Source organism: Ensifer sp. YR511 (assembly GCF_900103045.1).
GTDB classification, from domain to species: Bacteria; Pseudomonadota; Alphaproteobacteria; order Rhizobiales; family Rhizobiaceae; genus Ensifer; species Ensifer adhaerens.
The window spans coordinates 112,284-168,420 of record NZ_FNGR01000005.1 but is presented as its reverse complement, the minus strand read 5'-3'; the positions used below and the strand labels follow the sequence as shown (position 1 = coordinate 168,420).

Annotated in this window: 54 protein-coding genes and 8 tRNA genes (2 of these 62 only partly in view); 36 read left to right on the top strand and 26 right to left on the bottom strand. The window is 61.8% G+C overall.

The genetic code is table 11. The features are described from left to right. From tatB to BLU15_RS12235, 7 genes are all read left to right on the top strand, one after another. A protein-coding gene (gene tatB / locus BLU15_RS12265; RefSeq protein WP_090295637.1) for a Sec-independent protein translocase protein TatB crosses the window boundary here: on the top strand, positions 1-214 show its end. The gene continues 503 nt to the left of window position 1, outside the view; 214 of the gene's 717 nt are visible here — the last part of the coding sequence; its start codon lies off the left edge, out of view; it ends in the stop codon at positions 212-214. Continuing rightward, positions 211-1,053: a twin-arginine translocase subunit TatC gene (gene tatC / locus BLU15_RS12260; RefSeq protein WP_034796629.1), complete on the top strand. Its 843-nt coding sequence runs from the start codon at positions 211-213 to the stop codon at positions 1,051-1,053. Before tatB ends, tatC begins: the two co-directional genes overlap by 4 nt. Positions 1,054-1,099: 46 nt before the next feature. Then, positions 1,100-2,383, top strand: a complete 1,284-nt coding sequence (gene serS / locus BLU15_RS12255) for a serine--tRNA ligase (protein ID WP_090295634.1) — start codon at positions 1,100-1,102, stop codon at positions 2,381-2,383. Between the two features lie 26 nt (positions 2,384-2,409). Further along, on the top strand, positions 2,410-3,180 hold the full coding sequence (surE, locus tag BLU15_RS12250; protein WP_090295631.1) for a 5'/3'-nucleotidase SurE: 771 nt from the start codon (positions 2,410-2,412) through the stop codon (positions 3,178-3,180). Continuing rightward, positions 3,177-3,830 (top strand): protein-L-isoaspartate(D-aspartate) O-methyltransferase, encoded by a 654-nt coding sequence (locus BLU15_RS12245; RefSeq protein ID WP_034796623.1) that lies wholly within the window; start codon positions 3,177-3,179, stop codon positions 3,828-3,830. Before surE ends, BLU15_RS12245 begins: the two co-directional genes overlap by 4 nt. A gap of 194 nt (positions 3,831-4,024) precedes the next feature. Next, complete coding sequence (locus tag BLU15_RS12240; protein ID WP_034796617.1) at positions 4,025-4,669, top strand: hypothetical protein; 645 nt, start codon at positions 4,025-4,027, stop codon at positions 4,667-4,669. Between the two features lie 187 nt (positions 4,670-4,856). Beyond that, complete coding sequence (locus tag BLU15_RS12235) at positions 4,857-6,410, top strand: peptidoglycan DD-metalloendopeptidase family protein (protein WP_090295629.1); 1,554 nt, start codon at positions 4,857-4,859, stop codon at positions 6,408-6,410. Positions 6,411-6,526: 116 nt separating this feature from the next. Here BLU15_RS12235 and BLU15_RS12230 read toward each other — a convergent pair whose 3' ends face one another. Next, complete coding sequence (locus BLU15_RS12230; protein WP_090295626.1) at positions 6,527-7,396, bottom strand: ATP-binding protein; 870 nt, start codon at positions 7,394-7,396, stop codon at positions 6,527-6,529. Positions 7,397-7,698: 302 nt separating this feature from the next. Between BLU15_RS12230 and yajC the strand changes: the two genes are divergently transcribed. From yajC to BLU15_RS12205, 5 genes are all read left to right on the top strand, one after another. Continuing rightward, positions 7,699-8,034 (top strand): preprotein translocase subunit YajC, encoded by a 336-nt coding sequence (gene yajC / locus BLU15_RS12225; protein ID WP_034796611.1) that lies wholly within the window; start codon positions 7,699-7,701, stop codon positions 8,032-8,034. Between the two features lie 45 nt (positions 8,035-8,079). Continuing rightward, entirely contained in the window at positions 8,080-10,650 is a 2,571-nt protein-coding gene (gene secDF / locus BLU15_RS12220; protein WP_090295623.1) for a protein translocase subunit SecDF, read from the top strand. Position 10,651: 1 nt separating this feature from the next. Beyond that, positions 10,652-11,038: an Mth938-like domain-containing protein gene (locus BLU15_RS12215; RefSeq protein ID WP_034796607.1), complete on the top strand. Its 387-nt coding sequence runs from the start codon at positions 10,652-10,654 to the stop codon at positions 11,036-11,038. 19 nt (positions 11,039-11,057) lie between these two features. Further along, a complete protein-coding gene (locus tag BLU15_RS12210; protein ID WP_060583192.1) occupies positions 11,058-11,900 on the top strand; it encodes a phytoene/squalene synthase family protein in 843 nt (280 codons plus the stop codon). Positions 11,901-12,039: 139 nt separating this feature from the next. Continuing rightward, positions 12,040-12,507: a hypothetical protein gene (locus tag BLU15_RS12205; protein ID WP_034796603.1), complete on the top strand. Its 468-nt coding sequence runs from the start codon at positions 12,040-12,042 to the stop codon at positions 12,505-12,507. Positions 12,508-12,593: 86 nt separating this feature from the next. Here the strand turns inward: BLU15_RS12205 and trmFO are convergent, their stop codons facing one another. The 3 genes from trmFO to BLU15_RS12190 all read right to left on the bottom strand — a co-directional run bounded on the left by trmFO (position 12,594) and on the right by BLU15_RS12190 (position 14,833). Then, complete coding sequence (gene trmFO, locus BLU15_RS12200) at positions 12,594-14,012, bottom strand: methylenetetrahydrofolate--tRNA-(uracil(54)-C(5))-methyltransferase (FADH(2)-oxidizing) TrmFO (protein WP_034796601.1); 1,419 nt, start codon at positions 14,010-14,012, stop codon at positions 12,594-12,596. Between the two features lie 100 nt (positions 14,013-14,112). After that, on the bottom strand, positions 14,113-14,256 hold the full coding sequence (locus BLU15_RS12195; protein WP_064816989.1) for a DUF1127 domain-containing protein: 144 nt from the start codon (positions 14,254-14,256) through the stop codon (positions 14,113-14,115). A 433-nt stretch (positions 14,257-14,689) separates the two neighbouring features. Then, complete coding sequence (locus tag BLU15_RS12190) at positions 14,690-14,833, bottom strand: DUF1127 domain-containing protein (RefSeq protein ID WP_064816990.1); 144 nt, start codon at positions 14,831-14,833, stop codon at positions 14,690-14,692. 934 nt (positions 14,834-15,767) lie between these two features. Between BLU15_RS12190 and BLU15_RS12185 the strand changes: the two genes are divergently transcribed. From BLU15_RS12185 to tig, 4 genes are all read left to right on the top strand, one after another. Then, complete coding sequence (locus BLU15_RS12185; protein WP_090295620.1) at positions 15,768-16,877, top strand: DUF2157 domain-containing protein; 1,110 nt, start codon at positions 15,768-15,770, stop codon at positions 16,875-16,877. Continuing rightward, on the top strand, positions 16,874-17,455 hold the full coding sequence (locus BLU15_RS12180) for a GDYXXLXY domain-containing protein (RefSeq protein ID WP_034796596.1): 582 nt from the start codon (positions 16,874-16,876) through the stop codon (positions 17,453-17,455). The genes BLU15_RS12185 and BLU15_RS12180 overlap by 4 nt, the downstream gene beginning before the upstream one ends. 183 nt (positions 17,456-17,638) lie before the next feature. Continuing rightward, positions 17,639-17,723 (top strand) — tRNA-Leu (locus BLU15_RS12175). A 179-nt stretch (positions 17,724-17,902) separates the two neighbouring features. Further along, the gene (gene tig, locus BLU15_RS12170) at positions 17,903-19,381 is read left to right on the top strand and encodes a trigger factor (RefSeq protein WP_034796594.1); all 1,479 of its coding nucleotides are present in this window, start codon (positions 17,903-17,905) and stop codon (positions 19,379-19,381) included. Positions 19,382-19,558: 177 nt separating this feature from the next. On the opposite strand, the gene BLU15_RS12165 is transcribed toward tig, so the two are convergent. Together BLU15_RS12165 and sthA are read right to left on the bottom strand one after the other, a co-directional pair. Further along, on the bottom strand, positions 19,559-20,362 hold the full coding sequence (locus BLU15_RS12165; RefSeq protein WP_090295617.1) for an endonuclease/exonuclease/phosphatase family protein: 804 nt from the start codon (positions 20,360-20,362) through the stop codon (positions 19,559-19,561). 190 nt (positions 20,363-20,552) lie between these two features. Next, complete coding sequence (sthA, locus tag BLU15_RS12160) at positions 20,553-21,968, bottom strand: Si-specific NAD(P)(+) transhydrogenase (RefSeq protein ID WP_034796590.1); 1,416 nt, start codon at positions 21,966-21,968, stop codon at positions 20,553-20,555. Positions 21,969-22,225: 257 nt separating this feature from the next. Between sthA and BLU15_RS12155 the strand changes: the two genes are divergently transcribed. Together BLU15_RS12155 and BLU15_RS12150 are read left to right on the top strand one after the other, a co-directional pair. Beyond that, complete coding sequence (locus BLU15_RS12155; protein ID WP_244546742.1) at positions 22,226-23,215, top strand: magnesium and cobalt transport protein CorA; 990 nt, start codon at positions 22,226-22,228, stop codon at positions 23,213-23,215. A 51-nt stretch (positions 23,216-23,266) separates the two neighbouring features. Next, on the top strand, positions 23,267-24,445 hold the full coding sequence (locus BLU15_RS12150) for a zinc-binding metallopeptidase family protein (protein ID WP_090295611.1): 1,179 nt from the start codon (positions 23,267-23,269) through the stop codon (positions 24,443-24,445). 84 nt (positions 24,446-24,529) lie between these two features. On the opposite strand, the gene radC is transcribed toward BLU15_RS12150, so the two are convergent. From radC to phaC, 4 genes are read right to left on the bottom strand one after another with little or no spacing between them, the layout of a single operon-like run. Further along, positions 24,530-25,318 (bottom strand): RadC family protein, encoded by a 789-nt coding sequence (gene radC / locus BLU15_RS12145; RefSeq protein ID WP_034796585.1) that lies wholly within the window; start codon positions 25,316-25,318, stop codon positions 24,530-24,532. Then, positions 25,315-26,154 carry a type I methionyl aminopeptidase gene (map, locus tag BLU15_RS12140; protein WP_034796583.1) on the bottom strand — a complete coding sequence of 280 codons (840 nt, stop codon included), beginning with the start codon at positions 26,152-26,154 and terminating at the stop codon, positions 25,315-25,317. Before map ends, radC begins: the two co-directional genes overlap by 4 nt. A gap of 30 nt (positions 26,155-26,184) precedes the next feature. Then, on the bottom strand, positions 26,185-26,904 hold the full coding sequence (sfsA, locus tag BLU15_RS12135) for a DNA/RNA nuclease SfsA (RefSeq protein ID WP_034796581.1): 720 nt from the start codon (positions 26,902-26,904) through the stop codon (positions 26,185-26,187). A gap of 19 nt (positions 26,905-26,923) precedes the next feature. Next, positions 26,924-28,762, bottom strand: coding sequence for a poly(3-hydroxyalkanoate) polymerase subunit PhaC (gene phaC, locus BLU15_RS12130; protein ID WP_060517017.1), 1,839 nt, complete (start codon positions 28,760-28,762; stop codon positions 26,924-26,926). 109 nt (positions 28,763-28,871) lie between these two features. Here phaC and BLU15_RS12125 point away from each other — a divergent pair, with 109 nt between their 5' ends. The 4 genes from BLU15_RS12125 (at position 28,872) to recJ (ending at position 33,970) form a co-directional block, all read left to right on the top strand. Beyond that, on the top strand, positions 28,872-29,180 hold the full coding sequence (locus BLU15_RS12125; RefSeq protein ID WP_089044642.1) for a hypothetical protein: 309 nt from the start codon (positions 28,872-28,874) through the stop codon (positions 29,178-29,180). A gap of 126 nt (positions 29,181-29,306) precedes the next feature. Continuing rightward, positions 29,307-30,524, top strand: coding sequence for an LL-diaminopimelate aminotransferase (locus BLU15_RS12120; protein WP_034796568.1), 1,218 nt, complete (start codon positions 29,307-29,309; stop codon positions 30,522-30,524). Positions 30,525-30,611: 87 nt separating this feature from the next. Beyond that, complete coding sequence (locus tag BLU15_RS12115; RefSeq protein WP_034796566.1) at positions 30,612-31,934, top strand: homoserine dehydrogenase; 1,323 nt, start codon at positions 30,612-30,614, stop codon at positions 31,932-31,934. A gap of 233 nt (positions 31,935-32,167) precedes the next feature. Continuing rightward, entirely contained in the window at positions 32,168-33,970 is a 1,803-nt protein-coding gene (gene recJ / locus BLU15_RS12110; protein ID WP_090295608.1) for a single-stranded-DNA-specific exonuclease RecJ, read from the top strand. A 43-nt stretch (positions 33,971-34,013) separates the two neighbouring features. Here recJ and BLU15_RS12105 read toward each other — a convergent pair whose 3' ends face one another. From BLU15_RS12105 to BLU15_RS12070, 8 genes are all read right to left on the bottom strand, one after another. Next, positions 34,014-34,793: a hypothetical protein gene (locus BLU15_RS12105; protein ID WP_143034212.1), complete on the bottom strand. Its 780-nt coding sequence runs from the start codon at positions 34,791-34,793 to the stop codon at positions 34,014-34,016. 14 nt (positions 34,794-34,807) lie between these two features. Next, the gene (locus BLU15_RS12100) at positions 34,808-35,143 is read right to left on the bottom strand and encodes a hypothetical protein (RefSeq protein ID WP_127889031.1); all 336 of its coding nucleotides are present in this window, start codon (positions 35,141-35,143) and stop codon (positions 34,808-34,810) included. Positions 35,144-35,522: 379 nt separating this feature from the next. After that, positions 35,523-35,597 (bottom strand) — tRNA-Glu (locus BLU15_RS12095). A gap of 138 nt (positions 35,598-35,735) precedes the next feature. Continuing rightward, positions 35,736-35,810, bottom strand: a tRNA-Glu gene (locus BLU15_RS12090). Between the two features lie 199 nt (positions 35,811-36,009). Continuing rightward, a tRNA-Glu gene (locus tag BLU15_RS12085) sits at positions 36,010-36,084 on the bottom strand. A 199-nt stretch (positions 36,085-36,283) separates the two neighbouring features. Further along, a tRNA-Glu gene (locus BLU15_RS12080) sits at positions 36,284-36,358 on the bottom strand. Positions 36,359-36,494: 136 nt separating this feature from the next. Next, complete coding sequence (locus tag BLU15_RS12075; protein WP_034790899.1) at positions 36,495-37,838, bottom strand: YcbK family protein; 1,344 nt, start codon at positions 37,836-37,838, stop codon at positions 36,495-36,497. A 398-nt stretch (positions 37,839-38,236) separates the two neighbouring features. Further along, positions 38,237-38,677: a VOC family protein gene (locus tag BLU15_RS12070; protein ID WP_060517024.1), complete on the bottom strand. Its 441-nt coding sequence runs from the start codon at positions 38,675-38,677 to the stop codon at positions 38,237-38,239. A 196-nt stretch (positions 38,678-38,873) separates the two neighbouring features. Between BLU15_RS12070 and BLU15_RS12065 the strand changes: the two genes are divergently transcribed. The 3 genes from BLU15_RS12065 to BLU15_RS12055 all read left to right on the top strand — a co-directional run bounded on the left by BLU15_RS12065 (position 38,874) and on the right by BLU15_RS12055 (position 40,754). After that, positions 38,874-39,452, top strand: coding sequence for a cold-shock protein (locus tag BLU15_RS12065; protein ID WP_034790903.1), 579 nt, complete (start codon positions 38,874-38,876; stop codon positions 39,450-39,452). Continuing rightward, the gene (locus BLU15_RS12060; protein ID WP_034790906.1) at positions 39,452-39,937 is read left to right on the top strand and encodes a DUF192 domain-containing protein; all 486 of its coding nucleotides are present in this window, start codon (positions 39,452-39,454) and stop codon (positions 39,935-39,937) included. The genes BLU15_RS12065 and BLU15_RS12060 overlap by 1 nt, the downstream gene beginning before the upstream one ends. Positions 39,938-40,100: 163 nt before the next feature. Beyond that, the gene (locus tag BLU15_RS12055) at positions 40,101-40,754 is read left to right on the top strand and encodes an outer membrane protein (protein WP_060517027.1); all 654 of its coding nucleotides are present in this window, start codon (positions 40,101-40,103) and stop codon (positions 40,752-40,754) included. A gap of 65 nt (positions 40,755-40,819) precedes the next feature. Here BLU15_RS12055 and BLU15_RS12050 read toward each other — a convergent pair whose 3' ends face one another. The 3 genes from BLU15_RS12050 to BLU15_RS12040 form a co-directional block, all read right to left on the bottom strand. Next, positions 40,820-41,332: a DUF1062 domain-containing protein gene (locus tag BLU15_RS12050; protein WP_244546737.1), complete on the bottom strand. Its 513-nt coding sequence runs from the start codon at positions 41,330-41,332 to the stop codon at positions 40,820-40,822. A gap of 616 nt (positions 41,333-41,948) precedes the next feature. Next, the gene (locus BLU15_RS12045) at positions 41,949-43,112 is read right to left on the bottom strand and encodes a GGDEF domain-containing protein (protein WP_244546736.1); all 1,164 of its coding nucleotides are present in this window, start codon (positions 43,110-43,112) and stop codon (positions 41,949-41,951) included. Positions 43,113-43,311: 199 nt separating this feature from the next. Then, a tRNA-Pro gene (locus BLU15_RS12040) sits at positions 43,312-43,388 on the bottom strand. A 225-nt stretch (positions 43,389-43,613) separates the two neighbouring features. Between BLU15_RS12040 and BLU15_RS12035 the strand changes: the two genes are divergently transcribed. Together BLU15_RS12035 and BLU15_RS12030 are read left to right on the top strand one after the other, a co-directional pair. Continuing rightward, positions 43,614-43,919 (top strand): ETC complex I subunit, encoded by a 306-nt coding sequence (locus BLU15_RS12035; RefSeq protein WP_034791376.1) that lies wholly within the window; start codon positions 43,614-43,616, stop codon positions 43,917-43,919. A 37-nt stretch (positions 43,920-43,956) separates the two neighbouring features. Continuing rightward, positions 43,957-44,033 (top strand) — tRNA-Arg (locus tag BLU15_RS12030). 384 nt (positions 44,034-44,417) lie between these two features. On the opposite strand, the gene BLU15_RS39520 is transcribed toward BLU15_RS12030, so the two are convergent. Further along, positions 44,418-44,798, bottom strand: a complete 381-nt coding sequence (locus BLU15_RS39520; protein WP_176960282.1) for a hypothetical protein — start codon at positions 44,796-44,798, stop codon at positions 44,418-44,420. Between BLU15_RS39520 and BLU15_RS12020 the strand changes: the two genes are divergently transcribed. Next, positions 44,728-45,708: a GlxA family transcriptional regulator gene (locus BLU15_RS12020; protein WP_089044651.1), complete on the top strand. Its 981-nt coding sequence runs from the start codon at positions 44,728-44,730 to the stop codon at positions 45,706-45,708. The two genes, BLU15_RS39520 and BLU15_RS12020, sit on opposite strands and share 71 nt — an antisense overlap. 216 nt (positions 45,709-45,924) lie before the next feature. On the opposite strand, the gene BLU15_RS12015 is transcribed toward BLU15_RS12020, so the two are convergent. From BLU15_RS12015 to BLU15_RS12005, 3 genes are all read right to left on the bottom strand, one after another. Then, entirely contained in the window at positions 45,925-46,188 is a 264-nt protein-coding gene (locus BLU15_RS12015; RefSeq protein ID WP_043623603.1) for a hypothetical protein, read from the bottom strand. 155 nt (positions 46,189-46,343) lie between these two features. Continuing rightward, entirely contained in the window at positions 46,344-46,598 is a 255-nt protein-coding gene (locus BLU15_RS12010) for a YMGG-like glycine zipper-containing protein (protein WP_034790944.1), read from the bottom strand. A gap of 223 nt (positions 46,599-46,821) precedes the next feature. Then, a tRNA-Lys gene (locus BLU15_RS12005) sits at positions 46,822-46,897 on the bottom strand. A 191-nt stretch (positions 46,898-47,088) separates the two neighbouring features. Between BLU15_RS12005 and BLU15_RS12000 the strand changes: the two genes are divergently transcribed. Next, entirely contained in the window at positions 47,089-47,835 is a 747-nt protein-coding gene (locus BLU15_RS12000; RefSeq protein ID WP_034790946.1) for a cytochrome c biogenesis CcdA family protein, read from the top strand. A 116-nt stretch (positions 47,836-47,951) separates the two neighbouring features. Continuing rightward, the gene (locus BLU15_RS11995) at positions 47,952-48,914 is read left to right on the top strand and encodes an AEC family transporter (protein ID WP_060517046.1); all 963 of its coding nucleotides are present in this window, start codon (positions 47,952-47,954) and stop codon (positions 48,912-48,914) included. Here the strand turns inward: BLU15_RS11995 and BLU15_RS11990 are convergent. Next, complete coding sequence (locus BLU15_RS11990; RefSeq protein ID WP_090295597.1) at positions 48,882-50,093, bottom strand: UbiH/UbiF family hydroxylase; 1,212 nt, start codon at positions 50,091-50,093, stop codon at positions 48,882-48,884. The two genes, BLU15_RS11995 and BLU15_RS11990, sit on opposite strands and share 33 nt — an antisense overlap. A gap of 273 nt (positions 50,094-50,366) precedes the next feature. On the opposite strand from BLU15_RS11990, the gene pcsA reads away from it, so the two are divergent. The 6 genes in view from pcsA to BLU15_RS11960 are tightly spaced (at most 49 nt apart) and all read left to right on the top strand, a layout consistent with a single transcriptional unit that may run on beyond the window. Further along, positions 50,367-51,092 carry a phosphatidylcholine synthase gene (gene pcsA, locus BLU15_RS11985; RefSeq protein ID WP_034790952.1) on the top strand — a complete coding sequence of 242 codons (726 nt, stop codon included), beginning with the start codon at positions 50,367-50,369 and terminating at the stop codon, positions 51,090-51,092. Between the two features lie 9 nt (positions 51,093-51,101). Next, on the top strand, positions 51,102-52,073 hold the full coding sequence (locus tag BLU15_RS11980; protein ID WP_060517050.1) for a quinone oxidoreductase family protein: 972 nt from the start codon (positions 51,102-51,104) through the stop codon (positions 52,071-52,073). A gap of 48 nt (positions 52,074-52,121) precedes the next feature. Further along, positions 52,122-53,696 (top strand): ABC transporter ATP-binding protein, encoded by a 1,575-nt coding sequence (locus BLU15_RS11975; protein ID WP_060582171.1) that lies wholly within the window; start codon positions 52,122-52,124, stop codon positions 53,694-53,696. Further along, a complete protein-coding gene (locus tag BLU15_RS11970; protein ID WP_060517054.1) occupies positions 53,686-54,780 on the top strand; it encodes an ABC transporter permease in 1,095 nt (364 codons plus the stop codon). The genes BLU15_RS11975 and BLU15_RS11970 overlap by 11 nt, the downstream gene beginning before the upstream one ends. After that, positions 54,780-55,700 carry an ABC transporter permease gene (locus BLU15_RS11965; RefSeq protein WP_090295594.1) on the top strand — a complete coding sequence of 307 codons (921 nt, stop codon included), beginning with the start codon at positions 54,780-54,782 and terminating at the stop codon, positions 55,698-55,700. Before BLU15_RS11970 ends, BLU15_RS11965 begins: the two co-directional genes overlap by 1 nt. Before the next feature lie 49 nt (positions 55,701-55,749). After that, positions 55,750-56,137, top strand: partial view of a BMP family ABC transporter substrate-binding protein gene (locus BLU15_RS11960; protein WP_090295794.1) — the start only. The gene runs 683 nt beyond the window's last position; 388 of the gene's 1,071 nt are visible here — the first part of the coding sequence; it begins with the start codon at positions 55,750-55,752; its stop codon lies beyond the right edge, outside the window.

Here is a 56,137-nt window from a genome sequence, read left to right as displayed (position 1 = left end):
TGCGACGCCGGCTGTAAAGAAGGCCGCGCCCAAGTCGACAACGGCAGCGCCCAAGACGGCAACAGCTGCATCCAAGTCGGCCACGGCAAAGTCTGCTGCCAAGGCGCCCGCGAAGCCGGCCGCTGAAAAGAAAAAAGTGACGCCGACAGTGGCAGAGCCTGCTGCCAAGACGTCAAAGCCGCGCACCAGCGCGCGCAAGAAAGGTGAAGCATGAGCGGCGATATCGAGGACCGGCCGCAGCCGCTGATCGAGCATCTGATCGAATTGCGCAGGCGCCTGATGTGGGCCATCGGCGCGTTCTTCGCTGCGTTCCTCGTCTGCTTCTACTTCGCCAAGGGCCTGTTCAACCTTCTGGTGCTGCCGTTCAAATGGGCCGTGAGCTGGGCGGGCCTCAACCATCGCAATGTCGAGCTCATCTACACGGCGCCGCAGGAGTTCTTCTTCACCCAGATTAAGGTGGCGATGTTCGGTGCGCTGGTCATCGCCTTTCCTGTAATCGCGGCACAGATCTACAAGTTCGTTGCACCGGGGCTCTATAAGAACGAGCGCGCGGCGTTTCTGCCGTTCCTGGTCGCGTCACCGCTCCTGTTTCTGCTTGGCGGCGCGCTTGTCTATTTCTTCTTCACACCGATGGTCATGTGGTTCTTCCTGGCCATGGAGCAGGGCGGTGGCGAAGGGCAGGTGGCCATTCAGCTCCTGCCGAAGGTTTCGGAGTATCTCAGCCTGATCATGTCGCTGGTCTTCGCCTTCGGCCTTGTCTTCCAGCTCCCGGTCATCACCACGCTTCTTGCCCGCGTCGGCTTCGTGAGCTCGCAGGGTCTTGCCGAGAAGCGCAAATACGCGATCGTAATCGCCTTCGTTGTCGCGGCCGTGCTCACGCCGCCGGACCCGATTTCCCAGATCGGCCTTGCGCTGCCAGCCATCCTTCTCTACGAAATTTCGATCTATACGGCGCGACTCGTCGAAAGGCAGCGGGCAGCGGACGCGCTCAAGAGCGAGGCTGCCGAGTCGCAGGAAGGATCTTCCGGAGAGGTCGGCCCCGCCAAGGGCTGAGCATTCGAGATTTCGCGCCGTGATCTGACCAACGCGTGGAACGAAAATGCTTGATATCAAATGGATCCGTGAGAATGCCGAGATGCTGGACGCCGCCCTGGCGAAGCGGGGCGCGGAGCCTTTGTCGGCATCTCTGATCGCGCTCGACGAACGCCGCCGTACGAACCTTCAGGCGCTGCAGGACATGCAGTCGCGCCGCAATGCGGCCTCGAAGGATATCGGCGCGGCCATGGCGCAGAAGAATGCCGAGCTCGCCGACAAGCTGAAGGCCGAGGTTGCCGACCTGAAGAACGCCATGCCCGCGCTCGAAGAGGACAGCCGCAATATCGAGGCCGAGCTCAACGACGCCCTCTCGCGCATTCCGAACATCCCGCTGGACGATGTACCCGTCGGTGCCGACGAGACCGGCAACGTCGTCAAGAGCGTGGTTGGCAAGAAGCCCACCTGGAACCACCAGCCGCGCGAGCACTTTGAAATCGGCGAAGCGCTCGGGCTGATGGATTTCGAGGGTGCGGCCCGCATTTCCGGTTCGCGCTTCACGATCCTGAAGGGCCAATTGGCGCGGCTCGAGCGCGCGCTCGGCCAGTTCATGCTCGACCTGCACACCCAGGAACATGGTTACACCGAAGTGCAACCGCCGCTTCTGGTGCGCGACGATGCGATGTATGGCACCGGCCAGCTGCCGAAATTTGCCGAAGACCTCTTCCGCACCACGGATGGCCGTTGGCTGATCCCGACGGCGGAAGTGCCGCTCACCAACATCGTCCGGGAGCAGATCCTGGAAGGCGAAAAGCTGCCGCTGCGTTTCACCGCGCTGACGCCGTCCTTCCGCTCGGAAGCTGGTTCTGCCGGTCGCGATACCCGCGGCATGTTGCGCCAGCACCAGTTCAACAAGGTGGAACTGGTCTCGATCACCGATGCCGAAACGTCCGTTGCCGAACACGAGCGCATGACCGCCTGCGCCGAGGAGGTGCTGAAGCGCCTCGGCCTGCATTACCGCGTCATGACCCTTTGCACCGGCGACATGGGCTTTGGCGCCCGCAAGACCTATGACCTCGAGGTATGGCTGCCGGGACAGGATACGTTCCGCGAGATTTCGTCCTGCTCGGTCTGTGGCGATTTCCAGGCGCGCCGCATGAACGCCCGCTATCGCACCAAGGAAGACAAGGGAACCCGCTTCGTTCACACGCTGAACGGTTCGGGCGTTGCCGTCGGCCGCGCGCTCATCGCCGTCATCGAGAACTATCTGAATGACGATGGTTCGATATCGGTGCCGGAGGTGCTGGTCCCCTACATGGGCGGCCAGACGCGCATCGAAAAGGTAGCCTGAGCGAACGTCGAGGGGAGTGCGGCATCATGCGGATCCTGCTGACAAACGATGACGGCATTCACGCCGAGGGCCTGTCGGTACTTGAACGCGTCGCCCGGACGATTTCGGACGATGTGTGGGTCGTTGCGCCCGAAGCGGACCAGAGCGGCCTTGCCCATTCGCTGACCCTGTCGGAGCCATTGCGGCTGCGGCAGATCGCGGAAAAGCGCTTCGCACTTCGCGGCACGCCGACCGATTGCGTCATCATGGCCGTCCGCAAGGTACTCGATCGCAAGCCCGATCTCGTGCTGTCCGGCGTCAACATTGGCGCCAACATGGCCGACGACGTGACCTATTCCGGTACCGTCGCCGGCGCCATCGAAGGAACGTTGCAGGGCATCCGCTCGATCGCGCTGAGCCAGGCCTACAATCACGCCGTCGGAAAGACCGTACCGTGGGATGTCGTCGAAATGCACGCGCCGGCCTTGGTCCGCAAGCTGATGAAGGTGGATCTGCCCGACGGCACGCTGCTCAACGTCAACTTCCCCAATTGCTCGGCGGACGCTGTTGCCGGTACGGAGGTGACGTCGCAAGGCAAGCTCGACTTCGGCCTGTCGATCGACGAGCGAACCGATGGCCGCGGCTTTCCCTATTTCTGGTTGCGTTTCGGCGAACGCTTCGGCGATTTCCGCGCCGGAACCGATATTCACGCCCTGCGTGAAAACATGATCTCGGTCACGCCGCTCAAACTCGACCTTACCGACTACAGTGTCCAGGATCGCCTGGCGCGGGCGCTCAACGAGGGAGCCGTTGCTTGAGTGCGCGGGTGACCGAACAGGAAGGCTTTGCCAAGATGGTGCTGCGTCTGCGCGCCGAAGGCATCACCAACCATGATCTGTTGAAGGCGGTTGAGCAGACGCCGCGAAGCCATTTCGCGCCGCCGCAGTACCAGGCCGAAGCCCATTCGCAGCGGACGATCCCGCTCGATTGCGGTTCGTTCATGGAGGGATACGACTTTGCGGTCCGTCTGCTGCACAGTCTCAATCTGAAATCCGGCCAGCGTGTTCTCGAAGTCGGCACCGGCAGCGGCTTCACGGCCGCGGTCATGGGACGCGTTGCCGAGCGGGTGCTGACGATCGACCGCTATCAGACGCTCGTTGGCATGGCCCAGAAGAACCTCGAAAAAACGGGTGTTCGTAATGTCATCGTCCGGCATGCCGACGGTAGCGCCGGCGTGCCGGGTGAGGGCACCTTTGACCGGATCCTGATCACGGCCGCCTTCAACAGTCTGCCGCGCATGTTTTCGGATCACCTCGTTTCGGGCGGCACCCTGCTGGTTCCGATCATGATGAGCGAGACCCATTGCCGGGTCGTGCGCGTCAGCCGCACGGGCAGCCGCTTCGATCGCGAGGATCTGTTCGACGCGCCTTACCTTCCGATCGTGCAGCAGCTGGCGTCGTTTCTCTAAATATTGAATTCCCGTCCGCGCGGGTGAGGAGCGCCGGTCGCGCCGGCGTCGACTATTAACGACCCCTTAACTTCCTCCAGCTTCGCGCAAGCTTCGCGCCATACGCCTGCCGTGCACGGACAGGGTTCCGCCTACGAGTCGTCGCTTGCCTTGCGACGTCGGCGGACACCGGTCGCGAGGTACGGAGACGGCACATGCAGATCGCGAACAGGTTGACGGCGGCAGCATCCGGCGACGGGCTGAACAATCTTGCCGGGCGCAATGCCGGCCAGACGAATTCCGCAGGCAAGGATGAGCAGGCGGCGCAGGCGCTTGCCGCGACCTTCTTTGATCCGACGCCACGCATCTCGCTTTCGGCCGATGCCCTGCTTTATCTAGGCCAGACGAAGAAGGGATCCGACGGCCAGCCGGCGCTCACCCGCGAGGAATGGAACAACCGACTGTCGCCGCAACTGGCCTCGCGCGAGTACCAGGCCTTCGGCAAGTTTCTCGATTCCGGCGATCACCAGGCCTATTACAAGAACTTCATCGACTACTACGACGGCCTTCGTCCGGAGGACCAGAACAGTTTGCGCTATTTCGGGACACGCGAGGCGGCGGTGGCCGGTCTGCGGTCGCTCGAATATGAAGAAGCAAGCGGTGCGGACGGAGACGCGGCGTTCCAGACTTTGGTGAGCGTCCTGCTCGACGAAGACAAGACGGCGCAGTCCGAAACCCTGGCGCAGCCGGCCGGTCGCCAGATTTTTGCCTGGGACCTGACGAGCATCAGCTACGAAGAAGACCAGACGGAGCGGCGATCCGTGTCCGAGATCGAGCGCCTCTATTCCGAACTGATCTAGCGCTAGGCTCCTCGTGCCCGGGCGGCAGCTGTGACGCTGCCTCTAGCATGCCCTTGACGGGCGACGGTCGACCTATGGTTAGCATTTGGTCAAATTAGTCCTTTGGTGGGGTCTGCCTTAACCACGCGGTAACTCTAATACGCTTTAATCAATCCACATCGAGTTGCGTTCGGAGTGGGTAAGCGTCATGCGTAAGTTTGTATCTCCCGGGGTTGGAAAGTCGACGATCCGCCTTTGCGTGGCGGTCCTGCTGGCAGGCGTCGCAACAGGCTGCAGTTCGGATGCAAGCCGGTTTGACGGCCTGTTCTCCCGGTCCGACAACATCACCACAAATTCCATCCCCCGAGACGCAACGCCGGTTCCGCGCGGCGATGTGTCCGTCGGTCAGATGGCGGCAGCGCCGGTTGATAACCGTGGTTCAGCCCTCGGTCAGCCCTATCCCGCGGCAGCCGGGCAGGGTGCCTACGATCCGGTAAACACGGCCTCCACGCCCGTATCCAACGCCCGCGTCGCCTCGACCCCGATCTCCGTTCAGCGCACCACTCTGGCTGACCCGAGCGCTGCTGGAAACCAGCGCGCCGAAGCCCAGCCGTTCCCGGCAGCACGCCAGCAGGCCGCACTCGCCACGCAGCAGACGCTTCCCGCAACGGTCAAGGAAACCGCAAGCAAGAGCGGCTGGACGACGCAGAACGCTCCGACGATCATGGTTCGCCCGGGTGACAATGTCGCCGTTCTCTCCAAGCGTTTTGGTGTCCCGGAAAAGGAAATCCTGAAGGCCAACGGTCTGCAGTCCGCAGCGCAGGTCGAGACCGGTCAGCGTCTCGTCATCCCGACCTTCGGCGTCGCAGGCAGCGCTGCCAAGGCGGCAGCCACGAACTCGATCGCCGATCTCGATGGCAACAGCCGCCAGCCGTCGCCGCTGCCGGTCAACCAGCGCGACGTTGCGATCCTGCCGGGTTCGGCCCAGTCCCGCGAAAAGGGTGAAGGCAAGTCTGACGTCGTTGCAGGCAAGCCGGCAACGAACGGCGAGGGCGCCGGCGGTGGATCCTACACCGTCAAGCCGGGCGACTCGCTCAACCGTATCGCCAAGACGACGGGCGTATCCGTTGCCGCCCTCAAGCAGGCAAACGGCCTGACGGCCGAATCGATCCGTGTCGGCCAGACGCTGCAACTGCCGGGCGCAAATGGTGCCGCTCCGGATCAGCTCAAGACGGCCTCGGTTCCCAAGAAGGCCGAGCAGCCGCAGGTTGCCTCGCTCGACAAGAACAAGCCGGCTGAATACCAGGCGCCGGTTGCCAAGCAGAGCGTCAGCGAAGTCGCCAGCAAGACGACGGATATCGACGACGATTCTCCGAAGTCGACCGGCATCAGCAAGTACCGCTGGCCTGTGCGCGGCGCAGTCGTCGCCGGCTACGGCGCCAATGTCGATGGCAACCGCAACGACGGTATCAACATCTCGGTGCCCGAGGGCACGCCGATCAAGGCGGCTGAAAACGGTGTCGTTATTTATTCGGGCAGCAGCCTGAAGGAACTCGGCAACGCCGTCCTGGTGCGCCACGACGACGGCACGGTCACGGTTTATGGTAACGCTTCCGAACTCAAGGTTCAGCGCGGCCAGAAGGTTCAGCGCGGCCAGACGCTCGCTGCTTCGGGCATGACCGGCCGGGCAAGCCAGCCGCAGGTTCACTTCGAGGTGCGCAAGAACGCCACCGCGGTAAACCCGGCGACCTTCCTCGAATAGTCTCGATCGGTCGCAAAGCCGATCCGGATCCGATGTTTGCACCGCTTGCCCTCTCGGGCAGGCGGTGCTTTCTATTTCAGGATGTCGGCAAGGCGTGCGGTTCGCGACGCGCCCGGTTACCCGTCGAGCCTGTGGCGCAGGCGGCCGGCGAGATCCTGGATGAATTGCCAGGCGACGCGGCCGGACCGTGCGCCACGGGTCGTTGCCCATTCCAGCGCTTCGGCGTGCAAGGTGTCGCGATCGAGCTTGAAGCCATAGTGCGCGGCATAGCCGTCGATCATCGCCAGATAGTCGTCCTGGCTGCACTTGTGGAAGCCGAGCCACAGGCCGAAACGGTCGGACAGCGAAACCTTCTCCTCGACCGCTTCCGACGGGTTGATCGCGGTCGACTGCTCGTTCTCCATCATATGCCGCGGCAGCAGGTGGCGCCGGTTCGAGGTGGCGTAAAGGAGCACGTTGGAAGGGCGTCCCTCGACGCCGCCGTCGAGCACGGCCTTCAGCGACTTGTAGGACGTATCGTCGTGATCGAAGGACAGATCATCGCAGAAGACGATAACCGGGACCGGTGCCGACTTCAGAATGTCCATCAGCGCCGGAAGCGTGGCAATATCTTCGCGGTGCACCTCGACCAGCTTGACCGCAACACCGGTGTCGCGCGCAACCTGCGCATGAACCGATTTTACCAGCGAGGATTTGCCCATGCCGCGTGCGCCCCAGAGAAGCACGTTATTGGCCGTGTAGCCCTCGGCAAAGCGCAGCGTGTTGTCGAGCAGGATGTCACGGACATGGTCGACCCCGGTGATCAGGGACAGTTCGATGCGGTTCGGCTTGGTGACCGGCTGCAGATGGTGTGTCGCCGGGGCCCAGACGAAGCACTCGGCAGCGGTCCAGTCGTTCGCTGCAGCGGCGGGTCCGGCCATGCGCTCGATCGCCGCGGAAAGCTTCTGCATTTCCCTGATGAGAACGTCGATCTTGGCTTCCGGCATATGTCTCTCTCCACTCGCTGAATCAGGTGTTTGGCCGTGCCGTCATGATTCGAGGCGGCGTGGCCCTGGTGTTTACCGTAACCGCGTCGCGGCCAGGTCCCACCAGAAACCCGGTAGCACGCAGGTTTACGCTGGAAAAGGTCACCGAGGCCCGCGCGAGGGGTTCTCCTCTTGTGTAAATTGTGTCAGAGGCACAGGAACGGGTACGGGTGCCCGCGGCTTTGCAGAGCGGCGGGGCGTCCCTATATTCCGGCCGATTTGGCGCGGAGGAACCGCCGATATTTGAACTCAAGGAGTGATCGATGTTCATTACCGAAGCTTTTGCGCAGACTGCCGGCGCCCCTTCCGCCGGCGGCGCGGACATTCTCATGTCCATCCTGCCGTTCCTGCTGATTTTCGTCGTTATGTATTTCCTGATCATCCGTCCGCAGCGCGCTCAGATGAAGCGCCGCGAGGAACTCCTGAAGAACATCCGTCGCGGTGACCAGGTCGTGACCGGTGGCGGCATCGTCGGCAAGGTCACCAAGGTCGTTGACGACAGCGAACTCGAAGTCGAAATCGCCGATGGCGTGAAGATCCGCGTCGTCCGCAGCGGCGTGTCGGAAGTTCGCGTCAAGGGCGAGCCTGTCAAGGAATAAGGCAGGAACAGCCACCACCAGCCGAGCAACTGGAGCGTTTGAGGCATGCGCAGATTACCGCCGTTGAAACGTATCCTCGTCTGGTTGGTGGCGCTTGCCGGCATCGCCTTTGCGCTGCCGAACGTTCTAAGCCGGGAGGAGGCAGCCGAACTTCCGTCTTGGCTGCCCCATCGCCAGGTGGCGCTCGGGCTCGATCTCCAGGGTGGCTCCCATTTCATGCTGCGGGCGGCGCGCAGCGACATCGTCGCTGAACGGCTCGAGACGATCGCCAACGAGGTCGGCAAATCGCTGCGCGATGCCGACATCGCCTATATCGGCCTTTCCGGCGAAGGCCAGTCGATCGCCTTCCGCGTTCGCGACCGGTCGCAACTCTCTGCCGCTCGCGAGCGGCTGAGGCCGCTGACGGCGCCCGTCGATATCGGGGGGTTCGGCTCCGAGCCGATTTCCGAGGTCGTGTTCGACAGTGCAGAACCGGATGAACTGGTTCGCCTGCGCCTCACGGACGAAGGCATCGACTACCGGCTCTCGCTGGCCGTGGCGCAGTCCATCGACGTCGTACGCCTCCGCGTCGCCGAAGTTGGCGCCATCGAGCCGCTGATCCAGCGCCGTGGCGATGACCGGCTGATCGTGCAGGTGCCTGGCCTCGGCGATCCGCAGCGGTTGAAGGATCTGCTCAGCCAAAGGGCCAACCTGGCCCTGCGGATGCTGGATACCTCCGTGCCCGTGCAACGCGCCGTGGAGGGCCAGCCTCCGTCCGGCACGGAAGTCCTATATTCCTTCGACGACCCGCCAGTGCCCTATCTCGTCGAAAAGGCACCGCTGCTTGCAGCGGCGAATTTTGTTGCAGCCCAGCCGGAACCTGATGCTTCCGGCGAAAGCGCGTCGGTCGCCATCAAGATCGATACCGCTTCGCAGCAGCGTGTTGCCGCCCTTGCGGCGCAGCAGCCGCCAAAGGATGCAGCGATCGTTCTCGATGGACAGGTCATCGCGACGCTCAAGCTGTCGGAGGCTGTCAACGGCGACACCTTGCGCATCTCCGCAGACCTGCCGACCGAAGGTGCGACCGACCTTGCCGCTCTCGTGCGCACAGGGCCACTCGCGACGCCCCTGACCTTCGTCGAAGAGCGAACGGTCGGCCCCGGCGTCGGTGGCGACGCCATCGCAGACGGCCTGAAGGCGGGTCTGGTTGCGGCTGTCGCAGTCGCCGCATCGATGATCTTTTTCTACGGCGTCTTCGGCGTCTTTGCGGTCATTGCGCTCGCCCTGAACATTGTCCTGATTATCGCGGCGCTTTCCCTTTCGGGCGCGACGCTGACCCTTCCGGGCATTGCCGGCATCATTCTGACGATCGGCGTGGCCGTCGATTCGAACGTGCTGATCTACGAGCGCCTGCGTGAAGAGGTTCGCGGCGCCGAGCCCCTGCGGCGCACCATCAACAACGCCTTTTCGCGTGTCTTCAGCAGCATCTTCGATGCCAACCTGACGATGCTGATTGCGAGCGCCATCCTCTTTTATCTTGGCTCCGGATCGGTGCGCGGCTTTGCCGTTACGCTTGCGATCGGTAGCGTGACGACGCTCTTCACCGCTTACACGGTCACCCGCCTGATCGTGAAGCGCTGGCTGCGCCAATGGAAGTCGGAACGCTTGCCGAAGGGTATTCGGACCGGCCGCTTCAGCGACCTGGACATCCGCTTCATGCGGATCCGCAACCCGGTCTTCATCCTGATGGCGGCGCTGTCGCTCGCCTCCGTCCTGCTGCTTGCCGGCATCGGGCTCAATCTCGGCGTCGACTTCAAGGGCGGCTCGATCATCGAGCTGCATTCCAAAGGCGGACCGGTCGATGTCGCCGATCTTCGCGCGCGCCTCGACGAGCTGAATTTCGGCGAGGTCCAGGTGCAGCAGCTCGGCTCGGGCGAGGACGTTCTGGTGCGGGTACCGTCGCAGGAGGCGGGAGACAACGCCGAACAGACGGCCGCCGGCGTCATCCGGTCGGAACTTTCGGACGAGTATGATTTCCGCCGCGTCGAGGTGGTCGGCCCCGTCGTATCCGGCGAACTGACACGCGCCGGCACTATCGGGCTTGCTGTTTCGTTCCTTGCTATCCTGCTCTATGTGTGGCTGCGCTTCGAGTGGCGCTTCGCCGTCGGCGCGATCATTGCCACGACGCACGACGTCCTGCTGACGATCGGTTTCCTCGTGCTGACCGGCATCGAGTTCAATCTCGGCAGCATTGCCGCGGTTCTGACGATCGTCGGCTACTCGCTGAACGACACGGTCGTCATCTACGATCGCATCCGCGAAAACCTTGCACGCTACAAGCGCATGCCGTTGTCGGTGCTGATCGATACGTCGATCAACCAGACACTGTCGCGCACCATCCTGACAGCGCTGACGACCGTTCTGGCACTGACAGCGCTTTATCTCTTCGGTGGCGGCCTTATCCGCGCCTTCAGTGTTACAATGCTGTTTGGCGTTATCGTCGGAACGATCTCGTCCATTTACATCGCCGGGCCGATCCTCATCCTCTTCAGAAAGCGCACCGACCACATTCCGGGGGACGAGAACGCCTCCGGCGCGGATACGGGTGCGGCGGGCGCGGCAAAGGGTGCTGTTTGAAATGCCTAAGGGAATTGAAATTCGCGAAGCCCATTTTCCGGGACGTGCGCCCATTGATGCCTACGGCAATGGTGGCTTTCGCTTCGCAGACATGTCGCATCGTGGCTCGATCCTGATGCTGCCCTCGGGCGTCTATGCATGGGACGTCGCGGAGGGCGATGCGCTGACGGTCGAGAAGTTCTACAAGGTCGTCGATGAAGCGAAGGACATTGAGGTGCTGCTGGTCGGCACCGGCAAGGACATTCGCCCGCTGCCGGCCGATGTGAAGACAGCTTTACGCGCCGCCAACATATCGTCGGATCCCATGAGCACCGGGGCCGCTGTCCGCACCTACAATGTGATGCTGGCCGAATCGCGCGCAGTCGCCGTCGCACTGATCGCAGTCTGATCGGCCTGGGGAAGACGACGTGCACGACAATTCTGCCCAGATTCTGGCTGACCTGCGGGATACGGACCGCGACCGCTATCTCGCCTGCCTGCTTGCGCCGGCCGACAAGCAGCCCGCGCTTGCCGCACTCTATGCCTTCAGTGCGGAGATCGCCCGCATCCGCGATCTCGTGCACGAGCCGATCCCCGGTGAGATCCGCATGCAATGGTGGCGGGACCTCATCGGCAACGACGCATCGACCGGAGAAGGGCATCCGCTTGCTGAAGCGCTCCTTGGCTGCATTCGCACGCATCGGCTGCCGGTCTCCGTGTTCGAGAACATGATCGATGCCCGGATCTTCGATCTCTACGACGATCCGATGGAAGACCGTTCGGCGCTTGAGGGCTATGCCGGCGAGACCGCCTCGGCGCTGATCCAGCTCTCATCCCTGGTCCTTGATCCAGAGAATGCCGCGAAATCGGCCGAAGTCGCCGGTCACGGCGGTGTCGCGCAGACGGTCGCAGGCCTCCTCATGCTGTTGCCGCTGCATTTGCGCCGTGGCCAGGTCTACCTGCCGGCTGAATTGCTGCGCGCCACCGGTCTCGATCGCGAAACGCTGATCGCCGGCGAAGACAGCGCCGCGATCAGCCAGGCGATCCGGGCCTTCGCGGGCTTCGGGCGAGATCATCTCGCCAGGGCGCGTGCGCAGCTGGCGGCGATCGCGCCGTCGAATTTCCCCGCCTTCATACCGCTTGCGCTTGTCGAGCCTATCCTTAACCGCGCGGAGGCTGCGGGCGCCGGGCTTCTGCAGAAACCCATCCGCCCGGCCCAATGGCAGCGGCAATGGTGGATGTGGCGCGCGGCACGGCGCCGCCGCTTCTGATACGTCAGAGGTTCGGCCTGATCGGTCTGCTCGGGGCTTTGGCGCAGACGCGCACGCCGTGACGACAAATTGGCGCAAGCCTCGCAGCGTATAGAAGCGCTTTATCGGCGTCATGCCGAGCGAAGGGGAGCGCCCGCGGATGCTTTGGTTATTGCTCATCGCCGTCATCGTCTTGGTCGGCGCATTCTACATGTGGATGAACGCCCGCGCCGAGCGGGACTGGGACAATCCCGATGCCGGCTCTGCGATGGTGGAATTCGGGCGTGCCTTTCCGGACGAGGCGATCCGGGCGCTGCACTCGACGGCGGACCGCACGGCGATCTTCCTGCGGCTGCATGACGGCAAGGCGGGCTTCATCCAGTCGCACGGCACCCACTATGTCTGCCACGTGATCCAGCCCGGAAAGGTTCGGGTCAATAGCTCCGAGACCGGCCGAGGCCTCATCGTGCATTTCCCCGATTTTGCTTATCTCGACAACGACTTCGAGTTTCAGAGCGCCGGCGAGGCGGCCGAGGTTTCGCTCTGGCTGCTCGGCAGCTTCAGTCCGAAATCGGAGTTCGAGCAGCCCGCCGCCGAGCCGCCGCATACGGCACAGGCGACCGAGTAGCTCTCACCGCGTTCTTCCATAAGAAAAGGCCCGCTTGCATCACTGCAGGCGGGCCTTTTGTCGTGGAACAAATGCGTGTCCGCCTGTCAGGCGGACTTGCCGAGCCAGGCGGCGCAATCAGCGAGCGCGCGCGACGCCGTCGCCTGCTTCTTGGCGACTGCCTTTTCCTTACCACGGAAGCGCTTGACGCCTTCCGGCTTGGTGATCGCGCCCGGATCGAGCGGCGGGAACAGGCCGAAATTGACGTTCATCGGCTGGAAAGAGCGCTTGCCCGGTTCATCGTCGGAAACGATGTGGCCGCCGGTGATGTGGTTGAGCAATGCGCCGAAGGCGGTGGTCGCCGGCGGGGTCGCCAAAGTCTCGCCCTTGCGTTCGGCAGCGGCGAAGCGGCCAGCGAGCAGGCCAATGCTGGCGCTTTCGACATAACCTTCGCAGCCGGTGATCTGTCCGGCAAAGCGCAAGCCCGGCCGCGACTTCAGCGTCAGCGTTCCGTCGAGCAGCGTCGGCGAGTTGATGTAGGTGTTGCGGTGCAGGCCGCCCAGACGGGCGAATTCGGCATTCTCGAGGCCGGGAATCATGCGGAAGACTTCGGCCTGAGCGCCATACTTCAGCTTCGTCTGGAAGCCGACCATGTTGTAGAGCGTGCCGAGCGCATTGTCCTGGCGCAGCTGTACGACGGCATAGGGCTTGACGGTGGGGTTATGGGCATTGGTGAGGCCCATCGGCTTCATAGGCCCGTGGCGCAGCGTCTCGCGGCCGCGTTCCGCCATCACCTCGATCGGCAGGCAGCCGTCGAAATAGGGCGTGCCTTCCCATTCCTTGAAGCCGGTCTTGTCGCCGGCGATCAACGCATCGACGAAGGCATTGTACTGCTCCTCGGTCATCGGGCAGTTGATATAGTCCTTGCCGGTTCCGCCGGGGCCGACCTTGTCGTAGCGCGACTGAAACCAGCAGATGTCCATGTCGATCGTCTCGGTATAGACGATCGGCGCGATGGCGTCGAAGAAGGCGAGCGCATCGGCGCCCGTTTCCGCGCGGATCGCTTCGGCAAGACCGGGTGCGGTCAGCGGGCCGGTCGCGATGACGGCGAGATCCCAATCTTTCGGCGGCAGACCGGTGACTTCTTCGCGCACCACCGTGATCAGCGGATGAGCGGCGATCGCCGCGCTGACCGCGTCGGAGAAGCCGTCACGGTCGACCGCAAGCGCACCACCCGCAGGCACCTGGTTGGCGTCGGCGGATTTCATGATCAGCGAGCCGGCAAGGCGCATTTCCGCATGCAGCACGCCAACCGCGTTGCTGGTCGCGTCATCCGAGCGGAAGGAATTGGAACAGACGAGTTCGGCAAGGCCGTCGGTCTTGTGCGCGTCAGTGCCGCGCACGCCGCGCATCTCATGCAGGATGACCGGTACGCCGGCTTCGGCGATCTGCCAGGCGGCTTCCGATCCGGCAAGGCCGCCGCCGATGACGTGGATGGGGGAGTGGGAAGAAGTGTCTTTGCTCATGGCCGGCTTCCTATCACGGCTCGGCCTTTCGTTCCAACGCCTATAAACGAAAACGGCGCCCTGAAGGCGCCGTCTTGGAAGTCCTGGTCGTTCGTTCCGATTAACGGAAGGAACGGGCCGCAATGTTGCGGATGTCGTAACGGGTGATGCCGATGTCATTGAGAGCGTGGTTCGACAGGTTGCCGAGCTCGCTGACGGTGCGGCGGTAGTTGATCCAGCTTTTTGCGATACGAATCGGGTTCATGGTCATTTCCTCAAAATCAGGTTGTCGCGACAGCCATCTGTCTGCGTCGTTGAGGTTCTTATACGCTTGTCTAATTAGAAGGTGGAGTGCAAAGAAAATGCAGCTGCTATGCATTTGTGCAGTGCATCGCCGCATAGATGGGCACCGCTTCAAAAGGCGGCATCGATTAATGATTGATTAAAAGCTTAATTGCCCGTTGATAAGCGATTGTTTTCAAAGGGACTTACGAGCCGATGGTGAGCAAGGACGCAGCGTCTGTCGATGGACGCGGTTCGGCCGCATCGGCAGTCGCAGATGGCGAAGCATCCGGTGCCTCTCGCAAGTGCGAAGGCGTCACCTGGATCGTGCTCGCTGCGACAAAAGAAAACGCCCCCCGGAATGAACCGGAGGGCGTCTTACTTGGAGGTCGGTTGCGCTTGACGCGCAGCCTGAATTACTTGATCGCCTGGCGAGCAACGTACGGGATGTCGCCACGGCCGATGCCGAGGTCAGACAGTTCGCGGTCGGTCATACGGCCGAGTTCGTTGCAGGTCTGACGATACTTGCGCCAATTGTTGAAAGAACGTGCGAGGTTCATGATCCTATCCTTTCTAGGGTCGTGTGCCAGCGCTCATCTCTCTTGCTGGCCGTCATCTGATGCTCTGAAATATAATCTTTTTGAGCAGAAGTTACAGAGACAATGCTGCATCGCACCCATGCAGGCCGTGCAAACCTCTACGCGATGGCGTGTTCGCGGCTGGCGCCTAAAACGCGCGGCGCAATCGAGTTGTCGTGGCTGGAAAGCTGCCCGAAATGTGAGGGGCCAAAAACAAACAACGCCCGCTGGGGGAGGAGATCCAGCGAGCGTCGCTTTGTTCTGATCGGCAACCGGGAGGAGGAGTGTCGCCGATCCAAATCGAGGGGCGCTGGGAGGAGGAGTGCGCCGCCCCGATCGATGAGTTGAAGATAGTACGCAGGCCGGTGGAAGGGTAGCGCTGTTCCAGAATGGCACCTATGCATCCAGTGCATGGCGTGGGGCGAGCGCAGCGAAATTATGCACGAATATTGTGCAGGTGCGCAGACGCAGGCTTCTTTGTGGAGAGGAGGGCTGAAAAGAATAACGCCCGCTGGGGGAGGAGGTCCAGCGAGCGTCATTAGGGGTGATTGGCAACTGGGAGGAGGAGTGTTGCCAATCTGATCGGAAGAGCGCTGGGAGGAGGAGTGCGCTCGTCCGAATTCCGTCGGTTTTACCCGGGCCTTTCTCAGCAAACTGAGGCGGCTGGCCATTTCCGCTGGCGACCGTCTGGCTTCATGCCTTCGTTCGCCTTTGATGATTTGAATATAGGACCTTTAAATCGATTTGTGCAGTGCAATATCTGCATGGAAGATATGCGCATTGCGCAAGCCGTTCGTTCGTCCTCATCGGTTTGGTGCGCAGTCGCGAGTGAGCGGTTGTGTTTCCGCGCCGATACGTGATTAGTTGGGAGCTGAACCGGACCATTTCAAGCATCGGATTCTAGGCTGGGGGCAGGATGTACCGCGCGCGTCTCGAACGAGACTTCAAGCACTGGATGGACAAGGGGCTGCTGCAGGAGAATGCAGCACGCGCAATGCTGGCCGAATATGACGGTCGCGAGTCCACGTTCCGGGCAGGGCGCGTCCTGCTCATTCTCGCCGCACTCCTGTTGTCCGCCTCAATCCTGCTGCTTGTCGCCGCCAACTGGGAGGCGCTGCCACGCCTTGCGCGGGTGGCCGGCATCGTCGCTCTGGTCTGGGGCTTTCATTTCGCCGCTGCCTGGCTGACCCAGACCGGCCGCACGACGCTTGCCGCAGCGGCCCTCGTTCTGGGGGTGGCCGCCTTTGGGGGCGGCATCGCGCTGATCGGGCAGATGTATCACCTGTCGGGTGACGCGGCCGATGCCGCGCTGCTGTGGTTTGCCGGCGCCGTCCTCTCTGCCTTGGCATTTCGCTCAGCAGCAATGACCGCAGTTGCGGGTGGGCTTGCCTGGTTCTATTTCGGAACGGTGCTGCAGGACAATGGGTTCGGCGCCACGCCGGACTGGCGCGTGTGGTCCGTTCCGGTGCTCGCGGTGATCGTCGTTCTGCTGGTGCGCCTCACGGCCGCCGACCGGGCCCGTCATCTCCCCTATCTGCTGGTCCTGTCGTGGCTGGCCTGGCTTTACCTCGACAACGCGTCGCTTGCCTTGGCAGGTGGCCTTGCGGCGTTCGGCCTCGTGGCCTTTCTGGCGGCGACGCTGCCAGGCTCTCCGCTTCGCGCCCTGGCGGTCGATGCCGGTTCGGCACCCGCTTTCTATTCCTTCGCGCTCGCCTTGCTCGGATTTACCGCTCTTCAATTTGAAGCCGTCGGAGTGACAACGGAGGTCGCGACCGGGGCGGGCACGCTGCTGGTGGCCCTCCTTGGGATCGCGCTTGCCGGGGCGCAGAACGGCGCCGTGCGCTATCTCGGCTACGTCGCCTTTGCCGGTGAGCTTCTCTATCTCGCCTTCGAAACCCTCGGCTCCATGCTCGGTACCTCCGGTTTCTTCCTGATCTCCGGATTGGTGGTTGCCGGCATCGCCTGGCTCGTCATCCGCATCGAGGGGCACTTGGCAAATGCGCGCGGGACGGAGGCGCCACGATGACCACCGCAAAGACCCGTTGGTTGAACCCATTGCTGGCGGCCCTGCTGGTTGCGGGCGTACAGACGGCGGCACTTGGCTATATGATCGAGAGCAGGGCCTCGATCCTCAGAAGCGGCCGTGACGTGCTGTTGAAGACCGTGCCTGTCGATCCCCGCGATCTGCTTCGGGGCGACTACGTGATCTTGAGCTACGACATTTCAAGGCTCCAGCCGGAATTGTTCAAGGGCGATACGCCGAAGCAGTCGGAAGAGGCTAAGGTCTACGTTCGGCTGGAAAGGCAGCTCGACGGCTTTTGGGCGGCGACCGAAGCGTCCTTCGCGCCGCTTAGCCCTGCCGGCGACAGCGTCGTCCTTCGCTCTCTGCCATTTACCTACTATCCCTCGTCTGCGCTCTCGTCCGTCAATGTAGAATACGGGATCGAGCGTTTCTATGTGCCGGAAGGCGAGGGGCGGACGCTGGAGGAGGCGCGCAACGCCGAGGCGCTCTCCGTCAATATCCGCGTGGACGCCAAGGGAAAGGCCCAGATCCGCGAGATCGCAGTCAATGGCAGCCCGGTCTATGAGGAGCCTCTCTATTGAGGCACGCCGTGCCAACCCGCTTGGTCGTGGAATTCCCGCATTTTCCCTTTGATCCCGCGAAAACGAGTGATATAGAGACGCCGCGCTCGGGAAAGCCCTGAACTTTCAGCATGCCCATTCTATCCGCGGTATTCCGCTGGTTGGTCTTGCGGGAATACGGTCAGGCGGTGCGATTGTCTGAACGCGGGTATGGTGAAATTGGTAGACACGCCAGATTTAGGTTCTGGTGCCGTAAGGCGTGGGAGTTCAAGTCTCTCTACCCGCACCAGATCAGCGATCGCGCCCAAAGTCCGGATTCTGCGAGGATGAGGGGGGCTGGAGTGCCATTTTGCTTGCAAAACGGTTGCAGAACTGCGTAAAGCCACTCCCGGCAAATGGATCGGCTCACGTGCTCGCCAGACCTTTCGAAGGGGAAGAGCACAGTCAACGTGAAATGAAGGTTTGAACATGCAGGTTATCGAAACGCTCGCTCAAGGGCTGAAGCGCGAACTCAAGGTCGTTATCCCGGCCAAGGACATGGAAGCTCGGATGAACGAGCGTCTGGCCGAAGTGAAGGACCGTGTGAAGATCAACGGCTTCCGTCCCGGCAAGGTGCCGGTTGCGCATCTGAAGAAGGTCTACGGCAAGTCGATCATGGCTGACCTGGTCAACGAGATCGTTCGCGACAAGCCGACCGAGATCCTGTCGGGCCGTGGCGAAAAGTCGGCCACCCAGCCGGAAATCGCGATGACCGAGGACGAGGCCGAAGCCGACAAGATCCTCAACGCTCAGGCCGACCTCGAGTTCACCGTTGCCTACGAAATCATCCCGGCGATCGAACTCAAGGACGTCAGCGGCATCAAGGTGACCCGCGAAGTCGTCGAGATCGCTGAAGACGAAGTCAACGAGCAGATCCTGAAGATCGCCGAAAGCGCCCGCAGCTACGAATCGAAGAAGGGCAAGGCCGCCAACGGCGACCGCGTCACCATCGATTACCTCGGCAAGGTCGACGGCGTCGCCTTCGACGGCGGCAAGGACGAAGACGCTGAGCTGGTTCTCGGTTCCAACCGTTTCATCCCGGGCTTCGAAGAGCAGCTCGTTGGCCTGAAGGCTGGCGACGAGAAGGTCATCACCGTGACTTTCCCGGCTGAATACCCGGCTGCAAACCTTGCTGGCAAGGAAGCCACCTTCGACATCACCGTCAAGGACGTGGCTGGCGCCCAGGACATCGAAATCAACGACGAACTGGCCACCAAGCTCGGCCTCGAATCGGCTGACAAGCTGAAGGAAATCGTCCGCGGCCAGATCGAAAGCCAGTACGGCAACCTGACCCGTCAGAAGGTCAAGCGTCAGATCCTCGACCAGCTCGACGAACTCTACCAGTTCGAAACGCCGGAGCGCCTCGTCGAGGCCGAATTCGAAAACATCTGGCGCCAGATCAACACCGACCTGCAGCAGGCCGGCAAGACCTTCGCCGACGAAGAAACCACCGAAGAAGAAGCCCGCGCTGAATACCGCAAGCTCGCTGAGCGTCGCGTTCGCCTCGGCCTCGTTCTCTCGGAAATCGGTGAAAAGGCCGGCGTCCAGGTCAGCGACGACGAACTGCAGCGTTCGCTGTTCGAACAGCTCCGCCAGTTCCCGGGCCAGGAGAAGCAGATCCTCGACTACTTCAAGAACACCCCCGGCGCTGCTGCTTCGCTGCGCGCTCCGCTGTTCGAAGAAAAGGTCGTCGACCACCTGCTCGGCGAAATCTCGGTAACCGACAAGACGGTTTCCAAGGAAGAGCTGACGGCTGACGACGAAGAGACTGAAGGCAAGGCTGCCAAGAAGGCTCCGGCCAAGAAGAAGGCCGCCGCCAAGGCTGAAGCCACGGAAGGCGAAGAAGCCGCTGCTCCGAAGAAGAAGGCTCCGGCCAAGAAGAAGGCCGCTGACGACAGCGCCGAGTAATCGGATCGAAGCCTTAGGAATCGAAAGGCCCTGCCGCTTGCGGCAGGGCCTTTTTCGTTGCGGGAGGCGAGCTCTTCGTCCAGCGCTGGCCGAGAGCATGCTGCTTTCAGCGACACACGGAAGTGTCAGCTGATTCAGCCAGAGCCGACTTCGTGGCTCAGTGAAACCCGCGGCGCGCTAAGCGATGTCGAGGAGGAGGGCGCGATGGTCGGAGACTTCGGGCTCTGCGACGACATCGAAGCGAGCGACGCTGACTGCACCGTTCGCCAGCATGTAATCGGCAAAGCGGCCGCTCTTTAGATAGTGCGACGTGCGCGTGTCCGTGTGGCCGCGGGAAACGACGAGGTCGACGAGCCCCAACTGGCCGAGCGTCTGAAACGTTTGGCTGTCTGGGAGCACATTGAAATCACCGCACACGACAAGCCGCTCGTCTCCGGGCCAGACCTGGTGGACGAGACCTACCAGCGCCTCCGCCTGCGCGCGGCGTGCCGGACTGTCGTTCTTGCCGCCGACCTCCCGCAGGCCGTGCATCTGCGCGATGGTGATGGGAGTGCCAGCGTCGTGATCGAACAGGCGAATGCAATGGGCGTTGCGCGCACGCGGATGCGGCCCCCAGCTGTCGGGCGAAAAACTGCCATGCACAAAACCGAGGGCCTGGCCGATGACGGAATAGCCCCGCCGAACGAATGTTGCCAGACCGAATTCCGATGCCACGGGCGTGTCTCCAGAAAAGAGCGTCCCTCGCGCGGTCGGGCAGAAGAATCCATCATGTCCCGGTAGTACGGCGGCGATCTCGTCGAAGAGGTTGGCGCGTTGCGGCAGTTCCACATCCGCATCGCGATAGCTCAGCCATTCGGCCTCGGTCGTCGGTGATCGTGCGACCTCCTGCAGGCACAGGACATCGGCGTCGACATCGGCGAGATATTTCATCAAGGGCGAATGGAGCTTGCCGCCCCAGGCATTGAGCGAAAGGATGCGCATGGTGTTCGGCTCTCTTGATCGGGAGAGGTGAAGCTAGCCGATTCGCCGGCGTCCTGCGCACTTCGGATGCGGTCTGCGGGATGGCAAACCCGGAGAGATCGGTTCGGCAACGCGGAACCAAAATCGTTGCCCTCTAGGCACGTGGCCGCCGCCGTCAGCGTTGACGGCGGTCAGCTCTGTCGCTGGATGCTTACGCTTTCGGCGCTTCCTGCTTGATCTCGCCCATACGGTTCCAGGCGTCGAGGCCGGCGATCTTGTAGGCCTCGGCCAGCGTCGGGTAGTTGAAGGTGTTTTCGACGAAGTACTCGACCGTGCCCTTGAGGTTCAGCACGGCCTGGCCGATATGCACTAGTTCTGTCGCGCCTTCGCCGATGATATGCACGCCGAGCAGGCGGCGGGTCTTCAGCGAGAAGATCATTTTCAACAGGCCGGAATCGAGCCCCATGATGTGGCCGCGCGAGGTCTCGCGGAAGCGGGCGATGCCGCATTCGTAGGGGATGCCGCGTTCCTTGACCTCTTCTTCCGAGAGACCGCAGGTGGAGATCTCAGGCACGGCGTAGATGCCGTAGGGGAAGTATTTCTGCGGCTCCATCGCGATCGCGCCGATGGCGACCCGGGCGGCGATGCGCCCCTGTTCCATCGAGGTTGAGGCGAGGCTCGGGAAGCCGACGACGTCGCCGGCGGCGTAGATGTTCGGGACGGAGGTCTGGAACGTCTCGGGATTGACCTTGAGGCGCCCTCGGTTGTCGGCTTCGAGCCCGGCTGCGGGCAGGTTCAGCGTATCGGTGGCGCCCATGCGGCCCGCGGCAAAGAGCACCATGTCGGTTGTGATCTTGCGGCCGTTGTCGAGCGTCAGCAGCACCTTACCATCGTCGAGCCGCTCCACCGTGTCGGCCTTCTGCCCGAGGTGCAACTTCATGTTGCGGTCACGCAACTGGTAGATGAAGTCTTCGACGATTTCCTTGTCGATGAAATCGAGCATCGTCGTCTTCGGATCGATCACCGTCACCTGGGTGTCGAGCGCGCTGAAGATCGTCGCGTATTCGATACCGACGACGCCGGCGCCGATCACCACCATGGAGCGCGGCAGGGTCTCGATATCGAGCAGTTCATCGCTGTCGAGCACAGTCTTGCCGTCGAACGGCATGTAATCCGGGCGGAAGGGCTTGGTACCGACGGCAAGCATGATGCTGGTGCCGGACACGAGCATGGTCTCGCCGTCGTCCTTGACGACTTCGAGCGTGGTCGGATTGACGAAGCTGGCTTTCCCGCGCATCTGCTGCACGCGGTTGCGCGCGAACTGATGTTCGAGAACCTCGACTTCATGATTGAGGGTGATGATCAGCCGCTGCCGGAGGTCATCGGCGCTGATCTCCTGCTTGACGCGATAGGAGCGCCCGTAAAAGCCGCGCTCGCGCCAGCCCGAAAGATTGAGCGCCGTTTCGCGCAGCGTCTTGGAGGGAATCGTACCGGTGTGAACCGAAACGCCGCCAACGCGTTTTCCCTGTTCGATGACGAGGACCTTCTTGCCGAGCTTGGCTGCCTGGATGGCGCCGCGGCGGCCGGCAGGTCCGCTTCCGACAACGATGAGATCGAACTGGTTCATAGGCGTTTCCGTTAGAAGGTGGAATCGTTGTGCGTTGCGAAAACTCTCGCTCGCAAGCCTCTATACCGTCAATGGCACGGTTTGATGAAGTGGTTTTCATAGCCGAAACAGTCGGATGAGAATATATAAGGGAGTGCGCGTATGCTTGGCTTCGTTACGACATGCGGAGCCCGTCGGTGTCGTATTTGCCTGGGAGGCTGACGATGGGATTGGAGCTGACGAACAGGGCTTTGCCACAGTCTGGCGCTGAGGGCGTCATGCCGCATTCGCAGCCGCAGCCGGGCGTCGTAGCGGCCGCGGTCTACGAGAACGGCGTTCGCGTCCGCGATATCCGCATCGAAGACGCAGGCAAGTGGCGCGGCCGCCCGGGCACAGTGATCTGGATCGGCCTGCATGAGCCCGATGCGGAACTGTTGCGGCAGATCCAGCAGGAATTCGATCTGCATGACCTGGCGATCGAGGACGCCTGCAAGGCGCACCAGCGGCCGAAACTGGAGATCTATGGCGACTCGATCTTCGTCGTCGCCCGCACCGCGCATATGGTTGGCGACGAGATCGCCTTCGGCGAGACGCATCTGTTCGTTGGGCGCGGTTACGTCATCTCGGTCCGGCACGGCGCGTCGACCTCCTACATGGCCGTGCGCCAACGCTGCGAAGCATCTCCTGCAGCCTTGGCCCACGGCGAAAACTACATCCTCTATTCGATCCTCGATTTCATCGTCGACAACTACATGCCGGTGATCGAGGCGATCCACGAAGAGGTCGAGGAACTGGAAGACCGGCTGCTGCGCGAGCGGCTGGTCAAGGGCGACATCGAACGCCTCTATCTGCTGCGGCGCAATCTCTTGCGCCTGCGAAACGCGGTCGTGCCGCTGGTCGACGTCTGCCGACGGCATGAGCACATCGATCTACCGGGCATGGATGCAGCACTGCAGCCGCTCTTCCGCGACGTTACGGACCACGTGCGCCGCGTTCAGGAGGATATCGACGCTTTGCGTGAGGTTCTTGCCTTCACCTTCGAGGCGAGCCTGATGGTCGGTCAATCCGAGCAGACGGAAATCTCGCGCAAGCTCGCGTCCTGGGCCGCGATCCTCGCGGTGCCAACGGCGATCGCCGGCATTTACGGCATGAACTTCGACGACATGCCGGAACTGAAGTTCCGCTACGGCTACTTCGTCGTCCTTGCAGTGATCATCGGTCTTTGCGGCACGCTCTACCGGTTCTTCCGCCGCGCGAAATGGCTTTAGGCCGGAGCACCGACCGGCAGACCTTACCAATTCCCGAACTCGGAGGATGTGGTGGCAACCCTTCTGCAAACGCTCGGCGACCTGATCGGTACGAACTGGAAACATCGCGAGGTACCCAAGCGGTACTCGCGCACCTTTGTGTGTCGCTGTGGCAGTCACGTGTTTTTCGGCAACATGTTTTGTAACAGCTGCCAGACGCCGCTCGGATATCTGCCAGGTGAAGATGCGTTGCTGCCGCTCGACCCCGGCCCACAGCCAGGTATCTGGGCCGCAGGCGAGGAACGGCCATTGCTGAAGTATTGCGGCAACCGTGACACGCCGGCGCAGTGCAACTGGATGCTGATGGCCAGCGAGCCGGGGGAACTTTGCATCGCCTGCCGGCTGAACCGGACAATTCCGAATCTCGATCGCGAGGACAATGCCCGCTACTGGGGTCTGCTTGAGGTGGCGAAGCGACGGCTCGTGTCGCAGTTGCTGGCACTCGGCTTGCCCGTGAAGTCCAAGGTCGACGAGGACGAGAAACACGGTCTGATGTTCGATTTCCTGCGTTCGCCACCGAGCGGGCCGCGCGTGCTGACCGGGCACGCCGACGGTTTGATTACGGTCAACATCGAGGAGGCGGATTCGGTCCAGCGCGAGAAGATGCGGCTCGAATTCTACGAGCCCTATCGGACGCTGCTGGGCCATCTTCGACATGAGGTCGGTCACTACTACTGGAACCGGCTCGTTTTCAACGGACCCTGGCTGGAGCCGTTTCGCACGCTGTTCGGCGATGAGCGGGCCGATTACGCGGCGGCATTGAAGGCGAACTATGACAATGGCGCACCCCCAGACTGGGCCGATCGGTACATCAGTTCCTATGCTTCCACACATCCCTGGGAAGACTGGGCCGAAACTTGGGCGCATTACCTGCATATGATCGATAGCCTGGGCACGGCACTCGGCTTTGGGCTCGATGCAGAGGATCTTGAAGCGATTGTCGAGCCATTCGAGCGCGACGCCTTGTATGCGCCCGACGACACCGGCGCCGACGGGTTTCTGTCGCTGTTGAACTCCTGGATCGAAATGACGATGGTGCTTAACGAGTTGGCGCGCAGCATGGGCCAGCCGGACTTCTACCCCTTCGTAATGTCGAAACCGTCAGTGGCGAAACTGCAGTTCGTGCATATGGTCGTCGAGGCTTCACGCTCGGCGGGGACGGAGTCTGTCGAAGCCGGCTTTTTGGGGTAAACGCCTTCGCCACTGTTTGCGGCAGGGCGGCGTCACCACCGGGCTGCTACCTCCGCCGCGCGAAACGGCTGGGTGCCAGCGCGCTCAGAACAGCCGCAGCCCTTTCAGGCTCACGTGGCCGTCCTTGCCGATGATGATGTGGTCGTGCACGGCGATCCCCAGCGGTTTCGCCGTTTCGACGATCAGCTTCGTCATGTCGATATCGGCGCGCGACGGGGTCGGATCGCCGGATGGATGGTTGTGGACCAGGATGATCGCGGTGGCCGAGAGTTCCAGCGCGCGCTTGACCACTTCACGCGGGTAGACCGGCGTGTGGTCGATCGTACCTTTCTGCTGCACCTCGTCGGCAATCAGCGTGTTGCGCTTGTCGAGGAACAGGATGCGGAACTGTTCCTTCGTCTCGTAGGCCATCGCCGCGTGGCAATAGTCGATGACGGCGCTCCAGGACGAGAGAAGCTGCTTCTGGCGAAGTTCGCTCTTCAGCGTGCGGTGACCAATTGTGGAGATCAGCTTGAGGTCGAGGGCGACGGCCTCGCCGATACCGCTCACCTCCTGCAACAGCGCGATCGGGGCGCCGAAGACACCGGCGAGCGTGCCGAAGCGCGCGAGCAGAGCCTTGGCGATCGGCTTGGTATCCTTGCGTGGGATCAGCCGAAACAGCAACATTTCCAGGATTTCGTAGTCGGCGAGTGCGGCATCGCCGCTTTCGCGGTAGCGCGCCCTGAGGCGATCGCGATGACCGTGATAGTGCGCCTCGAGTGCCGGCGCCTTCTTGGCGGCCGGCGAGTTATCTAACTGCAATTGCGGAAAAAACGTCCTCTCGTCCGCCGATGGCACAAAATCGCCGTCAGGGGAGATCGAGCGTTTCGTCATGCGGCGCCGAGCGTGCTGACGCCGGGCTTGAACAGGCCGGCGGGCGAAAGCGTGAAGATCTCGCAGCCATCGGCGGTGACGCCGACCGTGTGCTCGTATTGCGCCGACAGCGACCGGTCGCGGGTCACGGCGGTCCAGCCGTCCGAGAGCACCTTCACATGCGGGCGGCCGAGATTGATCATCGGCTCGATGGTGAAGATCATGCCCTCGCGCAGTTCCGGCCCTTCATTGGCGCGGCCGTAGTGCAGGATGTTCGGCGCGTCGTGGAAGAGCTTGCCGACGCCGTGGCCGCAGAAATCGCGCACGACGGAGCAGCGCTCCGCTTCGGCATAGACCTGGATCGCTTCACCGATGGCGCCGGTGCGGGCGCCGGGGCGCACGGCGGCTATGCCGCGCATCAGGCTCTCGTGGGTGACGTCGAGCAGTCGCTCGGCCGCGCGCTTGATCTCGCCGACCGGATACATCCGGCTCGAATCGCCATGCCAGCCATCGACGACGTAGGTGACGTCGATGTTGACGATATCGCCCTCGCGCAGCGGCTTGTCGTTCGGGATGCCGTGGCAGACGACGTGGTTGATCGAGGTGCAGGACGATTTCGTGTAGCCGCGATAGTTGAGCGTCGCCGGCAGCGCGCCATTGTCCATGCCGAACTCGAAGACGAACCGGTCGATCTCGTCGGTGGTGACGCCCGGCTGTACCCGCGAGACGAGCTCGTCCAGACAACGCGCAGTCACCTGGCAGGCCTTTCGCATGCCCTCGAAACCTTCCGGTCCATAGAGCCGGATTACGCCGGTGTTCTTGTAGGGCGCAGACCCTGCCTCGATGTAAGTCACCATTCGAAAGCTTTCAGTTGTTCCAGTCGGATTTCATAGAGCAGCGAGGGCCGCTTCGTCCACTGTCATCAATCCAGTTGGGCGGATTTGCGTTGGCGAAACCTGACATTTGACCGCATAGGCCTCAACCCCACGTGACATCGCGCGGTCGAATGCGCGCGCATAGGCGGGATCGAACTCGCGGCAGATCCTCAACCGGTCACAATCGTCGCGCTGCACGAGATAGATCATCACCGCGCGGTGACCGGCCTCAACCATATCACCGAGTTCGTCGAGATGTTTCGCCCCCCGCGTGGTCGGACTGTCAGGAAATTCGGAAAGACCGGGCGAGCGGCTGAAATGCACGTTCTTGACCTCGACATAGGCACGGCCGCGCTCGGGATCGCTGAGGAGAATGTCGATGCGCGAGTTGCGTCCGTATTTCTGCTCGCGTGCACTATGCTCATAGGTATGCAGGTCGGAAACGAGCCCCAGCCGGATGGCTTCTTCCGCAAGCCGGTTGGGCAGGCCGGTATTGATGCCGACCATCGTTCCGTCGGCTTCGACGATTTCCAGCATCTGGCGGTACTTCCGCGTCGGGCTGTCGTGTTCTGACATCCAGATGCGTGAACCGGGTGTCGTCAGCCCGCGCATCGATCCCGTGTTGGGGCAGGATCCGGTCATGGCCGTGCCATCAGGCAACAGGGCGTCGAAGAGAAAGCGCTTGTAGCGCTGCACAAGGGTTGCGGTCGTCAGCGGAGGATCGAAGATCAAGGCAGGTCCTGCGAATGATTCAGGCGCGGGCGCGTACGTAGGAGCCCGGCGCTTCCTCGAGCGAGTTCAGCGGACCGCCCGGCTTGCGGGGCGCAACGCGTCGCTTGTCGAGTTTCTCGATCCATTGGTGCCAATGCGGCCACCAGGATCCCGGTGTTTCCTTGGCGGCCTTGAACCAATCGTCGAAGTCACCCGTGGGGGCGCCTCCGGTCCAGAACTGATACTTGCCCTTGTCCGGCGGATTGACGACGCCAGCAATGTGGCCCGAACCCGAGAGAACATAGGTGACCTTGCCGCCGAACGAAGCGCTGCCGAGAAATACAGAGCGCGGCGGGGCGATGTGGTCTTCCTTGGTCGCGAGATTGTAGATCGGGATCTTCACGTCGCCGAGCGATACCTGCTTGCCGGCAAGAACCATCTCGCCCTTCGAAAGCTTGTTATCGAGGTAGCAGTTGCGCAGATAGAAGGAATGGTTGGCGGCCGGCATCCGCGTCGAATCGGAGTTCCAGTAGAGCAGGTCGAAGGGCAGGGGTTCCTGGCCCTTGAGGTAGTTGTTGACGAAGTAGGGCCAGATCAGCTCCGAGGCGCGCAGCATGTTGAAGGCGGTCGCCATCTTCGAGCCGTCGAGATAGCCGGTCACGCTCATGTTCTGTTCGATCTGGCTTATCTGGTCCTCGTCGACGAAGACCTTGAGGTCGCCAGCGTGAGTGAAATCGACCTGCGTCGTGAACAGTGTCGCCGAGCGGATGCGATCGTCGCCCTCGGCCGCATGCAATGCGAGCGTCGCGGCAAGCAGGGTGCCGCCGACGCAATAGCCGATGGCGTTGACTTCCCGCTCACCGGTGGCCTGCTCGACGATATCGAGCGCAAAGCCGATGCCTTCGCGGGCATAGGCTTCCCAGTCCTTGGTCGCGTGCCGTTCGTCCGGGTTCACCCAGGAGATGACGAAGACCGTGTGTCCCTGATCGACCGCCCATTTGATGAAGGATTTCTGCGGGTTGAGATCGAGCACGTAGAATTTGTTGATCCAGGGCGGGCAGATCAGCAACGGCCGCTTCAGCACGGTTTCCGTCGTCGCCTCATATTGCAGCACCTGGCAGACGTCGCTCTGGGCAATGACCTTGCCCGGCGTCATCGCGATATTCTCGCCGATCGCAAACTTGCTGGTGTCGGTTTGCCGGAGCTTGAGGTCGCCGCGACCGGCGGCGATGTCCTCGGCAAACATCTGCATGCCCTTGACCAGATTGGCGCCGCTTGAGGCAACCGTCTCGCGGTAGAGCTGCGGATTGGTGGTGACGAAGTTGGTCGGAGACAGCGCGCTCGAAACCTGGCGAACGTAGAAAGCAGCCTTGTGTTTCGTGTGGTCGTCGAGCCCCTCGGCGTCTTCGACCATGCGTTCGGCCCAGTCCGACGTTACGAAATAGGCCTGGCGAATGAAGTCGAAGAACGGGTTCTTCACCCAGTCCTCGTCGGTAAATCTCTTGTCGTTGCGCTGGAGGCCGGCCGGCTCCGCCGTCTCTTCGCCGGACATCCGGTGCAGCGTGCGCGACCAGATCTCGAAGAAGCTGCCCATCAAGTGAGTCTGCGCTTCGAGCGTGCGGCGCGGATCGGAAAGCCAGTACTCCGAGACCTTGGACAGCGTCTTGACCATGTCGGTGACGGGTTCGGCGAAGGTATCGGACTTCTGGCCCGATTCCCGCGGCGCCAGCCAGGCGGAAGCCGCTTTGCCAAGCTGTTCCATGGCGCGGGCGAGGTTGACTGCGAGGCTTTCCGGATCCTTGACGATATAAGGTTCGACGGATTTGGGATCGAAGCCTGCGTAGCCGTCCTTGCCTTCCGCATTCCTCTCTGCTGTCACCCGGCGTCCTCCACAGCATCTTGTTTGTTTTGTATTTTTACATTCTGCCCGAAAATGATTACAAGGGCTAGCGCATCGTCGCGCCATCAAAATAGAGGTCGTCTCCAGTATGCTTGCCGTCGGAAAACAGCGTTCCATCACCTGGGTTGCCGGGATCGTTCTGCTAGGCACGCTTGCAGGCTGCAACAGCCAGGGGACCAACTTCGAGAACTATCCGTCGGTTTACGGCCAGAAGCCGGCCGCAACGACGCAGATGACCAACGATGAAGCGGCAAGCATGCAGGCGCGCCTGAGCTCTCTCGGCGCTGCACGCAAGTCCGGCGCGATCTCCGAAGCCGAGTATCAGCGTCGCCTGAAAGAAATGCGCGCGCTGGCCGAACAGCACGGCGCCGACACGCTGAAAGAGATCCAGAATTAGCGCTTGCCTTTCCGGTGATTTGGACGCAAAGCGTTCAATGGCCGCATGGACGGCCGTTCACCACAGCGCACGGTTTCGCAAAGGCTTGAGCCGCTGGCGGGAGCGTGCGCCAAACGAGGTTTGGAGATGGAAGAGTTTCACAAAGTCCGGCGTTTGCCGCCCTATGTTTTCGAACAGGTCAACCGTTTGAAAGCAAGCGCGCGAGCGGCCGGTGCTGACATCATCGACCTCGGCATGGGCAATCCGGATCTACCCACACCACAGTCGATTGTCGACAAGCTCTGCGAGGCCGTTCAGGACCCGCGCACGCATCGTTATTCGTCGTCGAAGGGCATTCCCGGGCTGCGTCGTGCCCAGGCCGCCTATTACGCCCGCCGCTTCGGCGTCAAGCTCAACCCGGATACCCAGGTCGTCGCTACCCTTGGCTCCAAGGAAGGCTTCGCCAACATGGCGCAGGCGATCACCGCACCTGGCGACGTCATTCTGTGCCCGAACCCCACCTATCCGATCCACGCCTTCGGCTTCCTGATGGCCGGCGGCGTCATCCGCTCGATCTCGGTCGAGCCGGACGAAACCTTCTTCGGACCGCTGGAACGCGCCGTTCGCCATTCAATCCCCAAGCCACTGGCGCTGATCCTCAACTATCCGTCGAACCCGACGGCGCAGGTTGCGACGCTCGACTTCTATAAGGACGTGATCGCCTTTGCGAAAAAGCACGACATCATCGTGCTTTCGGACCTTGCCTATTCGGAGATCTACTTCAACGACGCGCCGCCGCCGTCGGTGCTGGAAGTGCCGGGCGCGATCGACTGCACGGTCGAGTTCACCTCGATGTCGAAGACCTTCTCAATGCCGGGCTGGCGCATGGGCTTTGCCGTCGGCAACGAGCGGCTGATCGCAGCCCTGACACGCGTGAAATCCTACCTCGACTATGGCGCCTTCACGCCGATCCAGGTGGCCGCCACCCAGGCGCTGAACGGTGACGGCAGCGACATCGCCGAAGTGCGCAATATCTACAAGCGCCGCCGCGACGTCATGGTCGACAGCTTCGGCAAGGCCGGCTTCGAAGTGCCGCCGCCGGCAGCGACGATGTTTGCCTGGGCAAAGATCCCGGAGAAGTTCCGTCATCTGGGCTCGCTCGAATTCTCGAAGCTCCTCGTCGAGAAGGCGGATGTCGCGGTCGCTCCGGGCATCGGCTTCGGCGAACAGGGCGACGACTATGTGCGCCTCGCTCTCGTCGAGAACGAGCACCGCATCCGCCAGGCGGCGCGCAACATCAAGAAATTCCTGTCGACCGCCGACGAGACGATGCACAACGTCATCTCGCTCAACGCTCATAGGTAAGAAGTCGGGAGGCGGGCTTGACGCGCGCCTCCTTCCACACTGGCCCCGCTGTTCTCGCGGGCGCCCTCTACATGTTAGGAAATGGCTATGGCAGATGCCCTCAAAATCGGCATTGCGGGCTTGGGTACCGTCGGTGCCTCGCTCGTGCGAATCCTCCAGGATCGTCACGAGATGCTTGCGACAACGTGCGGACGGGCAATCGAGACCACGGCCGTAACGGCGCGCGACCGCAACAGGGACCGCGGCGTCGATCTTTCGAAGACCGCCTGGTTCGACGATGCCATTTCGCTTGCGCGTGACGCCGATATCGACGTTTTCGTCGAGCTGATGGGCGGTGCCGGCGATCCCGCCTATTCGGCCGTCAAGGCGGCGCTGCAGCGCGGCATTCATGTGGTGACCGCCAACAAGGCGCTGCTGGCTGCCCATGGCATCGAACTTGCAAAGATCGCCGAGGAGAAGGGCGCGCTGCTCAACTACGAAGCGGCTGTTGCCGGCGGTATCCCCGTCATCAAGGCGCTGCGCGAATCCATGACCGGCAATACGATCTCGCGCGTCTATGGGATCATGAACGGCACCTGCAACTACATCCTGACGAAGATGGAGAAGGAACAGCTTTCCTTCGAAGCCTGCCTCAAGGAGGCGCAGCGCCTCGGCTATGCCGAAGCCGATCCGGCCTTCGACATTGAGGGCAACGACACGGCGCACAAGCTGTCGATCCTGACGAGCCTTGCATTCGGTACGGCGATCGCTGCCGACGACATCTACCTCGAAGGCATCACCAATATCTCGATCGACGACATTCATGCAGCCGCCGATCTCGGTTACCGCATCAAGCTCCTCGGTGTCGCCCAGCGCACCGAAAGCGGCATCGAGCAGCGCGTCCACCCGACGATGGTGCCTTACGATTCCGTCATCGCCCAGGTCGATGGCGTGACCAATGCCGTTGCGATCGAATCCGACATTCTCGGCGAGCTCCTGATGGTCGGCCCGGGTGCCGGCGGCAACGCGACGGCGTCGGCCGTGCTCGGCGATATCGCCGACATTGCCAAGAGCCGCCCGGGCGCCCAGCACGTTCCGGCCTTCGGCCGTCCGACCAATGCGCTGCTGCCCTATAAGCGCGCGCAGATCCAGAGCCACGAGGGCGGCTACTTCATCCGCCTGAAGGTCGTTGACCGCACCGGCGTCTTCGCCAGCATCGCGACCCGCATGGCCGACAACGGCATCTCGCTGGAATCGATCATGCAGCATTCCAAGCATCTGATGGACACGGGCGAGCCGCAGACGATCATCTTGGTCACGCACGCGACATCGGAGCACTCCGTTCGCGATGCGATCAAGGCGATCAAGGGCGAGGGCTACCTCGTCGGCGAGCCGCAGGTCATTCGCATCGAACGCCCGAAGGCAAACTGACGGCGAAGGACCTCGGGCCGTTCGGCATGACGGTGCGCAGTGCCGTTTGTGGCCAACAAATTAGAAGCCTCGCCGCGCAAGCAAGCCGGCGAGGCTTCTTTTTTGGGAATTGGGCGCCTGCGGCGGCCCAACCCCCTACGAAACGTGGATCTCTGTGTATGCCGTTCCAAAAACGGTCACGATTTCCAGGGTTATGCGCTAAGAGGAATGAAGCGCCAAGCGGATGGACGAGCATGGAAGAATTGGTGGATCCGGTACAGCGGGCCTTTCTGAATGTCGAGCGGTCGGTCAGCGGCCAGCGATGGGTGTCGCGCCTCGACCAGGCGGGCCAGAACCGCGCGCTCGCCATTAGCCAGGTTCACGGCTACTCCGATCTGCTCGGTCGCGTCCTTGCCGGCCGCGGCGTCGTACTCGACGATGCCGCAAGCTTCCTTGATCCGACGCTTCGCTCGCTTATGCCGGACCCGGACACGCTTACCGATTGCCGCAAGGCTGCAGAGCGTCTGGCGGCCGCCATCAAGCGCCGTGAAAAGACGGTGATCTTCGGTGACTATGACGTCGACGGTGCCGCGTCTTCGGCTTTGATGGCGCGTTTCCTGCGCCATTTCGGCGTCGACGCGGAAATCTACATTCCCGATCGGATCTTCGAGGGCTATGGCCCGAACCCGACGGCAATCGAGCAGCTGATCGACAAGGGCGCCGATCTCATCGTCACCGTCGACTGCGGCTCGACCAGCCATGAGGCGCTCGCCGTTGCCGATAAACGCGGCGTCGATGTCGTCGTCATCGACCACCATCAGGTCGGCTCGGCGCTGCCGCCCTGCCATGCGCTCGTCAATCCCAATCGGGAGGACGATCTTTCGGGGCAGGGGCATCTTTGTGCTGCCGGTGTCGTTTATCTGGTTCTCGTCAATACCTTGCGCGTTTTGCGCAACGCCGGCGACAGCCGCGTTTCTTCGTTCGACCTGCTGTCCCAGCTCGATCTGGTGGCTCTGGCGACGGTCTGTGACGTGGTGCCGCTCAAAGGGCTCAACCGCGCCTATGTCGTCAAGGGACTGATCGCGGCGCGTCACATGGGCAATGTCGGGCTTTCGGCACTGCTGCGGAAAGCTGCGATCGGCGGCCCCGTCACGCCCTATCACCTGGGCTTTCTCGTCGGCCCGAGAATCAATGCCGGCGGACGCATTGGCGATGCGGCGCTCGGCAGCCGCCTGCTGGCGATGGAGGATGCGGCCGAGGCGGAGAAGATCGCCGCGCAGCTCGATGAGCTCAACCGCGAGCGGCAGGCGATGGAAGCCGTCATGTTGGCCGAGGCGGAAGCTGAGGTTCTGGCCGAATACGGCACGGGCGAGGGCGCTTCGGTGATCGTTACCGCGCGCGAAAACTGGCACCCGGGCATCGTCGGACTGCTCGCCGCCCGCATCAAGGAAAAATTCCGACGACCGACTTTTGCCATCGCCTTTGATCCGAACGGACGCGGCACCGGTTCGGGCCGCTCGATCAATGGCTTCGACATGGGCAAGATGGTTCGGGCCGCCGTCGATGGTGGCCTGCTGGTAAAGGGCGGTGGCCATGCCATGGCTGCCGGTCTCACCGTCGAGCGCGCGAAACTCGGCAAGCTCAGGCAGTTTTTCGAGGGACGTGCGGAAGCGGCGGTGCGCGAACTCGTCGCCATCCAGACGCTCAAGGTGGACGGCGCGCTTGCAGCCTCCGGCGCGACCCTGGAACTCATCGATCTCCTGGAGCAGGCCGGCCCCTACGGCTCGGCCCACCCGCAGCCGGTCTTCGCCTTCCCGCAGCATCGCCTGCGCGACAGCAGGCAGGTCGGCGCCAACCACATCAAGGTGACGCTGGAGGGGCAGGACGGCAGCCGCCTTGACGGTATTGCTTTCCGGGCGACCGAGACACCGCTCGGCGACTTCCTGCTGTCGAGCCGCGGAACATCCATCCACGTCGCGGGATCGGTGTCCGCCGATCTGTGGCAGGGCCAGCGACGGGTACAGCTGCGCGTCACGGACGCGGCAAAGGCGCTGTAGCACCCGTCGCGAAGTGTGCTGACAGATATTTCGCTGGGCCGTGTTATGGCTGACCGTACCGCACACGCTTCAAAACATCTCGAGGATTCACAGCGAGGATGGTGTTGAAGAACGTCGTTTCGACGATGGTGTCGCCATCGGCTTGCAGGCGAAAATGCACGCTCTTGTTGCCGCCACAGTTCGTTGCGTCGATCATCGCGATAACTCTTTCGACCTCGTCGGGCGTCTTTTCGTCCAGCCTGACAAGGGCAGGATAAAGGGGGGCGCAACTTGCATCGCCGTCGCGAACAAGTTCTCCTTGTCGATCAAAGAGATAGCTGAGGCGTGCGAACTCTCCCTTGTGCGAGCCGCTATGGGCGCTGCCCCACATGGCACTTAGGTACTGAGCCACAGCGCTCAAAGATCCGAGATCATTGAACGGTCGCAAGGCTTCAACATTGTAAACCACGGAGTAGAGGCGACTGCCGCTGAGTGGTGAATTCAGTGTGAGCGAGTAGGTACGACGGAAACCCTGCTGCTGGTCCAGTCGGGTAATGTGTATGCGCTGCAGATAGGGTGCTTTGGCATAAGCTGGGAGCTTCGGGTCTTTGCGATTGTTCAGGCTTCGCGTCGTTTCGGAGCGTTCCCAGTCTTTGAAATCCCGCTCGAGCAACGTTTCTAACTCTTCAATTGGCATCCCCAGCTTGAACACCGGACTCGGTACCAAGTCTGCAGGCGTCAGCGTTTGCTCGCCAGAAACCGCGTTGGTTGGGGCCGCAAAAGGAGATCCGGGACAGCACGAAATTGTGATTGTGGCGAGCGCGGCAGCAATGACGCGAAACAAAACTAGATTCCCGTTCAACTGATTCGAGGAACGCCCGACTTGCGATCGGAGCGTGTTTCCCCAGCGATCAAACGATCAAGAATCAGGTCGAAATCGTCGGCGCGTTGAAGTTGCTCCTGAAGAGCAGGAAGATATTTCGCACGGCTTCGGATGGCGTCGCCAGCAGATCGAAGGCTGAGCAGAATCTGTTTAGAGATTGCGTATTCGCTCTGCAGTCCTTCTGCCTTTTGCCAGATATGGTCTTCCAGAGCGTCAAATGCCGACGCATCGAAGGTATCGGACTTGAGAAGCCGGCCGACTGCTTGATCCGTCAGCCTCTCCAATACGACGTCAAACTGATTTTCCGACACCCGAGTGCGCCTCATTCTGTTGAGCTGTAAACTCAAAGCAGAACTGCAATATTTCGTCGAGTCCGGGTTTTGACATCTGTAGCCGCATCAGAAATCAGGCGGTGAAGGCTGCCGCGCGTGGTCGAGAACGCGAGTCGCCACCGATGCAACAGAACGGCCCCTGCGACCGCGCCGTTGCAGGAGTCCCTGCTTTGGAAAGCTACGCACATACCCCTGGTGTGCGGAAACCGGCCACGATCCTGTTGCCGCTCACGTCGCTGTCTCTTCCAAAGGATATCTGCGAAACACCAGTATGCGCTTGGGAATTACGTGAGACGCGCATCAGTGTGGGCACCCGCATTCGCCAGCAATAGCAATCGGGAATTTGCCGAACCGGCCTTGGCACGCCCAACGGGAATCGAACCCGTGTTGCCGCCGTGAGAGGGCGGCGTCCTGACCGCTAGACGATGGGCGCATCTCTATTCGATTGAGCGCAAGCGGTTGCTGCGCAACGCGCTATCCTAGTCCTGTTCGACGAAAACGACGAGAAGAATCGAAGGCGATCCGTCAGCCGATGGAACAAGGCTTTCGATGTAGGGGAGGTTCAACACAGTGGCACGCCCTAGGGGAGTCGAACCCCTCTTCCCAGAATGAAAATCTGGTGTCCTAACCGATAGACGAAGGGCGCACTCGCTGTGTGGGCGCCTTATAGCCAGCGACTCTGGATACCGCAAGCGCCAATCTCAGTTTTTTTGTGCTTTCCCTGTTAAAACCGGTGAGAAAAATTCGGCGGTCAAAGAGCTGGAATCGGAGATGCGTACGGTGCAGCGGAGTTGCTGCTTCAGATGCTTAAAACGTCGATTTTCGGGAGAAGGAGATCAACACAGTGGCACGCCCTAGGGGAGTCGAACCCCTCTTCCCAGAATGAAAATCTGGTGTCCTAACCGATAGACGAAGGGCGCACTCGCTGTGTGGGCGCCTTATAGCCAGCGACTCTGAATAGAGCAAGCGCCAATCTCGGGAATGTTGTGATTTTCCTGTTCAAAATACCAAGAAAGATTTATGGCGGCACGAGGCGGAAATTTAGGTGTCGAAACGCGCGGTAAATCGCTGTTCCAACAACAGAAAATCGATTTTCATTTGGGGAGAAGATCAACACAGTGGCACGCCCTAGGGGAGTCGAACCCCTCTTCCCAGAATGAAAATCTGGTGTCCTAACCGATAGACGAAGGGCGCACTCGCTGTGTGGGCGCCTTATAGCCAGAGGATTTCAGAACCGCAAGCGGCAATCTTCATATTTCTGTAAAAATTCCACAGGCCGGAAGCAAAGGAGGCTTCTCGTCGAATCCTCCATGGAAACAAATGCTTGCCTTCAGCCCTTGGCGCGCCGGCAGCGCCAGTTCCAGTCCCGCTGTGCGCCGATATCGATATGGACCGACTCCGTGTGGCAATAGGTGCCGACGCCGCCGCGGCCGGGGACGCTACGCAGGAATTCGGCGAGATCCCACTTGCTGACGCCCTGAACCTGAATGTCAGCCGCCTCGCAGCGTGTATGCAGCGATTGCTTGGCGCGGTTGACCTTGATCGGCCTGAGGCCCGAGGTCACCATGACCTGCTTGCCGTAATGCGTTTCCACCTTCTTCAGCATCTGCATGAGCTCGGGCTTGAAACAGCCGGCATCGACTTTCTCGGTCTGCAGAATGAGCCCGCTCGGCGCCAGTCGAGCGAGCCCCGAGAGCGAGGCGACCTGAACCGGTGCGCCGTCGTCGTCATCGCCGAGGTGCTCTTCGTGCTCGTAGTTGTAGAGCGAGTTCAGTTTGACGCCCGGAAGCGTGTAGGCGAGGGAGGCCGTTTGCGGCTGGCTCGCATTGCTGGTGGTAATCGTCTTCTTTTCCGCCGGCGGAGCCGAGCGAAGTGCCGCCTGCTGCGGCTTCTCCTTGCGCTTGCCGGCAAAAAGGGCCGCGAGCGTCCAGGTTTTGGACGTGTCCTTGTTATCGTCTGCTGGCGTGGCTTCTGGTGCTGCCTGCTGCGCGGCGGCGACCTCGGTCGCTGCTGGTGTGGCGTCGGCATTGGCCACCGCCTGTGGCGTCGAAGAGGTCTGGCCGCTGGCGGCAGCCTCGGCGCTCAGCGGCACCGGAACGGCAACAGGAAGGGTGGCGTCCTGCGCGGGAGAGGGAGCATAGGCGGCGACAGCGGCGTCCGTCACGACGTCGTTGGCCGTGTTGGCGGCCCCCTGTTGCGGCGCTATTACCGGCAGCGGCTGTCGCTGGGTGCCGCTGAAAAGACTGTTGTTGGTTGCGTTCATGCCGGGCTGGCCGGCGGGTAGCGGAACAGTTCCCGTCGTCTGCGGCTGGACGGTCGTCGTTGCCTGTGCGGCAGGTGCCTGGCCATAGATGCTTGAGGAGGCGGCGCGCAGGCCGGTGCCCTGCATCGTCAGCGATTGCGGCTGTCCGCCATCGTGGGGAACTGTGGCATTGCCGGCTGCCTGTTGCGCCTGCGGATTGCTGCCGAGCGCAACCACCTGTCCATCCTGGACTGTGGCCTCCGATTCGGCGGTTTGCACAGGGGCTGCTTGCCCCTCGGCCTTCAGCGCGGTCGCTGCATCGTTTTCCCCGACCGCCGACATGCAGCCGCTCAAGGCCAGCAGCGATACGGATAAGGCTGCCGCCCGCGCAATGGTGACGAGCACCGCGCCCTTCGTGTCCGGATGTTGCAACGTCCTATCCCCGCTCTCCGTGCATGACCGACGAAGCCTCGCCTTGTCATGCATTAAGTCTCAGTTCCGAAACATCGCTCAGAACAAACAAACTCATGCTTCTCGCGGCGATCGGAATGAGCGCCACGGGAAAAGATCAGGCCAAGTACAAAAGGGGGTCGCCGCCACGAGATATCGCGGATAGGACCCGGCATCAACGTTTCGCGCGAAAAAGTACTCAACGATACGCGATTTGTAAACCGGCGCTAACCTTGAGCCCGCATGTTTCCAACATGCAAAGGCCCGGATAGACCGGGCCCTGGATCATTCATAGCTGCTGCTGATCGACGGCTCGGCCATGCCCGCCGGATTTCACCGACAGCACGGGGCCATCTTCGTTCGCGAGAATTGTGCGGAGCTTACCAGGCGCCCGTATTGGCCATCGACGCCCAAGGTTCCTGCGGCGGCCGGTTTTCGCCTTTCTGTAGGATCTCGATCGAAATGCCGTCGGGAGAGCGCACGAACGCCATGTGGCCGTCGCGCGGCGGCCGGTTGATGGTCACGCCGTTCTCCATCAGGTGCTGGCAGAAACCGTAGATGTCGTCGACTTCGTAGGCGAGGTGCCCGAAGTTGCGCCCGCCCGTATAATCTTCCGTATCCCAGTTGTAGGTGAGCTCGAGGCAGGGAGAGAGTTCGCCGCGGGCGCGATCGATGTCGCCGGGAGCGGCCAGAAACACCAGCGTGAACCGGCCCTTTTCATTTTCGTAGCGGCGGATCTCCGTCAGGCCGAAAATCTTGCCGTAGAAGTTCAAGGCCTCGTCCAGATTCTTGACGCGAACCATCGTGTGCAGATAGCGCATTGCAATGTCCCTGTTTTGCAGAAGATGGCGTATACTGGTCCGTCAGCAAGCCAGAGGCAAGGCTGCGTCCCCATATTAGTTCTCGGCCAAAATATGCCGAGGGTCTTGCGTATCCGCGGCGGGACGATGTTATTCTGGTCAATAAGAATCAGTTAACCGTATCGGTAGTCGCGCGTAAACGAGGGGCTGGGAGAGAATGGCGGATAGGACATCTTCAAAAGACGTCATGCATGGTGACGACTTTGGCAGCGACGCTCTCGACCTCATCGAAATCACCGGCGTGATCAAGTGGTTCGACGTCGCCAAGGGCTTCGGCTTCATCGTTCCCGACAACGGCATGCAGGATGTGCTGGTGCACGTGACCTGCCTGCGCCGCGACGGCTACCAGACGGTTCTTGAGGGTGCGCGGGTCGTTGCTCTCATCCAGAAGCGGGACCGCGGTTACCAGGCGTTCCGTATCCTATCGATGGACCAATCCACGGCGGTGCATCCGTCGCAGCTGCCGCCGGTCCGAACCCACGTGCAGGTAACGCCGACCAGCGGCCTTGAGCGCGTTCTCGTCAAGTGGTTTAACCGCACCAAGGGCTTCGGCTTCCTGACCCGCGGCGAGGGAACCGAAGATATCTTCGTCCATATGGAAACGCTCAGGCGTTTCGGCCTGACGGAACTGCGGCCAGGCCAGGTGGTGCTCGTCCGGTTCGGCGATGGCGAAAAGGGCCTGATGGCCGCTGAGATACATCCGGATGGACCGTCGCCGACGAGCCGGGCGCACTGATGGTCGCGGCTCGAAACCTTGTCGGAAAAAGCGCCTTCCTGGCGCTTTTTTTGTTGCTTGCCCTGACGGTATCGTCTTTCGCCGACGTTCAGTTCACAACGGACAAGATGCGCCTGGTCACCGCGGACAAGGCTGTGCACGAACTGACGGTCGAACTGGCCCTCGATCCGGCCCAGCGTGAGCAGGGCCTGATGTTTCGTACCTCCATGGCGCCGGATCACGGCATGCTGTTCGATTTTGGCGAGACACGCCGCGTGATGATGTGGATGAAGAACACCCATTTGTCGCTCGATATGCTGTTCATCGACAACAAGGGCGTTGTGCGCACGATCCATGAAGGCGCCGTGCCTTTTTCGGAAGCGATCATTGATTCGAAAGAACCGGTGGCTTTCGTGCTTGAGCTCAATGCCGGCGCGGTCAAGCGGCTGAATATCCGGCCCGGAGACCGGCTGGAAGGTGCCCGCATGCCGTCTTCGAAGCCGTAGACGCCGGGGCCACTTCGCGGTCCGCCTTGCCCTTGCCCGATCATTTCCTAAATTATGTGTCTGAACCCCACGGGTTTCATGGTTGAGATCATGGAGCCTTTCGGGCAGACTGCGCGTTAACGAGTTGCTAATATTCTTCTGGCGACAACAGGAGGCAGCCGTGATGATCCGGAGTGTGCTTGTTGCAATGGTAGCGGCCTGCGCCGTTGCGCAAACAGCGATGGCAGCGGACTTGGCAGCCGATCTGAGCCAGCCGCCGGCACCGGTCGCGCAGCCATCTCCAGGATTCGTCTGGACCGGCGGTTATGTCGGCCTCCAGGGCGGCGGCGGGTGGCTCAATGGCGATTTCAGTGCGCCCGGCAGCAGCGCTTCAGAAGACTTCAATGGCGGATTGCTCGGCGCCTTTGCCGGTTTCAACTTTCAGCAGGGCGACTGGGTTTACGGCATCGAGGGTGACGTCAACTACAATTGGAACGACAAGACGTTCGACGTCGGCGGAACCTCGACCGAAGTTGGTACCGACGTTTCCGGCGCAATACGCGGCCGGGTCGGCTACCTGCTGAATGACAAGGCGCTGCTCTATGGCGCCGGCGGCTGGGCGGTGACCCGCGGCTTCGTCGATGTGCCCGGCGCATCGAAGGAAAAGGAAACCTTCAACGGTTGGACGATCGGTGCCGGTGTCGACTATTCGTTCACCGACAGCGTCTTCGGCCGCGCCGAGTACCGCTACAACGACTACGGTGACAAGGACTTCGGCGGCGTCAATGTCGATCTCGACCAGCACCAGTTCACCGTTGGTGTCGGCGTAAAGTTCTGACCAGCAACCATTGGCATCGCGGAGCGCGCCGGCATGCTGCCGGACGCTCCGCGGTATCCTTTCAACTACGGGCCGCCGCGGGCACGCCGGGCAATCTCGGCACGGTCATCTTCCGCGGTAAGATCGAGGACGATGCGGCTGCCGTCTCTGATCGGGCGTCGCAGGGCCTTCCGCGACTCGGGCAGAAGCGTGAGTCGCCCTTTGGTTTCGAGCTTGCTCAGTCTGGCGCGTGAAAGCGCGAGTTCCGCCGATAGCAGGCGGTCGACGCGCAGGCTGCTTGCCTGGCGCACGACAAGGACAATCTCAAGCCGTGCGCAACCTGCACTCCCACCCAATACGTGCCGTTCCACGTTAGAATCGGCCAAATCCTCGATCCGGTCCGTGCATTGGCGAAGACCTTCGATGTCGAACGCCGCCTGGCGGACCCAGACGGGATCGTTGCTTTGAAGCGCTGCGAGCGCATCCGGGGCGACGCTGGCGACATTCCGCCGCTCGAAGATCGGACGGTTCCAGGTGTCTTCGCAGACGGCGCAGCGATAGATCAGCCAGGCGTCGAGCCGCCGCCCGTTGGCGTTCAACCGTGTCTTGCCGCTGCATACGAAGGGGCGGTGGCCGCCGCAGCGGCTGCAGACAAGCCACGGGCGGGGGCGGATTGGGGTTCGATGGTCCACTGGACCGTCAATGTATGAGACATGTCGTCTGGTTCTTCCAATTGGAAGTCCATCGAGACGACGGTTTGAGTACCCGTTCCGGGGACGCGGCCTGGCAGCTGTTGGACGTGATGGTTCCGCCTGACGAAGTTACGTCGGGCTTGAGATCGGCAATGCCATTCCGGTCTCGAACCGCCACCTCAACGAACGCATGAAAATTCTATCCGACAGCTGGAGTGCTATCGGGCGTACGGGGTGAAACTAGCGAGACCGGATTTTACAAAGGCAAAGCGAAACTCCAGGAGAGACAGCGCAATCGTGGCTGCCTGAACGTCCTATACGCTTGCGCGGATGGCGAAAAGTGCAACGATGCCACAGGCTCGCGCCAAGGTGGCGTGCGATGGCGCGCTAGGCGAAATTTGGCCACAAGCGAATTCGGCGCATTGCGGTAAAATACGCCTTACACCTCCAATCTGAAGCGGATCGGAAATGCTTGGATCCGCTTCTCTTTTTTGAAGGTGGTCTGCGGCGAAGCATCGCCTGATTAGCCGGCGCGGTGAAGGCTCGCCGCAAGCGGCTTCGAATCCGCAAGCTCCGCATCGGACGCGACACGGTTACGCCCGCCTCGTTTGGCCGCGTAGAGCGCCGCATCTGCCCTATTGAACAATTCCTCCCAGGAACGCTCCGTGCCGCTGGCGGTGGCAACCCCGATGCTGATGCTGACTGCTACGCTTTGCCCGTTGCTCACGACCCGCAGTTCTTCCACGGCGCGGCGTAGCCTTTCGGCGATTGCAAACGCCTGTGTCTCGCTTGTCCGCGGGAGATAGAGCCCGAATTCCTCGCCTCCGAGACGCGCGAAGCTGTCGCCCCTGCGCAGGTTCTTCCTGACCAGATCGGCGAAGGCGACGAGCACCTGATCACCCGTATGATGACCGTAGCGGTCGTTGATACGCTTGAAATGGTCCAGGTCCATGACGAGGAGGCAATCGCCCTGCCAGCTCGCCTGAGGCAGTTGCGCCAGAAACCAGCGCCGGTTGCCGACGCCGGTCAGCGCATCGGTATCGGCAGACCGGCGCAGCTCCGCTTCCGCCCGCTCCTTGACGAGCACGAGGGCGAAGAGCGCGATGGCGAAATGGCAGATGATCGAGAGAAAGAAGGCGTAGGTCGTGGTGATCGGCACGATGCCGGGCTTGAGGAGGCCAATGACCACCGCGAGGCAAAGGCAGGCCCCGACGGCCATGGCGGCCGCCAGCATGGCGCGCGCCGGCAGCGGCTCCTTCGAGCGATCGGCGATGACGGCGACAGCCGAAGCCGCGAGGAAAAGAAAGGCGGCGGCGTTGAAGACGCTGGCCCTGACGACGTTGACGACATGGAAATCCGTGGCGAGTCCGATGAGCGCGCCGGCAAACGGCACAAGAAGCGCCAGCCAGTCCGCCAGCCGGCGCCGGCCGCCGCTGAGGCGTCGCACGCCGATCCAGAACAGGGCGTATCCGCCGATCCCGAGCGTGAAGCTGGAAAGCCTCCACAGAGTGGGCGGCAACAGCTTTTGCTCGCCATAGCCCGCGAGCGTCGAGGCGAGCGCCAGGAAGAGGAAGCCGCTCGCCAGGATACCAAGCCCTTCGTCTCGCGGCGATTGCCAGCGCGCATAGAGGAAGCAGAAGGCGCCGATCAGGATCGCTCGGGCGGGCTTGGGGGGCGCGCAGGGCACAAAAGCGCGCCGATTCGCTCTATCCGCAATGGATTTAGCGATTCCTAAATTCGTATGACAAATAGGCATTCTTGTCCCAACTCGGGACGATTCGATCGTTTGCCAACGCAATCGAGTGATCTACGGCGATGTTAGCCTGCAGATCTGCGATCACGAACAGATTGAAAAAAAAGGAGAATGACGCTTCCGTCTCAATGAATGGTCGGAGTGGAGAGATTCGAACTCCCGACCCTCTGGTCCCAAACCAGATGCGCTACCAGACTGCGCTACACTCCGTGCCAACGGCGCCGGAGATACACGCTTCGCAGCAGGGCTGCAACAGCAAAATTTCCCAATGCCTCATCTTAGACTGGGACAAGCCCACAAGTTCGCTCATCTCCGACTGAAAGCCAAATTTATCCGCCCAAAAGTCATTCCGTTTTAAATCATTCTGCGTTATGGGAAGACGGAATGCTGGCGCCCGTGAATGTTGCCAGCGAAAGTATGGAGCCGTTCGAAACCATGTCCGCAAAGATCTATCGTCCAGCAAAGACCGCCATGCAGTCTGGCAAGGCCAAGACGAATCTGTGGGTGCTGGAGTTCGATCAGGAAAAGCCGCGCACCATCGACCCGATCATGGGCTACACCAGCTCGGGCGACATGAAGCAGCAGCTGCGGCTGACCTTCGAAAACGCCGAGCAGGCGATCGCATACGCCGAGCGAAACGGCATCGAATACCGCGTCATCGCGCCGAAGGAAGCGACCCGCAAGAGCGTGTCCTATCCGGACAACTTCCGTTTCAACCGGATGCAGCCCTGGACTCACTAAGGTCCTTCAGCCGCATTCGACGGGCACAGCCCGGGACGGCCCCTTAGCTCAGTTGGATAGAGCACCTGCCTTCTAAGCAGGTTGTCGCAGGTTCGAATCCTGCAGGGGTCGCCAATAATTTCAAGAACTTAGAAGCTTTTTTTGGGAGTTCGAAAGAAGCTCGTTTGCAGCTTCCTATTGCCGATAGCCGAATGCGTCGGCCTGGTGATCTCTCATCCGCGAAACGGCACTGTCGCTGGCCCGTTGTCTCCCGGTAGATTTGTTCGTCCGCCGTGAGCGGCAGATCTCCGGTACGCCACCACGCGGCGGATAAGTCCGGCGGTTCGCGCCGCACCACTCAAGGAAAGCTACGCGCTCGTTTCCGGAAGCAGGAAAGAAGCGCGGTAACAGGCTTGAACAAGAGCCTGTGGCCCTTGGTGAACATGCGGCCCGGACGATGGATCGTCAGTGCGCAGAGATACGAGCGCTTTCCTTGCAGGTAGGACCGGAATTTCTGGATCATCTGGCGCCGGGCATCGTTCTCCTGGATTCGACACTTCCGTGATCGAGAGGCGGATCGTTGCAGAGCAGATGGAGCGCAACCGTGTCGCTGACCATCGGAAGTGTAAATGCCCGTGCGCTGAAATCGCTCCATAAAAAAACGGGCCGGCGGACGGTTTCCGACCGGCCCGTTCCGGCAAAAGGCGGAAAGGGGAACGTCTCTGCGCGGGGCTGCAGCGCCGCGCGTAGGGAGATCGATACGGTCTGATAATGCCCGAAAGGCAGCATTGGAATTGACATTTCCCGCTTGAAATTTGACATTTCCCGCATGCCTTCCGATGGACGTCTACAATCTGTGATCGAAGTTTCCGTCGTTATCCTGCCGGAGTCGTCGATCATGTCGCTTGCCTCAGTGCTGGACCCGATGCGCGCCGCAAACCGTATCTCGGGGCGCGAGGTGTTTCGCTGGCGGCTGCTCTCGGCCGATGGCAAGCCGGTGGTCCTGACCTGCGGCGTGCCGATTGCGGTCGAGGGCACACTTCGCCCGCCGCTTGCCGGCGACGCGCTGCTGGTGATCGGCGGCTTCAACCTTGATCGTCACGCCGGCAAGAAATTCATCGGTGCATTGCAGGAGTGCTCGCGCCATTTCGATATCGTCGCCGGCATCGAATCGGGCTGCTGGCTGCTCGGCCGCAGCGGTCTGCTCAATGGCCGCAAGGCGACAGCGCATTGGGAGGAGCTCGAGGATTTCAGCCAGGCCTTTCCGGAGTTGACGGTGCTTGGCGACCGGTTCGTCATCGACGGCAAGTTCTGGACCTCGGGCGGCGCTTCGCCGACCTTCGACATGATGCTGCACTGGATCACCCAGCGGCTAGGGTCTGCACTGGCGCTCGATGTCGCCAGCATCTTCGTCTACGACCAGACGCATAGTGCAGCCGACGTGCAGCCCTATGTTTCGCTCGGGAGGATCGAGACGCGCGACCCGAAGCTCGCCGAGGCCATCCGCCTGATGGAACGCACGCTGGAGCGTCCCTTGACGATCGCCGCGTTGACGAAGCGGCTGTCGATCTCGCAGCGCAAGCTGGAGTTGCTGTTTGCGCGCGGACTATCGACGAGTCCCGGCGCCTATTACCTACGCCTGCGTCTTCAGTTCGCCCATCGGCTGGTGCGCGACTCCGCTAGCCCGATCCGCGAGATTGCCCTTCGATGCGGTTTCGACAGCCTGTCTGCATTTTCGCGCGCCTATAGCCGCGAGTATGGAATGAGCCCGCTGAAGATGCGACTGGCCCGCAGAGGAGCGGAAGCATAGGCAGCGCCGTCAGGCACGCGACTAATGGGAGGCCGGGGTGAGGGGCCCGCGAATTGCTCACGGCATAGCCGATCCGGATTGTTCGCGTGTTTTGAGGCAACCGCGCAGACGGCACCCGCTGATGCGTCCCCATCATGCATGGAGTGCGACGTCGTTCCGCACGCCCGGCGTCGCCGGGCCGCATCCGGCCGGGCGCAGTCGCGGGGTCATTATGCCCTAATGAACCGTTTGTGGCGGCTCGTCGGTAAAGGCTTGGATGCCGTCGCGCTGGACCGTGGCGATAAACTCCTCGAAAGCTTCCCTGTCGGTCGGGAAGGGCTCCTCCCATGTCGTAGAGAAGCCTTCCTCGTCGATGACCTCGAGGGTCCAGTCGCGATTCGTGCCCGCCTCCCGGTAGATCCGCAATTCCACGACGACGCCATCGTCACTGAATTGGCCGGAAAATTCCGAAAACTCGTAGTTCTGTTCTTCGTCAGTCATGTCTGAAGTGTAACACGCTTGCTTGAGGACGTCCTGCCATGTTCGGCCTCGACGATATTGCTCGCAGCTTCAGCCGGGCACACAGGCGCATTCGCCGGCCTCCACGAAGGTTTGGACCGGGGATGCGCCTGTCACCTTGGCGAATGGTCTTGCTGTTACCGGCAGCGGGCTTCGTAGCGGCGGCCGTAGCGGTCGCGATAGATGCAATAGCCCTGGCGCTCCTGGGAGCGTCCGATCAGGTTGCCGATAACGCCACCGGCGACCGCGCCGATTGCCGCGCCGCCCCAGCTGTCGCTGACCGCGCCACCAATGATCGCACCGGTGCCGGCGCCGATCGCCGTGCCTTTCTCGGTCTGCGTGCAGGAAGCAAGCGTACCAATCATCAAAACCGCAATGACAAGCTTTCTCATGCCTTCACCCCTTTGCTCGATACCAAACTGGGCAGTTCACCGCCTTGCATCCTCAGCGTGAGCCTCAGCATCTACTCAACGCGTCGAATTGTCGATAGCACGGAATGCAACAGGCGAAGATACGGCGGGGTTCGCTCCAAAAAGTGTAGAGAATGGGCTCGCATGGCGATGCATTTTGATGTCCAAGGACACCAGCAAGCGATTGATTTCGATGGGGTTTGCGTGGTGAGCGCGCAGGGATTCGAACCCTGGACCTACTGATTAAAAGTCAGTTGCTCTACCGGCTGAGCTACGCGCTCCCTGGCCGCGGCGGTGAAGCCCGGCGGAAGTGGCCGGACATATGCACGCGTGTTTCCCCCCGGTCAACCGAAAAATTGCGGGTTTTGTGAAGAAACGGTGCATGGCGCAATGATCGCCAAAAGGTGATTGGTATCATCATGATCCTGCGGCTAAGGAATGGCCCAAATGCCGCGTGCCGGAGTTGTTGCCGTTGTCGATCGCCGATATTTCCATCTGGACCGCCGTCCTTGCCGGCGCCCTTTCGTTCCTTTCTCCCTGCGTTCTGCCGCTCGTACCGCCCTATCTCTGCTATATGGCGGGCGTCTCGGTCGATCAGTTCCGCAGCGGTGATGCGGCGACCATCGGCAGCACGAGACGCGCTGTCTTGCCGGCAGCCCTGTTGTTCACGCTCGGTTTTGCCACCGTCTTCGTGGCGCTCGGGGCGGGGGCCTCGTCGATCGGCATGCTGCTTCGGCAGCATATGGACCTGCTGTCGCGCGTCGGCGGCGTGATCATCATCATCATGGGCCTGCATTTCCTTGGCGTGTTCAAGATCGGGCTGCTCGCGCGGGAAGCGCGATTCCAGGGCGGCGGCAAGCCGGCGACGCTCTCGGGCGCCTACATCATGGGTCTTGCCTTTGCCTTCGGCTGGACGCCCTGCATCGGCCCGGTACTCGGCACGATCCTCGGCGTTGCTGCCGCACGTGACACCGTGTCCGACGGCGCAATGTTGCTGGCGATCTATTCGCTGGGCCTTGCCGTGCCGTTCTGGATCGCGGCTGCGTTTTCCGGCTCCTTCATGCGCTTCCTCTTCCGCTTCCGTCGCCATCTCGGTCTGGTCGAGAAGCTGATGGGCGGCCTTCTGGTGCTGGCGGGCCTGGCTTTTCTCTTCGGCTTCATCAGTTCCGTCGCCATCTGGTTCCAGACGACCTTCCCGATCCTGATGAAAATCGGCTAGGGCATACCCTCGTATTTTAGAATCACTTTTCGGCTTAACCGGCCTAATCGTCAGGCCGGTTCGTGCGCTAGGCGTGCGGGCGTCGGCGCGGGAAGGTGAAGGATGCGAGGGACAAGATGACGGAAATCGCGGGCCTGGTGCTGCCGTTCTTCGGCCTGATCTTCCTCGGTTATCTGACGGCGCGCTTCGTCCACCATCCGGGCGAGGCGATGGGGTGGCTGAACACCTTCATCATCTACCTCGCGCTGCCGGCGCTGTTCTTCAAGCTCGTCTCGCGCACGCCGATTGAACAGCTGGCGCGTGCCGACTTCATCCTGACCACCGTCGGGGCGACCTACATCGTCTTTTCGCTGATCTTCCTCATCGGGGTTTATGTCAGGCGAAACTCCATTGCCGAGGCGACGATCCAGGGTTTTGGCGCTGCTTATGGCAATATCGGCTACATGGGGCCTGGCCTTGCGCTTTTGGCGTTGGGCGATGCCGCTGCCGTACCGGTGGCGCTGATCTTCAGCTTCGAAAACGCCGCGCATTTCGCGGTCGCACCGGCGATGATGGCGATATCAGGCGGTCGGCAGGAAAAGCCGCTGGCGCTTGCAGCCAGCGTCGCGCGCAAGATCATTCTGCACCCGTTCATCCTGGCCACACTTGCCGGTGTGGTCGCCGCTTTTTTCGCCGTGCAGCCGCCAGTTCCGGTTCAGCGGCTGATCGATTATCTCGCCCAGTGTGCGGCGCCCTGCGCGCTCTTTGCCATGGGGGTGACGCTGGCGCTGCGCCCAATCAAGCGCATTCCCGTCGAGATCGGCTACATCGTCCCGGCGAAGCTGCTCTTGCATCCGCTCGTCATGTTCACGGCAATGAGCCTGACGGGGAATTATGATCCGGTCTGGGTGCAGACGGCGGTACTGCTCGCAGCCCTTCCGACGGCGACGAACGTCTTCGTTATCGGCCATCAATATGGCGTGTGGCAGGAGCGAGCCTCGGCGACGATCCTCATCACGACGACACTGTCGGTCGCAACGGTGACCGGCCTGCTTTACCTGATCCGTTCAGGCGCTCTTCCGCCCGATCTTTTCCCTTAAGCCTTCCTTGAAGACGTTGAGCGCGCTGCCGGGGTGCACGCCTTCGCGCATCAGCAGGCTGCGGAGCGGCCCAACCGCGGAAAGCACGTGCAGCCCCAGCGCGCGCAGCGCCTGCACCGGCAGGAAGCCGGAGAGCAGCGAGCGGTTGAGCAGATCCACACTTGCGGTGCGGCTGATGATGTCCGGCCGGCGGCGGCTGTCGAAGCGGTCACCGATATCGCCGGCAAGCGGCTCGCCGCTGGATACACCGATGATATCGACGAGCGTCATCACATCGCGGAGGCTAAGGTTGAGCCCCTGAGCGCCGATCGGCGGGAAGGCGTGCGCTGCTTCGCCAAGAAGCACGGCGCGGCCCTTGCCGAAGCGCTGGGCGGTCATGCCCGAGAGCGGGAAGGATTGCGGCGTGCCCTCGACGGTTACCTTGCCGAGGATTGATTGCATCCGGTCTTCGACGGCGCGGGAGAGTGCTGCGAGATCCAGCGTCAGCGTTTGTGCGGCATCCTCGGGTTTGCGGACCCAGACCAGGCTGGAGCGGTTGCCCGGCAGGGGCACTTGCGTGAAGGGACCGCTTTCGGTGTGGAATTCGGTCGAAATGTTCTGGTGCGGCAGCTCGTGCGCAAAGTTCAAGACGACCGCCGTCTGCGGATAGGACCAGGTGCTGACGGAGATCTTCGCCGCTTCGCGCACCGGCGACCGACGACCATCGGCGCCGACGAGGAGATAGGCGCTGCATTGGCTGCCGTTTGAAAGCTCGATCGTTGCGACAGCGTCCGAAAGTTCAAAGCCGATCGCCGACGTGGTGATGCGTGTCAGCGTCGGGCTCTCTTCGGCGCGGTGGCAGAGAATATCGATGAAGGGCGCATTGGGGATATTGTAGCCGAAGGCGTCGAGCCCGACTTCCGAGGCACGGAAGTTGACCGGTGGCGCCCGCAGCAACCGGTTGGTGCCGTCGAGGATACGCATGGTCGAAAGCGGAGCCGTCAGCGGCTCGACCTTTTCCCAAAGGTTGAGCGTCTTCAGATACTCGATCGATTGGTCCATCAGCGCGGTGGTGCGTCCGTCGGCAACCGCCGGCTCCGGTCCGATCAAGGCCACGCGGTAGCCCGCATCGGCAAGCGCGATGGCCGCAAGCGATCCGGCAAGGCCCGCACCGATAATGGCGATGTCGAAGTGGTCCATGATGCAAAAGCCCTTTCGCGCAAGCTGTGAGGCGTCTTTGCCCAGCCTCGATCATACCTCTAGTCGCCGGCGCCTGCGAAATAAATGGGTAGAATCAGCGCAGAAGCAATTTGCAGGTGTCCACAGGACAATGGGGCGAGGGGAGGCTGTAATACTTGAATTTTAGTGGCGATGCGTTGCAAAGGGTGCATATTACGGGCAACGCGCCGCACAGCGGTCGAGGCGGGTCAAGGCCCGCACGGGGAAAACAGCAGGGGTGGGCGGCATCCGCAGATGAAGTTCTTTAACTATAGACGAGTTCCCTACGCCGAGATTCGCGCCTTTTCCGTGCATATCTTGACCGCCTCGGGGTCGTTTCTCGCCTTCCTGGGTGTCGTGGCTGCGGCCGAGCATCGCTTCGTCGACATGTTCTGGTGGCTGGGGCTGGCGCTGCTCGTCGACGGCATCGACGGGCCGATCGCCCGCAAGGTGCGCGTCAAGGAAGTGCTGCCCAACTGGTCGGGCGATACGCTCGACAACGTCATCGACTATGTGACCTATGTGCTGTTGCCTGCCTTTGCGCTCTACCAGAGCGGCATGATCGGCGAGCCCTGGTCCTTTGTGGCGGCCGGCGCGATCGTGGTTTCGAGCGCGATCTACTATGCCGATATGGGCATGAAGACGGACGAATACTTTTTCTCCGGTTTCCCCGTCGTCTGGAACATGGTCGTCTTCACATTGTTCGTCATTCAGGCGAGCGAGCTGACCGCGTCGATCGTCGTTTTCGTGTCGGTGGTCTTGACCTTCCTGCCGATCAACTTCCTTCATCCGGTTCGCGTCCAGCGCTTGCGACCGCTGAACCTCGGCATCTTCCTCTTGTGGTCGGCGCTCGGCATCTATGCGCTGCTCCTGCATTTTGCGACGCCGGCATGGGTCGTGACCGGCTTCGTCGTCACAGGCATCTATCTCTACGTGATTGGCTTCGTGCTGCAGATTTTCCCAAGTCTCGGCCGGAAATAGGAGCAGGCAATGGCACAGGCGATTGTGGTACGCGAACTCGGAGGACCAGAGGTCCTGAAGCTCGAAGGCGTGACACTCTCGCCGCCGGGGCCGGGTGAGGTACAGATCCGGCAGGTGGCCGTCGGCCTCAATTTCATCGACGTCTACTTCCGCACCGGCCTCTACAAGTCGGCTTTGCCCTTCGTGCCGGGCAAGGAAGGTGCCGGCATCGTCACTGCGGTTGGCGACGGAGTCAGCCTGTTTTCCGTCGGTGATCGCGTCGCCTATGCCTCGGCCGATGGTGCCTATGCGAGCGAGCGCAACGTCGATGCTGCGCAGTTGGTGAAGGTGCCCGACGGCATCAGCCTCGAGACTGCGGCTGCGATGATGCTGAAAGGCATGACGGCACAATACTTGCTCAACCAGACCTATCAGGTCGGTCCGGGCACGACGATTCTCTTCCATGCCGCAGCCGGCGGCGTCGGGCTGATTGCCGGCCAATGGGCGAAGGCGCTTGGCGCGACCGTTATTGGCACAGCGGGCTCGCAGGACAAGATCGATCTGGCGCTGGCGCATGGCTACGACCACGTGATCAACTACCGCACCGACAATTTCGTCGCGCGGGTCAAGGAATTGACCGACGGCCGCGGCGTTGATGTCGTCTACGATTCCGTCGGGCGCGACACCTATCCGGCGTCGCTGGATTGCATCAAGCCGCGCGGCCTCTGGGTCAGCTTCGGCAATTCGTCCGGACCGGTGGAGGCTTTTAGCATCGGCATCCTGGCGCAGAAGGGGTCGCTTTTTGCGACGCGTCCGACACTCTTTGGTTACGTTGCCACGCGGCCTGCGCTGGAAGCGTGTGCAAATTCCCTGTTTGATATTGTGCAAAGCAACAAAGTGCGTATCAATATAAATCAGACTTATCCGCTTGCCGATGCGGGGCGAGCGCATACGGATCTCGAGACAAGAAAAACAAGTGGAACAACACTGCTGATTCCGTGATCGAAGCCTTAAGGCGGACGCGGATCAACAGAGGGGAAAGAGGGCAGCGTGCCTGTTGAGGGAGTAGCGGCGAACGGTCATCTATTGGCTGTGAGCAACCTGACGAAATTGTTTGGCAGCTTCGCGGCCTGCAATGGGATCAATCTGCAGATTGAACCGGGCGAAATTCACGCCCTTCTCGGCGAAAACGGCGCCGGAAAATCGACCTTGGTGAAGATGCTGTTCGGCGTATTGGCGCCGACGGCCGGCGAGATCCTCTGGCAGGGCCAGAGCGTGCGCATCGCCAATCCCGCGGCTGCACGCAGGCTCGGCATCGGCATGGTTTTCCAGCATTTTTCGCTGTTCGAGGCGCTGACGGTCGCCGAGAACATCGCGCTTTCCATGGATGCGAACATCTCGCTGGCGAGGGTAGCGGAAGAGGCGTCGCGCCTGTCGCATGCGTACGGCCTTCCGCTCGACCCCAAGGCGCATGTGGCGGATCTCTCGGTCGGCGAGCGCCAGCGCATCGAGATCGTGCGCGCGCTCTTGCAGAACCCGCGCCTCATCATCCTCGACGAGCCGACCTCGGTGTTGACGCCGCAGGAAGCCGACCGCCTGTTCGAAACGCTCTACAAGTTGAAGGCGGAGGGGCGCTCGGTTCTCTATATCAGCCACCGACTGGAAGAGGTGCAGCGCATCTGCGACCGCGCCACGGTGTTGCGTCACGGCAAGGTAACGGGCGCCTGCGACCCGAAGGCGGAAACCCCGTCGTCGCTGGCGCGCATGATGGTTGGCGGTGACGTCGCGGCGGTGACGGCCGAAGGCACCAGCGCCAAGGGCCAGGTGCATCTGGAAGCGCGGCACTTGACCGTGCCGGCGCGCACGCCCTTTGCCGTTTCGCTGAAGAACATCTGTCTCAAGGTGCATGCCGGCGAGGTGCTGGCGATTGCCGGTGTTGCCGGCAACGGCCAGGGCGAACTGTTCGATGCGCTCTCGGGCGAGTACCCGGTTGCCGACGATAATGCGGTGCAGATCCGCCAGAAGCCGGTCGGCAACCGCAACATCAATGCGCGCCGCCTGATGGGCGCGGGCTTCGTTCCCGAGGAGCGCCACGGCCATGCCGCGGTATCGGCGTTGCCGCTTTCGGACAATCTCGTGCTTGCCCGCAGCCGCTCGGACGCCAAGGCGTTTCTCGGCGGCGGCTTCCTCAAGATCATCCGTCGCGATGCGGTGACGAGCGCCACGAAGCGCATCTCCGAGGCGATGGACGTGCGCAAGAGTGGTGAGGATCCGCCGGCCGGCTCGCTTTCCGGCGGCAACCTGCAGAAGTTCATCGTCGGGCGTGAGCTCGACCGTCAGCCGAGCGTGCTCGTCGTCAATCAGCCCACCTGGGGCGTCGATGCGGGTGCTGCGAGCCGCATCCGCCAGGCGCTCGTCGACCTCGCCAAGGCCGGCTCTGCCGTGCTCGTCATCAGCCAGGACCTCGACGAAATCTTCGAAGTGGCGACGGAGATCGCCGTCATCAGCGACGGAAAGCTATCCGATCCCTATCCGGCAAAAGAGCTTTCGCGCGAAAAGATCGGCCTGCTGATGGGCGGCATGTACGGCAAGACGGAAGGCACGGAGGCCGCACATGCGCATTGAACTGGAAAAGCGCGCCAAGGTCTCGACGCTGTTTTCGATCCTGTCGCCGTTCATCGCCTTCCTGCTGACGATCGTCTTCGGCGGCATCATGTTTGCGCTTCTCGGCAAGAATCCGGTCATGGCGCTCTACAGCTTTTTCGTCGAGCCCTTGAGCGAGGTCTGGTCGCTGCACGAGCTGGCAATCAAGGCAGCGCCCCTGATCCTGATTGCCGTCGGGCTTTCGGTCTGCTTCCGCTCCAACAACTGGAACATCGGCGCCGAGGGCCAGTTCATCATGGGCGCGATTGCCGGCTCGATCCTGCCGGTGGTGTTTTATGACTGGCAGTCGCCGCTGGTGCTGCCGCTAATGATGCTGATGGGCATGCTCGGTGGTGCGCTGTTTGCCGCCATCCCCGCCTTCCTAAAGGCGCATATGAACACCAACGAGATCCTGACGAGCCTGATGCTGGTCTATGTCGCCCAGCTCTTCCTCGATTGGCTGGTGCGTGGACCCTGGCGCAATCCAGGCGGCATGAACTTTCCGGAGACGCGCACCTTCGCCGTCGATGCGATCCTGCCGGAAATGCTTGCCTCGGGACGCACCCACTGGGGCTTCGCCTTCGCCATCATAGCGGCGATCCTCGTCTGGTTCATGATGCGTTACACGCTGAAGGGCTTCGAGATTTCCGTGCTTGGCCAATCGGAGCGGGCAGGGCGCTTCGCCGGTTTCTCCTCGCGCAAGATGATCTGGTTTTCGATGCTGCTTTCGGGCGCTTTTGCCGGTCTGGCCGGCATCTCCGAAGTCAGTGGCGCGATCCAGCAGCTGCGCCCGGTCATCTCGCCCGGCTACGGCTTCACCGCCATCATCGTTGCGTTCCTCGGCCGCCTCAATCCGCTTGGCATCGTCGCCGCCGGCCTGGTGCTGGCGCTCACCTATCTCGGCGGTGAGGCGGCGCAGCTGTCGATCGGCGTTTCCGAGAAGGTGACGCGCGTCTTCCAGGGTCTCCTGCTCTTCTTCGTGCTCTCCTGTGACACGCTCATCCACTATCGCATCAAGCTGGTCTTCGACCGGTTGACCGCGACCAATAGCGAGGGGAGCCGCTGATGGGTATCGTCGAAGCGATCCTTCTGAGCGTCATCACTGCCGCAACGCCCCTGGTGTTGGCCGCGATCGGCGAACTGGTGACCGAACGGTCCGGCGTGCTGAACCTCGGCGTCGAGGGCATGATGATCATGGGGGCGGTCTCCGCCTTCGCGATTACCCAGATTACCGGTTCGCCCTATCTGGGCATACTTGCCGGCATCGCCTGCGGCGCACTGTTCTCGCAGCTCTTTGCCTTCCTCACGCTGAGCCTGGTAGCAAACCAGGTGGCGACGGGCCTGGCTTTGACCCTGCTCGGCATCGGCGTCTCCGGCATGATGGGCGAGAGTTTCCTCGGCATGCAGGGCGTCAAGCTGCAGCCGATCGCGATACCGCTTCTCGCGGATATCCCCTATATCGGGCCGCTGCTCTTTCGGCAGGATATCATTTTCTATCTTTCGATCGCGATCGTCGCGGGCGTGCATTGGTTCCTGTTCAAGAGCCGTGCTGGCCTCAAGCTTCGCGCCGTCGGCGATAGCCACGCCTCCGCGCACGCGCTTGGCGTCAACGTCATTCGCACCCGCTATCTCGCCGTGATGTTCGGCGGCGCCTGTGCCGGGCTTGCCGGCGCGCAGCTGTCGCTCGTCTACACGCCGCAATGGGTGGAAAACATGTCGGCCGGTCGCGGCTGGATCGCACTGGCGCTGGTGGTCTTTTCGTCCTGGCGCCCCTGGCGGCTGGTGGCCGGTGGCTATCTCTTCGGTGCCGTATCGATCAGCCAGTTGCATGCGCAGGCCTTCGGCCTCGGCATTCCCTCGCAGCTCCTTTCGTCGCTCCCCTATGTCGCGACGATCGTCGTCCTCATTCTCATTTCGCATAACCGGCGCATGACCCTGATCAATACGCCGGCATCGCTCGGCAAACCGTTTGTGCCGGACCGATGATTGCAAGCATTTCATACTGACGTTTCTCAAACCGACAGAGGTCAAGAAAATGAAAAAACTACTGCTCGTTCTCGCAAGCTCCGCGGCAGCGATCGGCTTTGCCACCGGTGCAAGCGCCCAGGAGAAGGCCAAGGTCTGCTTCGTCTACGTCGGTGCCAAGACCGACGGCGGCTGGACCCAGGCGCACGACATCGGCCGCCAGGAGCTGGAAAAGGCGCTCGGCGACAAGATCGAGACGCAGTATCTCGAAAGCGTGCCGGAAGGCCCGGATGCCGAGCGCGCGATCGAGCGTCTCGCACGCTCGGGCTGCGGCCTGATCTTCACGACGTCCTTCGGCTTCATGGACGCGACGATCAAGATCGCGCAGAAGTTCCCGGACGTGAAGTTCGAGCATGCGACCGGCTACAAGACCGCGCCGAACGTCGCGACCTACAACA

Coding starts and splice junctions, on each gene's coding strand:
- BLU15_RS11980 (WP_060517050.1), top strand. CDS start 51,102: ATGGCACAGGCGATTGTGGTACGCGAACTCGGAGGACCAGAGGTCCTG.
- BLU15_RS12205 (WP_034796603.1), top strand. CDS start 12,040: ATGCTTTGGTTATTGCTCATCGCCGTCATCGTCTTGGTCGGCGCATTC.
- BLU15_RS12230 (WP_090295626.1), bottom strand. CDS start 7,396: ATGCCGGAAGCCAAGATCGACGTTCTCATCAGGGAAATGCAGAAGCTT.
- BLU15_RS12215 (WP_034796607.1), top strand. CDS start 10,652: ATGCCTAAGGGAATTGAAATTCGCGAAGCCCATTTTCCGGGACGTGCG.
- BLU15_RS12195 (WP_064816989.1), bottom strand. CDS start 14,256: ATGAACCCGATTCGTATCGCAAAAAGCTGGATCAACTACCGCCGCACC.
- BLU15_RS11995 (WP_060517046.1), top strand. CDS start 47,952: ATGACGGAAATCGCGGGCCTGGTGCTGCCGTTCTTCGGCCTGATCTTC.
- BLU15_RS39520 (WP_176960282.1), bottom strand. CDS start 44,798: ATGATCGACGACTCCGGCAGGATAACGACGGAAACTTCGATCACAGAT.
- BLU15_RS12185 (WP_090295620.1), top strand. CDS start 15,768: ATGTACCGCGCGCGTCTCGAACGAGACTTCAAGCACTGGATGGACAAG.
- yajC (WP_034796611.1), top strand. CDS start 7,699: ATGTTCATTACCGAAGCTTTTGCGCAGACTGCCGGCGCCCCTTCCGCC.
- BLU15_RS12010 (WP_034790944.1), bottom strand. CDS start 46,598: ATGAGAAAGCTTGTCATTGCGGTTTTGATGATTGGTACGCTTGCTTCC.
- BLU15_RS12120 (WP_034796568.1), top strand. CDS start 29,307: ATGGAAGAGTTTCACAAAGTCCGGCGTTTGCCGCCCTATGTTTTCGAA.
- BLU15_RS12070 (WP_060517024.1), bottom strand. CDS start 38,677: ATGCGCTATCTGCACACGATGGTTCGCGTCAAGAATCTGGACGAGGCC.
- tatC (WP_034796629.1), top strand. CDS start 211: ATGAGCGGCGATATCGAGGACCGGCCGCAGCCGCTGATCGAGCATCTG.
- BLU15_RS12020 (WP_089044651.1), top strand. CDS start 44,728: ATGCCTTCCGATGGACGTCTACAATCTGTGATCGAAGTTTCCGTCGTT.
- BLU15_RS12165 (WP_090295617.1), bottom strand. CDS start 20,362: ATGCGCATCCTTTCGCTCAATGCCTGGGGCGGCAAGCTCCATTCGCCC.
- BLU15_RS12060 (WP_034790906.1), top strand. CDS start 39,452: ATGGTCGCGGCTCGAAACCTTGTCGGAAAAAGCGCCTTCCTGGCGCTT.
- BLU15_RS12115 (WP_034796566.1), top strand. CDS start 30,612: ATGGCAGATGCCCTCAAAATCGGCATTGCGGGCTTGGGTACCGTCGGT.
- sthA (WP_034796590.1), bottom strand. CDS start 21,968: ATGAACCAGTTCGATCTCATCGTTGTCGGAAGCGGACCTGCCGGCCGC.
- BLU15_RS12065 (WP_034790903.1), top strand. CDS start 38,874: ATGGCGGATAGGACATCTTCAAAAGACGTCATGCATGGTGACGACTTT.
- BLU15_RS12055 (WP_060517027.1), top strand. CDS start 40,101: ATGATCCGGAGTGTGCTTGTTGCAATGGTAGCGGCCTGCGCCGTTGCG.
- tig (WP_034796594.1), top strand. CDS start 17,903: ATGCAGGTTATCGAAACGCTCGCTCAAGGGCTGAAGCGCGAACTCAAG.
- BLU15_RS12180 (WP_034796596.1), top strand. CDS start 16,874: ATGACCACCGCAAAGACCCGTTGGTTGAACCCATTGCTGGCGGCCCTG.
- BLU15_RS11990 (WP_090295597.1), bottom strand. CDS start 50,093: ATGGACCACTTCGACATCGCCATTATCGGTGCGGGCCTTGCCGGATCG.
- BLU15_RS11965 (WP_090295594.1), top strand. CDS start 54,780: ATGGGTATCGTCGAAGCGATCCTTCTGAGCGTCATCACTGCCGCAACG.
- radC (WP_034796585.1), bottom strand. CDS start 25,318: ATGACGAAACGCTCGATCTCCCCTGACGGCGATTTTGTGCCATCGGCG.
- BLU15_RS11970 (WP_060517054.1), top strand. CDS start 53,686: ATGCGCATTGAACTGGAAAAGCGCGCCAAGGTCTCGACGCTGTTTTCG.
- surE (WP_090295631.1), top strand. CDS start 2,410: ATGCGGATCCTGCTGACAAACGATGACGGCATTCACGCCGAGGGCCTG.
- BLU15_RS12240 (WP_034796617.1), top strand. CDS start 4,025: ATGCAGATCGCGAACAGGTTGACGGCGGCAGCATCCGGCGACGGGCTG.
- BLU15_RS12155 (WP_244546742.1), top strand. CDS start 22,226: ATGCCGCATTCGCAGCCGCAGCCGGGCGTCGTAGCGGCCGCGGTCTAC.
- recJ (WP_090295608.1), top strand. CDS start 32,168: ATGGAAGAATTGGTGGATCCGGTACAGCGGGCCTTTCTGAATGTCGAG.
- BLU15_RS12190 (WP_064816990.1), bottom strand. CDS start 14,833: ATGAACCTCGCACGTTCTTTCAACAATTGGCGCAAGTATCGTCAGACC.
- BLU15_RS12125 (WP_089044642.1), top strand. CDS start 28,872: ATGCTTGCCGTCGGAAAACAGCGTTCCATCACCTGGGTTGCCGGGATC.
- BLU15_RS12015 (WP_043623603.1), bottom strand. CDS start 46,188: ATGACTGACGAAGAACAGAACTACGAGTTTTCGGAATTTTCCGGCCAA.
- BLU15_RS12235 (WP_090295629.1), top strand. CDS start 4,857: ATGCGTAAGTTTGTATCTCCCGGGGTTGGAAAGTCGACGATCCGCCTT.
- secDF (WP_090295623.1), top strand. CDS start 8,080: ATGCGCAGATTACCGCCGTTGAAACGTATCCTCGTCTGGTTGGTGGCG.
- serS (WP_090295634.1), top strand. CDS start 1,100: ATGCTTGATATCAAATGGATCCGTGAGAATGCCGAGATGCTGGACGCC.
- map (WP_034796583.1), bottom strand. CDS start 26,154: ATGGTGACTTACATCGAGGCAGGGTCTGCGCCCTACAAGAACACCGGC.
- BLU15_RS12035 (WP_034791376.1), top strand. CDS start 43,614: ATGTCCGCAAAGATCTATCGTCCAGCAAAGACCGCCATGCAGTCTGGC.
- trmFO (WP_034796601.1), bottom strand. CDS start 14,012: ATGAGCAAAGACACTTCTTCCCACTCCCCCATCCACGTCATCGGCGGC.
- pcsA (WP_034790952.1), top strand. CDS start 50,367: ATGAAGTTCTTTAACTATAGACGAGTTCCCTACGCCGAGATTCGCGCC.